Origin of the sequence: Acinetobacter sp. BIGb0102, from assembly GCF_003815055.1 — a bacterium.
In the GTDB taxonomy this organism is placed as follows: domain Bacteria; phylum Pseudomonadota; class Gammaproteobacteria; order Pseudomonadales; family Moraxellaceae; genus Acinetobacter; species Acinetobacter vivianii.
This window is the reverse complement of record NZ_RKQE01000014.1, coordinates 230,686-279,008: the sequence shown is the minus strand read 5'-3', so window position 1 is coordinate 279,008 and position 48,323 is coordinate 230,686. Positions and strand designations below refer to the sequence as shown.

39 protein-coding genes (1 of these 39 running past the window's edge) are annotated in these 48,323 nt (G+C 41.4%); 17 read left to right on the top strand and 22 right to left on the bottom strand.

Translation table 11 applies throughout. The annotated features are described in order from the left end of the window. Positions 1 to 4,187, bottom strand: a 4,187-nt coding sequence (gene ata / locus EC846_RS14555; RefSeq protein ID WP_123775600.1) for a trimeric autotransporter adhesin Ata, incomplete at its 3' end; no start/stop codon positions are given. 480 nt (positions 4,188 to 4,667) lie between these two features. On the opposite strand from ata, the gene EC846_RS14550 reads away from it, so the two are divergent. The 5 genes from EC846_RS14550 to EC846_RS14530 all read left to right on the top strand — a co-directional run bounded on the left by EC846_RS14550 (position 4,668) and on the right by EC846_RS14530 (position 10,802). After that, positions 4,668 to 5,255 (top strand): 5-formyltetrahydrofolate cyclo-ligase, encoded by a 588-nt coding sequence (locus EC846_RS14550; protein WP_123775599.1) that lies wholly within the window; start codon positions 4,668 to 4,670, stop codon positions 5,253 to 5,255. Positions 5,256 to 5,399: 144 nt separating this feature from the next. After that, complete coding sequence (gene lon / locus EC846_RS14545) at positions 5,400 to 7,829, top strand: endopeptidase La (RefSeq protein ID WP_004770206.1); 2,430 nt, start codon at positions 5,400 to 5,402, stop codon at positions 7,827 to 7,829. Positions 7,830 to 8,150: 321 nt separating this feature from the next. Beyond that, positions 8,151 to 8,630: a 23S rRNA (pseudouridine(1915)-N(3))-methyltransferase RlmH gene (gene rlmH, locus EC846_RS14540; protein ID WP_004770208.1), complete on the top strand. Its 480-nt coding sequence runs from the start codon at positions 8,151 to 8,153 to the stop codon at positions 8,628 to 8,630. Positions 8,631 to 8,731: 101 nt separating this feature from the next. Next, a complete protein-coding gene (locus EC846_RS14535; RefSeq protein WP_123775598.1) occupies positions 8,732 to 9,505 on the top strand; it encodes a DODA-type extradiol aromatic ring-opening family dioxygenase in 774 nt (257 codons plus the stop codon). A gap of 190 nt (positions 9,506 to 9,695) precedes the next feature. After that, the gene (locus tag EC846_RS14530) at positions 9,696 to 10,802 is read left to right on the top strand and encodes an META and DUF4377 domain-containing protein (RefSeq protein WP_123775597.1); all 1,107 of its coding nucleotides are present in this window, start codon (positions 9,696 to 9,698) and stop codon (positions 10,800 to 10,802) included. Between the two features lie 80 nt (positions 10,803 to 10,882). Here the strand turns inward: EC846_RS14530 and gdhA are convergent, their stop codons facing one another. Beyond that, positions 10,883 to 12,229: an NADP-specific glutamate dehydrogenase gene (gdhA, locus tag EC846_RS14525; RefSeq protein ID WP_004770212.1), complete on the bottom strand. Its 1,347-nt coding sequence runs from the start codon at positions 12,227 to 12,229 to the stop codon at positions 10,883 to 10,885. Positions 12,230 to 12,614: 385 nt separating this feature from the next. Here gdhA and EC846_RS14520 point away from each other — a divergent pair, with 385 nt between their 5' ends. Then, positions 12,615 to 13,412, top strand: a complete 798-nt coding sequence (locus tag EC846_RS14520) for an RnfABCDGE type electron transport complex subunit B (RefSeq protein ID WP_123775596.1) — start codon at positions 12,615 to 12,617, stop codon at positions 13,410 to 13,412. Beyond that, positions 13,413 to 14,099, top strand: a complete 687-nt coding sequence (gene nth / locus EC846_RS14515; RefSeq protein WP_069577955.1) for an endonuclease III — start codon at positions 13,413 to 13,415, stop codon at positions 14,097 to 14,099. On the opposite strand, the gene EC846_RS14510 is transcribed toward nth, so the two are convergent. From EC846_RS14510 to EC846_RS14495, 4 genes are all read right to left on the bottom strand, one after another. Next, entirely contained in the window at positions 14,096 to 14,281 is a 186-nt protein-coding gene (locus EC846_RS14510) for a hypothetical protein (RefSeq protein ID WP_004770216.1), read from the bottom strand. The two genes, nth and EC846_RS14510, sit on opposite strands and share 4 nt — an antisense overlap. Before the next feature lie 62 nt (positions 14,282 to 14,343). Next, positions 14,344 to 14,997, bottom strand: coding sequence for an adenylate kinase (gene adk / locus EC846_RS14505; protein ID WP_004770217.1), 654 nt, complete (start codon positions 14,995 to 14,997; stop codon positions 14,344 to 14,346). Between the two features lie 83 nt (positions 14,998 to 15,080). Next, positions 15,081 to 16,394 (bottom strand): membrane protein, encoded by a 1,314-nt coding sequence (locus EC846_RS14500; protein WP_004652140.1) that lies wholly within the window; start codon positions 16,392 to 16,394, stop codon positions 15,081 to 15,083. A gap of 62 nt (positions 16,395 to 16,456) precedes the next feature. Continuing rightward, positions 16,457 to 16,975 carry a hypothetical protein gene (locus EC846_RS14495; protein ID WP_123775595.1) on the bottom strand — a complete coding sequence of 173 codons (519 nt, stop codon included), beginning with the start codon at positions 16,973 to 16,975 and terminating at the stop codon, positions 16,457 to 16,459. 239 nt (positions 16,976 to 17,214) lie between these two features. Here EC846_RS14495 and mrdA point away from each other — a divergent pair, with 239 nt between their 5' ends. Both mrdA and rsmD read left to right on the top strand, forming a co-directional pair. Continuing rightward, the gene (gene mrdA, locus EC846_RS14490) at positions 17,215 to 19,239 is read left to right on the top strand and encodes a penicillin-binding protein 2 (protein WP_123775594.1); all 2,025 of its coding nucleotides are present in this window, start codon (positions 17,215 to 17,217) and stop codon (positions 19,237 to 19,239) included. Continuing rightward, on the top strand, positions 19,239 to 19,787 hold the full coding sequence (gene rsmD / locus EC846_RS14485; RefSeq protein WP_123775593.1) for a 16S rRNA (guanine(966)-N(2))-methyltransferase RsmD: 549 nt from the start codon (positions 19,239 to 19,241) through the stop codon (positions 19,785 to 19,787). Before mrdA ends, rsmD begins: the two co-directional genes overlap by 1 nt. On the opposite strand, the gene EC846_RS14480 is transcribed toward rsmD, so the two are convergent. Then, the gene (locus tag EC846_RS14480; protein ID WP_123775609.1) at positions 19,784 to 20,188 is read right to left on the bottom strand and encodes a hypothetical protein; all 405 of its coding nucleotides are present in this window, start codon (positions 20,186 to 20,188) and stop codon (positions 19,784 to 19,786) included. The two genes, rsmD and EC846_RS14480, sit on opposite strands and share 4 nt — an antisense overlap. Positions 20,189 to 20,467: 279 nt before the next feature. On the opposite strand from EC846_RS14480, the gene EC846_RS14475 reads away from it, so the two are divergent. Together EC846_RS14475 and EC846_RS14470 are read left to right on the top strand one after the other, a co-directional pair. Next, positions 20,468 to 20,818 carry a hypothetical protein gene (locus EC846_RS14475; RefSeq protein WP_004770224.1) on the top strand — a complete coding sequence of 117 codons (351 nt, stop codon included), beginning with the start codon at positions 20,468 to 20,470 and terminating at the stop codon, positions 20,816 to 20,818. 38 nt (positions 20,819 to 20,856) lie between these two features. Beyond that, positions 20,857 to 21,495 carry a DUF2238 domain-containing protein gene (locus tag EC846_RS14470; protein WP_123775592.1) on the top strand — a complete coding sequence of 213 codons (639 nt, stop codon included), beginning with the start codon at positions 20,857 to 20,859 and terminating at the stop codon, positions 21,493 to 21,495. A gap of 25 nt (positions 21,496 to 21,520) precedes the next feature. On the opposite strand, the gene blp2 is transcribed toward EC846_RS14470, so the two are convergent. From blp2 to EC846_RS14440, 6 genes are all read right to left on the bottom strand, one after another. Beyond that, complete coding sequence (gene blp2, locus EC846_RS14465) at positions 21,521 to 23,704, bottom strand: Ig-like repeat protein Blp2 (protein WP_123775591.1); 2,184 nt, start codon at positions 23,702 to 23,704, stop codon at positions 21,521 to 21,523. 239 nt (positions 23,705 to 23,943) lie between these two features. After that, a complete protein-coding gene (sohB, locus tag EC846_RS14460; RefSeq protein WP_032810292.1) occupies positions 23,944 to 24,906 on the bottom strand; it encodes a protease SohB in 963 nt (320 codons plus the stop codon). 145 nt (positions 24,907 to 25,051) lie between these two features. Then, on the bottom strand, positions 25,052 to 25,966 hold the full coding sequence (gene pstB / locus EC846_RS14455; RefSeq protein ID WP_004770231.1) for a phosphate ABC transporter ATP-binding protein PstB: 915 nt from the start codon (positions 25,964 to 25,966) through the stop codon (positions 25,052 to 25,054). A 14-nt stretch (positions 25,967 to 25,980) separates the two neighbouring features. Beyond that, the gene (pstA, locus tag EC846_RS14450; RefSeq protein ID WP_123775590.1) at positions 25,981 to 27,369 is read right to left on the bottom strand and encodes a phosphate ABC transporter permease PstA; all 1,389 of its coding nucleotides are present in this window, start codon (positions 27,367 to 27,369) and stop codon (positions 25,981 to 25,983) included. After that, on the bottom strand, positions 27,366 to 28,745 hold the full coding sequence (pstC, locus tag EC846_RS14445) for a phosphate ABC transporter permease subunit PstC (protein WP_123775589.1): 1,380 nt from the start codon (positions 28,743 to 28,745) through the stop codon (positions 27,366 to 27,368). Before pstC ends, pstA begins: the two co-directional genes overlap by 4 nt. 99 nt (positions 28,746 to 28,844) lie before the next feature. Continuing rightward, positions 28,845 to 29,876: a substrate-binding domain-containing protein gene (locus tag EC846_RS14440; protein WP_123775588.1), complete on the bottom strand. Its 1,032-nt coding sequence runs from the start codon at positions 29,874 to 29,876 to the stop codon at positions 28,845 to 28,847. Positions 29,877 to 30,219: 343 nt separating this feature from the next. On the opposite strand from EC846_RS14440, the gene EC846_RS14435 reads away from it, so the two are divergent. After that, on the top strand, positions 30,220 to 30,669 hold the full coding sequence (locus EC846_RS14435) for an SRPBCC domain-containing protein (protein ID WP_123775587.1): 450 nt from the start codon (positions 30,220 to 30,222) through the stop codon (positions 30,667 to 30,669). A gap of 132 nt (positions 30,670 to 30,801) precedes the next feature. Here EC846_RS14435 and EC846_RS14430 read toward each other — a convergent pair whose 3' ends face one another. The 3 genes from EC846_RS14430 to EC846_RS14420 form a co-directional block, all read right to left on the bottom strand. Then, entirely contained in the window at positions 30,802 to 31,863 is a 1,062-nt protein-coding gene (locus EC846_RS14430) for a DUF6670 family protein (protein WP_228200685.1), read from the bottom strand. Between the two features lie 230 nt (positions 31,864 to 32,093). Further along, complete coding sequence (locus tag EC846_RS14425; RefSeq protein WP_123775585.1) at positions 32,094 to 33,476, bottom strand: amino acid permease; 1,383 nt, start codon at positions 33,474 to 33,476, stop codon at positions 32,094 to 32,096. 137 nt (positions 33,477 to 33,613) lie between these two features. Further along, complete coding sequence (locus EC846_RS14420) at positions 33,614 to 35,335, bottom strand: alpha-keto acid decarboxylase family protein (RefSeq protein ID WP_123775584.1); 1,722 nt, start codon at positions 35,333 to 35,335, stop codon at positions 33,614 to 33,616. A 134-nt stretch (positions 35,336 to 35,469) separates the two neighbouring features. Between EC846_RS14420 and EC846_RS14415 the strand changes: the two genes are divergently transcribed. Next, positions 35,470 to 35,955: an Lrp/AsnC family transcriptional regulator gene (locus EC846_RS14415; RefSeq protein WP_004770243.1), complete on the top strand. Its 486-nt coding sequence runs from the start codon at positions 35,470 to 35,472 to the stop codon at positions 35,953 to 35,955. A 70-nt stretch (positions 35,956 to 36,025) separates the two neighbouring features. Here the strand turns inward: EC846_RS14415 and EC846_RS14410 are convergent, their stop codons facing one another. Then, positions 36,026 to 37,456, bottom strand: a complete 1,431-nt coding sequence (locus tag EC846_RS14410) for an aldehyde dehydrogenase family protein (RefSeq protein WP_123775583.1) — start codon at positions 37,454 to 37,456, stop codon at positions 36,026 to 36,028. Positions 37,457 to 37,895: 439 nt separating this feature from the next. On the opposite strand from EC846_RS14410, the gene EC846_RS14405 reads away from it, so the two are divergent. After that, on the top strand, positions 37,896 to 38,951 hold the full coding sequence (locus EC846_RS14405) for a Rieske 2Fe-2S domain-containing protein (protein WP_123775582.1): 1,056 nt from the start codon (positions 37,896 to 37,898) through the stop codon (positions 38,949 to 38,951). Between the two features lie 88 nt (positions 38,952 to 39,039). Here EC846_RS14405 and EC846_RS14400 read toward each other — a convergent pair whose 3' ends face one another. Beyond that, complete coding sequence (locus tag EC846_RS14400) at positions 39,040 to 40,572, bottom strand: pyridoxal phosphate-dependent decarboxylase family protein (protein ID WP_123775581.1); 1,533 nt, start codon at positions 40,570 to 40,572, stop codon at positions 39,040 to 39,042. A 3-nt stretch (positions 40,573 to 40,575) separates the two neighbouring features. Continuing rightward, positions 40,576 to 41,946: a diaminobutyrate--2-oxoglutarate transaminase gene (locus EC846_RS14395; RefSeq protein ID WP_005258952.1), complete on the bottom strand. Its 1,371-nt coding sequence runs from the start codon at positions 41,944 to 41,946 to the stop codon at positions 40,576 to 40,578. Between the two features lie 466 nt (positions 41,947 to 42,412). Here EC846_RS14395 and EC846_RS14390 point away from each other — a divergent pair, with 466 nt between their 5' ends. Continuing rightward, on the top strand, positions 42,413 to 43,117 hold the full coding sequence (locus EC846_RS14390; protein WP_047426854.1) for an SIMPL domain-containing protein: 705 nt from the start codon (positions 42,413 to 42,415) through the stop codon (positions 43,115 to 43,117). Positions 43,118 to 43,301: 184 nt separating this feature from the next. Then, positions 43,302 to 45,512, top strand: coding sequence for a TonB-dependent receptor family protein (locus EC846_RS14385; protein WP_123775580.1), 2,211 nt, complete (start codon positions 43,302 to 43,304; stop codon positions 45,510 to 45,512). Positions 45,513 to 45,594: 82 nt separating this feature from the next. On the opposite strand, the gene EC846_RS14380 is transcribed toward EC846_RS14385, so the two are convergent. Both EC846_RS14380 and EC846_RS14375 read right to left on the bottom strand, forming a co-directional pair. Next, positions 45,595 to 46,056, bottom strand: a complete 462-nt coding sequence (locus tag EC846_RS14380) for a GFA family protein (protein WP_123775579.1) — start codon at positions 46,054 to 46,056, stop codon at positions 45,595 to 45,597. After that, positions 46,056 to 46,715 (bottom strand): TetR/AcrR family transcriptional regulator, encoded by a 660-nt coding sequence (locus tag EC846_RS14375; protein WP_032810296.1) that lies wholly within the window; start codon positions 46,713 to 46,715, stop codon positions 46,056 to 46,058. The genes EC846_RS14380 and EC846_RS14375 overlap by 1 nt, the downstream gene beginning before the upstream one ends. A gap of 110 nt (positions 46,716 to 46,825) precedes the next feature. On the opposite strand from EC846_RS14375, the gene EC846_RS14370 reads away from it, so the two are divergent. Beyond that, complete coding sequence (locus EC846_RS14370) at positions 46,826 to 47,293, top strand: hotdog fold domain-containing protein (RefSeq protein WP_123775578.1); 468 nt, start codon at positions 46,826 to 46,828, stop codon at positions 47,291 to 47,293. 48 nt (positions 47,294 to 47,341) lie between these two features. Here the strand turns inward: EC846_RS14370 and EC846_RS14365 are convergent, their stop codons facing one another. After that, positions 47,342 to 48,323, bottom strand: the 3' portion of a protein-coding gene (locus tag EC846_RS14365; protein ID WP_004770259.1) for a fatty acid desaturase family protein. Its footprint extends 113 nt past the window's final position; only the last 982 of its 1,095 coding nucleotides appear in the window; its start codon lies beyond the right edge, outside the window; it ends in the stop codon at positions 47,342 to 47,344.

Genomic DNA, 48,323 nt, shown 5'->3' with positions numbered 1-48,323 from the left:
TTGGTATCAGTAATCTGATTGGTTAACTGATCTTTAGTATTGGTGATCTGGTTACCCAAGTCTTTCTTCGCATCATCTAACTTGTTGTTGGTATCGGTGATCTTGCCATCTAAACCATCTTTAACATTCGTTAACTGGTCAACATTGACTGCATCTTTACCATTTACGCCATCAGCAACGTTAGTGATGACTTTATTACCTGCATTGATGCCATCTTTAGTGATGCTTGGGCCATCTTTAATGGTTAAACCATTGTTGTTTAATACGCTGTCGCCAGTGGTAATGCTGTCGAACTTCGCATCTTTCAACAATTCAATCTTGATACCATCTTCTGTGGTACGTGTGATCACGTTCTCACCGCTGGTCTTGTCTTCTGCTGTTGCAGCATCAGCTCCACCTACGATGTTTAACTTATCACCTAACTTACGATGAACATCTGCACCTGCATTACCAGCAAAGTTCAAGCCTTTGTTTTCCAACTCGGTCTTGGTGTTATTGATTGTATTGTTTAACTCTGTCTTGGTATTCGTGATCTGATTAGTTAATTGATCTTTAGTATCATTTAACTTGTTGTTAGTATCCGTGATCTGGTTACCCAAATCTTTCTTCGCGTCATCTAACTTGTTGTTGGTATCGGTGATCTTGCCATCTAAACCATCTTTAACATTCGTTAACTGGTCAACATTGACTGCATCTTTACCATTTACGCCATCAGCAACGTTAGTGATGACTTTATTACCTGCATTGATGCCATCTTTAGTGATGCTTGGGCCATCTTTAATGGTTAAACCATTGTTATTTAATACACTGTCACCAGTCGTGATGCTGTCGAACTTCGCATCTTTCAACAATTCAATCTTGATACCATCTTCTGTGGTACGTGTGATCACGTTCTCACCGCTGGTCTTGTCTTCTGCTGTTGCAGCATCAGCTCCACCGATGATGTTTAACTTGTCACCCAACTTACGGTGTACATCTTTACCGGCATTGCCAGCAAAGTTCAAGCCTTTGTTTTCCAACTCGGTCTTGGTATTCGTGATCGTGTTGTTTAACTCAGTCTTGGTATCAGTAATCTGATTAGTTAACTGATCTTTAGTATTGGTGATCTGGTTACCCAAATCTTTCTTCGCATCGTCTAACTTGTTGTTAGTATCAGTAATCTGATTACCTAAGTCTTTCTTCGCGTCGTCTAACTTGTTGTTGGTATCTGTGATCTTGCCATCTAAACCATCTTTAACATTGGTTAACTGGTCAACATTGACTGCATCTTTACCATTTACACCATCAGCAACATTGGTAATCGTTTTATTACCTGCATTGATGCCATCTTTAGTGATGCTTGGGCCATCTTTAATGGTTAAACCATTGTTGTTTAATACGCTGTCGCCAGTCGTAATGCTGTCGAACTTCGCATCTTTCAACAATTCAATCTTGATACCATCTTCTGTGGTACGTGTGATCACGTTCTCACCGCTGGTCTTGTCTTCTGCTGTTGCAGCATCCGCTCCACCTACGATGTTTAACTTATCACCTAACTTACGATGTACGTCTGCACCTGTATTACCAGCAAAGTTCAAGCCTTTGTTTTCCAACTCTGTCTTGGTGTTCGTGATCGTGTTGTTTAACTCAGTCTTGGTATCAGTAATCTGATTGGTTAACTGATCTTTAGTATTGGTGATCTGGTTACCCAAATCTTTCTTCGCATCGTCTAACTTGTTGTTAGTATCCGTGATCTGGTTGCCCAAATCTTTCTTCGCGTCGTCTAACTTGTTGTTGGTATCAGTAATCTGATTACCTAAATCAGTTTTGGTGTTATCAATTTTCTGGTCTAAATTGGTAATGTTTTGAGTATTCTCATTTACACGAGAATCAACATTTTTAAGCTGACGTACAGTCACTGCATCAGAGTCAGCAGAACCATCTTCAACATTGGTAATACGACGCTCTTTACCAGCAGAACCAACCGAGATTACACCATTTGACATTGATGCATCACGATTTGTCAGGAATGAGCTTCCTGTCGTTTCTGTCGCAACGGCATCTTGGCCTAATGCAACACTATTTTCTGCCTCAACTCGGCTGCGTGCACCTAATGCAACACCACCAACAACCATAGACTGGGCACCTTGACCAACAGCAACGGCATTTTCTTGATCGGCAATCGCACCACCACCAATCGCAGCAGAGTTTTTACCTGTTGCTTTAGCACCACCACCAACGGCAGCAGCATTTTCATTGCTTGCTTCAGCACCTTTACCAATTGCAGCAGCACTATCACCTGTTGCCTGTGCACCGCTACCAATTGCAGCAGCACCATTACCTGTTGCTGTAGCACCTTCGCCTGGTTTATTACCAGAACCAATTGCCGTCGAATTTGTACCTGATGCAAGTGAGTTAATACCCATCGCCGATGCACCATCACCTGTAGCTTGAGCAACTGCACCAAATGCTGATGCACCTTTGCCCGCAGCATTCGACATTACACCAAATGCAGATGAAGCATCACCTGTTGCTTTAGATGTCATACCAAAAGCTGACGCAAAAGCACCTGTACCGACAGCCTGAACACCGACAGCTGTTGAACCATGTCCAGTTTCTGTGGTTGGATATTTACCAGCCTGTAATTTACCACCTGTAATTTCAGTGTATTTTTGGCTTAATTCAACATCACGAGCAATTTTGTCAACATCATCACCACCAATCGCTACAGATGAGTTACCACGTGCAATCACATCCGCACCAATCGCGATTGACTGGTCACCAATTGCTTTCGTCTGGTCACCAATTGCAATTGACTGATTGCTATATCCAGGTGCTGTACCAGCCGCGCCTTTAGTTGAAGAGTTACGACCAATCGCAACATCACCACTACCTACTGTCTCGCTTGCATTACCGACAGAAATTGCCCCAACACCAGCGCCTTTTGCATGCGAACCGACAACAACAGCATCATAACCAGTTGCAACCGCTTCTACCCCTACAGCGATTGAGTTACGAGCTTTTGCACCATCATTTTCGTAGTTACCACTTTGTACGCCATTATCATTTACGCTGACATAATGGGTACGTGCTGCTTTTAACTGCCCCACAGTCGCTGCGTCAGAATCTACCGCACCATCTGCTACATTTTGAATACGGCGCTCTGCACCCACATCACCAACAGACAAAACTCCTGTTGGCACAGCTTGTTTTGTCAAGAAACCTTTTTCTGTTACTTGAGTCGCTTTTGAATCTTTACCTAAAGCAATACTGTTCTCAGCTTCTGAACGTGCACCTTTACCAATGGCAACACCACCATCAAAAGCAGCTTCCGCTTGGTCACCAATTACAACAGCTTCATCTTTATTCGCTTTTGCGCCAGTACCAATCGCAACTGATTTTTTACCAGTAGATGCTGAGAATGCACCAATTGCCAAAGAGTTTTCTTGTGTTGCAACCGCACCACCACCAAATGCAATTGAGTCTTTACCGGTTGCCTTTGTCGCCATATTTTTTTGGTATTCTGCGCCTGCTTGACCAGCAACTGAACCTGCATTTTCAATATCTGGTGAACCAATTGCGATAGAACGATAGCCTTCTGCTGTTGCAGAGTGACCAATTGCAAGAGAGCCTTTTCCAGTCGCGGCAGCAACGTTACCAAGTGCTTGTGCATAATCACCTGTTGCTGCTGATTGGCGACCAATTGCTAAAGAGGTATTACCCGTTGAAAGCGCAGCTGTACCAATTGCAACTGCTGCAATTCCTTTCGTAGTTGCATATGAACCAATTGCAGTTCCAAAGTTTTCCTCAGTGGCTGCACCAGTCCCGAGACTGATCGCGCCGCCCTGTTTCATTGCACCAGCAAATGCGCCAGTTGAATTATTGTAAGGATTTTGACGATTTGCGATATTAGAAACGCCTGTACCTTGCGTTTTTGCACCACAACCAATTGCGATATCGCGGTTACCAGAAGTGTTTGCTGCCCCCTCTGAACATCTAGCTCCAGAAATAGAAGTTCCAGAACCGTCCCCTCCCTCAATATTCTTTGCCGCAAACGCAGCAGGAGAAAAACTAATTGCCCCGACCAAAACAGCGGCGGTTAAATTTGAAATTTTAGATTTAGTCTTGGTTTTACTTTTTGCTAGTTCAGAGGTTGCAACCCATGCTCCAATAGATGCATTCCAAACCACTTTATATACTTTGTTCATAAAAATTCTCAGACGTTTACTACAGTTATTGATGGTCTAAAAATGCAAATGAGCATTTTTAGTGTCAGCGCTAAAAAAGAGCCGCGGATGCTAATAAAACCGAGCAAATTGGTAAAGATCTAATGAACACTTTTTTATCAAATATGAGACTTAATTCTCACATTCACAAAAAATCATATGAAATAAATCCATGATTTAAATTAAAAAATAATTTTATGTTTGTTTTTGTTTTTATTTTGTTTATTTTTAAAAATAAAGTGAAAAGTAGAGCAAAAACTCCATAAAACAATAAGAATTAATATTCAATACCTAAAATTGTCATTAATTATTGGAATAAGTAATCAAAAAAACACTTATTAGCTGGAATAAAAATAACCACACCACTATAAATTTTTACTTATCAATCACAAAACCTTGGGTTTTAGATATTGTTTGCTAAATCGAGTATGATTCTTTTATCAAAAACATTTCTCCAACCTTATGGGCCAAGATTTAAAATTATTAAGAAAACAGCTACGCTTTAAAAGAAGACAACTCTCGTCTTATGAACAAAAGCAAGCTGAACAACAAGTTTTGATCCAGCTCAGAACATCCGTTCCCTTTAAAACTTCAAGAAAAATTGGGCTGTATTTACATGCCTTTGGCGAAATTCATACACGAAAAATTCTAAGACTCTGTTTTCAACAAGGAAAACAGGTTTACTTACCCATGATCTGTAATATGAATCAGCGACTGGTGTGGGTAAGAGTTGATTCCAAACAGTATTTTAATCAACGTTTTTCACACCACCCTTTAGGTATGAAAGAACCCATGGCAAACCGCGGTCAACATGTTTCACATCTCGATCTGTTGATTATGCCGTTGCTGGCATGTGATTCCTCAGGCACACGTATTGGCATGGGAGGCGGTTTCTATGACCGGACATTGGCAAGCGCTCAACAGCGTCCCTACCGTCTCGGCCTGGCTCATAACTTTCAATATGTAGAACAACCTTTATTAAGACAAAAATGGGATCAGCCGCTCGATGGATTGCTCACGCCTAAAAAATTCTATTATTTCAAACGCTAGCTTGCTCTTTTTGTTATCACAGCCTTAAATCTTGAGTAATTTAGTCTTTTTTTTATATTTTCTAAGTAAAAACCCTTGTAATTTTTAAAATGCACATCACTATAAAAAACATGGCAACACCGTTGTCACTCATTAGGAGTGCCCATGTCTGAATATATTTTAAATAATGAAACAAGCTTAGAGCCACAGGTTCCAAGTGTATTACCACTATTAGCGTTACGTGATGTTGTGGTGTATCCACACATGCAAATTGCGCTATTTGTGGGTCGTGAAAAATCGATCAATGCAGTGGATGTGGCTCGTAACAGTGACAATTTAGTATTTGTAGTTGCGCAAAAAGATTCGCTTACAGAAGAAATTGATCACGACAATCTCTATCAATATGGAACCGTGGCTAAAATCGTACAAGTCGTTAATCATGAGAATGATGAAAACTGCATTAAAGTACTGATTGAAGGTCTACATCGTTCTAAGCTAGAACGCATTATTGACGGAGAGGAATACTTAACAGCTGAACATCATTTAAGCCCAATGACATTGTCTTTGGATGAAGAGACCCAAGAAACTCGCTTAAATGAATTACGTACCCTGTTTGCTCAATATGCAGAAGCAAAATTACGTAATGCGCGTGAACTCGTCGCAGCAGCAAATAAAATTGAAGACTTATTGCAATTAATGTTCTTCGTTGCAACTCGTGTGCCTTTAAATATTGAAGTAAAGCAAAAATTTTTAGAGCACGATGAATTTGAAGCTCATTTGCAAGAGTTGATGAATTATTTGATGAATCAATCTGCTGAACAGCAAATTGAACAAACGCTGCACGACAGTGTAAAACGTCAGATGGAAAAGAACCAACGTGAATACTTTCTAAATGAAAAAATGAAAGTGATTCAACGTGAACTTTCCGATATGAATGGCGGTGCTGAAGATGACGTTGCAGAAATTGAAAAACGTCTAGCTGAAGCAGATTTACCTGAACACGTACGCAAGAAAGCTGAAGCTGAGTTTCGTAAACTCAAGGCAATGCAACCTGCTTCAAGTGAAGCCGCTGTTGTTCGCAACTATCTGGAAGTGATTTTAGATACGCCATGGAACAAAGCCAGCAAAGTTAGCATTAACTTGAATAAAGCTCAGGAAATTCTCGATACAGATCACTACGGCCTAGATGACGTTAAAGATCGTATTGTGGAATATCTGGCAGTTCAGTCTCGCGTGAAAAAACTCAAAGGCCCGATCTTATGTTTGGTTGGTCCTCCAGGTGTAGGTAAAACATCGCTTGGTGAATCTGTAGCAAAAGCAACAGGTCGCGAGTTTGTCCGTATGGCACTGGGTGGTGTACGTGATGAAGCTGAAATTCGTGGTCACCGTCGTACCTATATCGGTGCGATGCCAGGTAAGATCGTGCAATCGTTGACAAAAGTTGGTGTGAAGAACCCATTGTTCTTACTCGATGAAATTGACAAGATGGCACAAGATTATCGTGGTGATCCTGCATCAGCATTGCTTGAAGTATTAGATCCATCACAAAACAGTAAGTTCAACGACCATTATTTAGATCTTGATCTTGACCTTTCTGAAGTGATGTTCATCTGTACTGCAAACAGCATGAATATTCCTGAGGCCCTACTGGACCGTATGGAAGTGATTCGTCTACCGGGTTATACCGAAGATGAAAAAGTCAATATTGCTGAACGTTACCTTGTTCCGAAAGCAATCAAGAACAATGGATTACGTACCAAAGAATTGACTGTTCATGAAGAAGCAATTCGTGACATCGTTCAACGTTATACACGTGAAGCGGGTGTTCGTAGTTTAGAGCGTGAAGTTTCTAAAATTGCCCGTAAAGTGGTGAAAGAAGCGGTAAGCAAAAAGTCGAAAAACTTACAGATCGACGTGACTTCAGCAAATCTTCCTGAATACTTAGGTCCACATAAGTTTGACTTTGGTATCGCAGAAGATGAAGCACAAGTCGGACGTGTAAATGGTTTGGCTTGGACGTCTGTCGGTGGCGAATTGCTGACAATCGAAGTTGCGGCTGTTAAAGGTAAAGGTAAATTCATTACGACCGGTTCGCTCGGTGATGTTATGAAAGAGTCGATTACCGCAGCAATGACAGTTGTACGTACCCGCGCTGATGAATTGGGAATTGAATCATCTCGTTTCGAAGAAACCGATGTTCACGTTCACTTACCTGAAGGCGCAACGCCAAAAGATGGTCCATCTGCTGGTTTAGCCCTTACGACTGCCCTTGTATCGGCATTCACAGGTATTCCGATTCGTCCAGATATCGCTATGACAGGTGAAACCAGTCTTGGTGGTCGTGCAATGCGTATTGGTGGTCTGAAAGAAAAACTTCTTGCAGCACACCGTGGTGGAATCAAACTGGTCTTCATTCCACAAGATAACGTTCGCGACTTGGCTGAGATTCCAGACAACGTGAAAGAAGGTTTAGAAATCAAAGCTGTGAAAAGCATTGATGAAATCTTACCTTTAGCGTTAACGGATACACCAAAGCCTTTACCAAAAACACCGATTGTGAAACCGGTGGAAGATGCAAAGGCAGCGCGTCACTAAACTGTGAGTTGCAATAAAAAAGAGAGCTTCGGCTCTCTTTTTTTGTTACACATTATGGTTGAAAAATAACCAATATCTTGCATAATAAAATAGAGTCGATAAAACAAAGATCAAATTTGGCTCAATGAACTCATTTTAGTGCCATCTGAACTCCAGACGGATGGCTCTTTGATCGCAGCTCATACTCATTTTGAGCTGCGTTTTTTATGGGTGATCTAAAATAAGCTTTTGTATTTTTTATGACAAGATAAATCCCATGTTTTGCCCTATGCAGGTCGGCAGCCTTTATAATGTGTAGAATTTGCCAAATAAGCCTTAGTTATGAAAATTCGCATTCTTACCATTGGTCAAAAAATGCCAGCATGGGTACTCACTGGATTTGAAGACTATTTCAAACGCATTCAGCCTTTTGTACAAACGCAGGTCATTGAACTTCCGATGGCAAAGCGTGGCAAAAATGATTCTGAAGCTGATATTTTGAAATATTGCCAAATCGAAGGTGAAAGTATTCTAAATGCGCTCAAGCCAAATGAAACCTTGATTGCTTTAGAGGTCGGTGGACGCGAACTCAGTACTGAAAAACTGGCAGATACCATGAAGCAATGGATGCTTGAAGGCAACGATATTGCGCTTGCCATTGGTGGACCAGATGGACATTCAGAGGCGGTTCGTAAAGCAGCAGCGTGGCATTGGTCACTGTCTAAATTGACGATGCCCCACCCGATGGTTCGTATCTTACTCATTGAACAGTTATATCGTGCCATGAGTATTAACCATAATCACCCTTATCATCGGGCTTAAATACTGTTCTGATTTTAGAACAATATGTTGAAGTTTAATGGCTGTCACTGTCATCACTTTTTTGTCACGATAACCATGTCATTTTCACTAGGTGCACACACATGAACGCTCAGACCTTACCCGGACTATTTATCTCTCATGGTTCACCTATGCTTGCACTTGACCCAGAACAGGTTGGCCCAGCACTGCATCGTTTGGGTAGCAATCTGCCTAAACCAGAAGCCATTATTGTCATGTCTGCACATTGGGAAAGTCAGGCGCTGGAAGTCAGCACATCGACTCGACCAGAAACCTGGCATGACTTCCGTGGTTTTCCACCAGCACTTTATGAGATTCGCTACCCTGCTGCAGGCGCACCTCAGTTGGCCGAAGAAATACTGAAACGATTTGCTGAGGCTGGTTTAGCTGCACATGCCAATAGTACACGTCCGCGTGATCACGGAGTCTGGATGCCGTTATTACATATGTATCCAGACGCAGATATTCCTGTGATCGAAATCTCGTTACCCATACATCTCAATGCCGATGATATTTATAAAATCGGACAAGTACTTTCACCTTTACGCGAACAACAGATTTTGCTGATCGGTTCAGGCAGTATTACCCATAACCTTGCCGAGCTTTCGTGGCAAGCTGATGCCGATGTACCCGTTTGGGCAAGTACTTTCCGTAATTCGGTTGTTAACAAACTCACACATCAGGATTATGATGCTGTGCTCGACTGGCCATCCCTCCCTTATGTTCAAAGAAACCACCCTTCTCTTGAGCATTTTGCGCCACTTTTCTTTGCCATGGGTACAGGTAATCGCTTCAACGTTGTCCATAGCAGCTTTTCAATGGGATCATTGGGAATGGATATTTATCGATTCGATTAAATATCAAACTACATCACATAAAAAACAAAATAGGCTTGCATATAATATTAGCAAGCCTATAAATCCATTATATTTTTTAAAATTTACAAATAGAAACATTTAACGAACTTAATGCCTAAACGGATCACATGCTCTTTTTTTAAGAATACTTTAAGCTTATTGCTGTTATTTATTTCCCGTTGTTTTGAATATGAAAATTAAATATTTAGTTCTTGCATTACTTCCACTTTCTTTAATGGCGTGTCAAACAGTACAAAACGTGACTGACAACGTAATCTCACAAATTAATACAACTGCTGCAAAAAATTTGGCTGAATACAACTGGACTTACCAAGGTTCAAAAGCATCTAAACCTTTAGTTTTAGCATTTAGTGCAGACCAGAAGCTTTCAATCCAAACGGGTTGTAACAACCAAGGCGGTACTTGGAAAGTTGAAGGCAATACCATTGTAACTTCTCCACTTGTATCAACCATGATGGCTTGTGCAGATGATTTAATGCAACAAGAACGTTTATCTTCTGATATTTTCAGCGAGAAAAAAGTACCATTTGAGATCAGCACTGTAAATGGTCAGGCAATCTTGACTGTTACTGATGGCAAAGGTCAAAAACACGTATTCACAGGTGCTAAAGTGACAAATAACAATGTGTTGACCAACTATACATGGTCATATCAACCTGCTGACACAAAACGTCCAATCGTATTAAGTTTCTTGGCAAATGACCGTTTATCTGTAGATACGGGCTGTAACCGTCAAAATACTTCTTGGAAAATTGAAAACAGTGCGATCGTTACAGGTGACTTGGCTTCAACATTGATGGCTTGTGAACCTGCATTGATGAAACAAGAGCAGTTTGCGGGTGATCTTTTACAAAAACGTAAAATCGCTTTTGAAGTAAATGCAACCAATCCAGAGCAACCGACTTTGGTTATCGCTGATGCAAAAGGCCAAAAATATACATTTGTTGGTAAAATGACGCCTGAAGCAAAATACCAGTCTGAAGGTAAAACTGTTTTCTTGGAAATTTCGCCAGAAACTAAATCTTGCACAGGCGTTGCTCCACAAACTTGTATGCAAGTTCGTGAAGTAAAATATGATGACAAAGGTTTAAAAACTTACGCTGACAAAAACTGGTCGCTTTACTACGGTCAAATCGAAGGTTTTGAGCACAATCCACAACAACGCGTAATTGTACGTGTGAAGCGTTTTGACGTTCAAAACCCAGCTGCTGATCAATCAAGCATTGCAGACGTATTAGATATGGTTGTTGAACAAGAGATTGTTAAAAAACCATAATTTATACCTGTAAATAAAAAAATCCGATGTCTTAACATCGGATTTTTTATGGGAAGTCCCTTTTGATTTAAGGGAGGTTTTTAATAAATACCCTGCGCTAAAATTGCATCAGCAACTTTTACAAAACCAGCAATATTGGCACCATCAACATAGTTAATTGAACCATCTTCCTGCGTACCGTATTTAACACAGTTACGGTGAATCTCTTTCATGATTGCATGTAAACGCTCGTCCACCTGTTCAAAAGACCAGCCTAGACGATTTGCATTTTGAGACATTTCTAAACCTGATGTTGCAACGCCACCTGCATTTGAGGCTTTACCTGGTGCATATAAAATCTTCGCTTCCACAAACTTTTCAACAGCCTCAAGTGTTGATGGCATGTTGGCCCCTTCCGCCACGCAAATCACGCCATTTGCCAGCAAAGTTGCCGCATCGTCCGCTTTTAACTCATTTTGTGTTGCACACGGCAAAGCAATATCCGCAGGAATATGCCAAGGTGTTTGACCTTCAAAATATTCAAAACCATGTTTTGAAGCAAATTCGGAAATACGACCACGTTTTTCGTTTTTCAGTTCCATCACTTCATCAAGTAATGCTTTGCTGAAACCATTTTTCAAATAGACTGTTCCGTTTGAATCCGACAAGGTCACAACTTTTGCGCCCAAGAACATGGCTTTTTCTGCTGCATATTGAGCAACATTACCCGAACCTGAGATCGAAACCGTTTTACCTGCAAAGCTTTGACCACGAGTTTTCAGCATTTCTTCTGCAAAATAAACCGTTCCATAACCGGTTGCTTCTGGACGAGCCAATGAACCACCAAAAGAAATTCCTTTACCGGTAAAAACACAAGAAGTGTCATTGCTGAGCTTCTTCATCATGCCAGTCATATAGCCAACTTCGCGACCACCAACCCCAATATCCCCCGCTGGAATATCCGTATTCGAACCAAGATGACGATAGAGCTCCAGCATCAATGCTTGGCAAAAACGCATAATTTCTGCATCTGATTTACCTTTCGGATCGAAATCAGAACCACCTTTACCACCGCCCATGGGTAACGTCGTTAAGGCATTTTTAAAGGTTTGTTCAAAGCCTAAAAACTTTAAAATCGATAGATTCACTGAAGGGTGAAAACGCATTCCCCCTTTATAAGGTCCAATCGCTGAGTTGTATTGCACACGGAAGGCACGATTCACATGAGTTTGGCCTTGATCATCCATCCATGAAACACGGAACTGGATCGCACGCTCAGGTTCAACCAGTCGTTCCAAAAGACCGTATTGAGCATACTTAGGATTTTTCTCAATGAACGGCCACAAACTTGTCATGACTTCTTCGACAGCTTGTAAAAATTCAGGTTGATTAGGATCTCTAGCTTTAACGTAATCGAGAAAGTCATTTAAGCTATTGTATTTCAACATTCACCCCCAAGTCAGTGATTTATCTTGGTGCGGAAAATGCACCAAAATAGAATATCGCATATATTTAATACAGATTACTATTCCATCACACTATTATTTTTTAGGCCAATTTATATATAATTAAAAATCAAAAACTTAATTAAATAAATGTTCATTATTTTTATAATAAATATTGCCAGTATTGTCTAAAAATTGATGCCATATTCTGCTCATTTTCCTATTCGACCAAAGCCAAGCACCAGCAAATCGCACTAAAAAACACCAGTATTCGCACTATTTTTAAGCAAAATCCAAAACACTATCTGTATAATTTTCCAACCTTGCTACGCCGTCATAAGTCATTATTTGCTATACTAAGCTCCCTGTTTTTTGCTTCATCCTCCCCATGTCACCATCTGCACAACATTCTCTTATTGTCCAAATAGATCAGCTATTACCGCAAACACAATGTGGTTTATGCGGTCATCGTGATGGATGTTTACCTTATGCAAAATCGATTGCAGAAGGTGAAGAGGCAAATAAATGTGTGCCGGGTGGTCAACCCGTTGCTGATGCATTGGCAGCGCTGTTACAACGCCCGTCTCTCCCTGCCGAGCCAAGTATCTGGGAAATTCAAGAGGATGGTCGCCCACAGCGCATGAAAGCGATTATTCGGGAAGATGAGTGTATTGGATGTACCAAGTGTATTAGTGCCTGCCCAGTAGATGCGATCATCGGCAGTGGTAAGCTGATGCATAGTATTTTGACCGATCTATGTACAGGCTGTGAATTATGTATTCCACCTTGTCCAGTCGATTGCATCGATCTGGTGGCAGATACCAAACCCTTGCCAACCGCAGAGCTACGCCGTGTTGAACAAGATGATTTAAGACATCGCTACTACGCACATATTCAACGTGAAGAGAAACGTCGTTTAAGTCGTAAAGGACCCATTGTCCGTGCAGAAATTGATGTGGAATTCTTTGCCCAGTTTTCTCAGGCACTCAACAATGTTCCTGTGATTACGCTCGTGGATAAACCCAAAGAAACACCAACACTGGATGCGAAAACCACGATTGAACTTGCCAAACTACGCACACAAATCAAGAAACTGGAAAAACAGTTAAGTGTACGTGCAGATGAGCAAAAACATGCACAGTTACTGGTTTTACAACAACGTTTAAATGAATTGCAGGACATCTAAATGCCCGTTAAAAATATGACCAAAAAGCAGATTCAGACTTTTTTCGAACGTTTACGTGAGCAGCGGCCTCATCCACAAACTGAGCTGAACTATTCTTCGCCTTTTGAATTGCTTATTGCCGTTCTGCTTTCGGCTCAGGCAACCGATGTCAGCGTGAATAAAGCCACGGATAAACTCTATCCTGTTGCCAATACCGCTCAGGCTATTTTAAATCTTGGGGTGGATGGCTTAAAAGAATATATCAAGACTATTGGCCTATATAACTCTAAAGCCGAGAATGTGATTAAAACCTGCCGTATTCTTGTGGAGCAGTATCAAGGCAATATTCCAGAAACACGTAAAGAACTGGAAGCTTTACCTGGTGTAGGCCGTAAAACAGCGAATGTGGTACTGAATACGGCATTTGGTCAGCCGACCATGGCGGTCGATACCCATATTTTCCGTGTGGGTAATCGTACGGGGCTGGCGGTGGGTAAAAATGTACTCGAGGTTGAAGACCGCTTGGTTAAAGTGATTCCGAAAGAGTTTATTATTGATGCGCACCACTGGCTGATCTTGCACGGTCGTTATTGTTGTATTGCACGTAAACCGAAGTGTGGCGAGTGTGTGGTTGCTGATGTCTGTAACTGGCCAGACCGTTTTGAATTTGGCGCGAATAAAGCCATTGCAATAAAAAACCTCAGTTAATCCTGAGGTTTTTTATGCTGCTGTAGTTTTGGATGTAGCTGACGTGTCTTACCGTTCAGTTTATTTTCCAAAGCCTGCTGTTTTTGCACATGACGTAACATTTTTTGGCTTTGATACGCTAAAAACAACAGCAAAACCAAGCTGAAAATCACAACTAAAATCAGAACAACTTTTAGTAGCATAGCCCTTCTCCAAAATAAAAAGAGCCCTATATTCAGAGCTCTTTTATCATCTGCAATTCAGATTATTTGTCTAAAATTGCAAATAAATCGGCTTGAACGTTTTCGATCGGACGTAAACCATTCAGCTTATCGTAAGTCGGTGCATTTTCACCAGAAGCGGCACGACCTTGATAGAAACCAACCAATTGCTCAGTTTCGCTGTGGTAAGAACCAAGACGCTTACGAATCGTTTCTTCTTGGTCATCTGGACGTTGTACAAGGTCTTCGCCTGTTTCGTCATCTTTACCTTCCACTTTTGGTGGATTGTAAACCGTGTGATAAACACGGCCAGATGCTGGATGCTGACGACGACCAGAAAGACGTTGAACAATCTCTTCATCTGGTACATCAATTTCGATCACATGATCAATACTGATGCCAGCTGATTCTAATGCTTCAGCTTGTGGGATTGTGCGTGGGAAACCGTCAAAGATACAACCATTTTCACAATCAGGCTGAGCAATACGTTCTTTCACCAAACCAATGATCAGTTCATCAGAAACTAAACCGCCTGATTCCATGACACTTTTTGCTTTTAAGCCAAGTTCAGTACCTTCACGAATTGCAGCACGGAGCATATCACCGGTTGAAATTTGTGGGATATTGTAGCGCTTACAGATCAACTGAGCTTGAGTACCTTTGCCTGCCCCAGGTGGTCCGAGTAAAATAATGCGCATAAAAGAACATCCTCATTTAAAAACAATAAATCTTAAATTGAGCAATATCATACAGAGTTATCGCTCAACCAACATCAAATTAATTATAAGAAAGCAACAAATAAGTGAATTAAACCAGCAAAGAAACCAGTCACTCCACCTAGTACAATTAAAATCCACTCATCTTCCTGAAAAGCAGGACGCAATAAATTCTGGAACTCTTTCGGTGTTAGTTCACGGATGCGGTCTCTAAACATTTGAAAGATCTTCTGCGCACGACTTGCATTCAGAGCTGGGTCACATACTGGTCCCATGGTAATTTCAATTGAGCGATCAATCAAGTCAGTCTTGAGTCTAGCATACTCTCTTGGACCTAATGAAAGCTGCAATGACGTTCTGACTAATGGAGTTTCCATGATTTCATTGATATGGCGCTTGACAATACGACGTGTTTTGTCTTTTTTGCTGCCATACATCATTTCAGTCATGATCGATTTTAAAGTAATTAAATCTTCCGTAACCACACTGGCAAATACATCCGAAACCTCTTCCTGACGCTTCATAAATGCCCCTTGGACATTGTAGGTACCAATCTTTAAGACAGGTACAATCCACGGGAATTTACGGTCTTTGGTCAAACGGAAGATCTGTGGATAGCGGATATAGTGCGGTTCAATCGGATTGAAGACCATCCAGATCGCAATCCAGTTGGTCAAAAAGCCCCAGATTGCCGCCCAGAACGGAACGGTCCAGTGCCACGGCACCACAAACCAGACGATCATCTGGAAAATACCAAAGAACATACCAATTAACGCACTGATATGCCAAATAAAGTTGATCTCTTTCTGCCCTACTTTCAGGAACATGCGCACCATTAAACGGCGATCACCTTCCATCTGGCTCACCACCATTTCACGCATATCGACCAGTGACTCCACGTTCATGGTCAGCTCAGTCACAAGTTCCCTTAAGGTATTGGGTAATTGTTTATGCGCTTGTGCATAGATACGGCGTTTAATTGAATAAGGCAGGTTTTCCCAAAGCACAGCATTTCGGTCGATCATGACTTCATCAATCAGGTGCTCAAGCTCAAAACCAACCTGTTCACCAATAATCATGGCCATATCTTCAGGATCCATTGCTTCCAGAAACTCTCGCAATGATCCCAATTTAGATAAAGTATTATCGGTAATGATGCCTGAAATACGTCCAGCTTTGCGCGGCACGATCCCTTGCCAACCAACAGGTAATGGGCCTAAATGGAATCCCCAGAAATTAATTGGGTAAAATACCATTTTCAGTGCCATCCACACGTGCGCCCAAGTTACAAAGGCGGTCACTGGAATGATACTTAAGACTGCCAGATGGTCAGGTCGATTTAAGAAAATCTGCCACAATTCATTGACGTAATCAAACATGCATGACTCTCAGAATTATTGATACATGATGGCTTATAAAAGAATAAATCTGCATTTCCCTCTTATAAACCAAAACTTAAGGTGTAAGAAAACTGGAGCACAGGTTGTGCTTTTTTCACAGTGTTGCCATCCCCATCTTCTAATTTTTCACGCACTCCGGCGCCAACACTGAATGTACTAATTCGTTCATTGTTCAGCCAGACATATGCAAGATCCGCACCGACGCCTAAATTGGCTTTTTGTTTACCACCATAATTTTTACTGTCTAAATGGCCCGCATAGACCCCAACATAATAACCATTTTTATCTGTGCCCGTTAAATAGTACGGATAGCGAAAGCCGACCTGTCCACCAATTTCATTGTCGTCATTTAAAAATGCACCCGCTTTCGCATAGGCAATTCCATAAGGATTTACCCATTCTAAATTGCCATGTAATAATTTTTTAGTAAAACCCGCCCCGACATTCCATGTTGACACGTTTGCATCTTTCAATTTTGGTTCAGGCATAAATGGATTATCATCCGCATGTACTAAGCCTGTAAGTGTTAAAACCGATAATAAAAGGCAAATTTTTCTCATTATTTTCTCCATTTTCCCTATGTCTGTATTGGAAAATCCTATTTCGAATAGTTTGTGACTTTAACAGAATTATTTTGCTTCTAATATACAAGACCCTATAATTTTAATGTCTACAAAGTCAAAAGCTGTCGCATGAACAATTGCATGAATTGTTGAAAATTCTACAGTATGTTCATGCAACTTACGTTAAAATATTCCGTCTTTGTATTCTCTCACCCCTGCAATTAAGTCGGCACCCTATGAAACAGCACTTTCCTTTAAAAAACATGCAACAAGAAAAGCGCATTTATAAGGGTCGAATCTTCTTTGCTATCTTTCTGGTGGCCTTTTTTCTACTGTTATTGATTTGTCGTTATGCATATTTACAGATTGTTCATTACGATGATTTTACAACGGCCTCAGATAAGAACCGAATTCGCTTACAACCGCTCGCGCCTGCCCGTGGTTACATTTATGACCGTAATGGGGTTTTGCTCGCGGATAACTATCCTGTTTTTACGGCAACCCTAAGTCGTGCCGATGTCAGCGATATTGATGATACGCTTACTCGTTTGATCCCAATTTTAAATCTCAGTCAGGAAGACGTTGACCGCTTTAAAAGTCGCGTAAAAACAGCACGAAAAACTGAGCGTCTGGCAATCAAATTAAACCTGACGGAAGCAGATATCGCGAAATTTAGCGAAGTGAAATATGCTTTTCCTGGGGTGAAAATTGAAACGCAGATGACCCGCTACTATCCGCATGGCGAACTTTTTGCCCATGTCATTGGATATGTGGGACGTATTAACGATAAAGAACTCAAATCGATTGATAAGGACTTATACGCGGGCACCAACCTGATTGGTAAAATCGGGGTCGAAAAAAGCTATGAAGACTTATTACACGGCACACCGGGTTATGAATCTGTCGAAGCAGATGCCCATGGTAATGTGTTACGTAATTTAGGACGCCAAAACCCTGCACGCGGTAATGATCTGTACTTATCAATTGACTATGGTCTACAAACGATTGCTGCACAGCAATTAAAAGATCGCCGTGGTGCAATTGTGGCCATGGATCCGCGCACAGGTGAAATTCTGGCATTGGTCTCTAGCCCAAGTTTCAATCCAAACTTATTTGTCACTGGGATTAGTACAAAAGACTATAGCGGTCTGCGTGACAACCTCGACCAGCCACTCTACAACCGTGCAGTTCAAGGGGCTTACCCGCCCGGCTCAACCATTAAGCCAATGTTTGGTTTAGGTGGCATTCACTATGGTCTGGTGGATTGGAATACAGCCATTTCAGATCCAGGTTACTTCTCTCTGCCTGGCGACAGCCATCGCTTCCGTGACCACAAGAAAAGCGGACATGGTTCAGTTAATATGCACAAGGCACAAATCGTTTCCTGTGATACCTATTTCTATGTTCTGTCCTACCGGATGGGCATTGAAAAAATGAATGACTGGATGCGTCAGTTTGGCTTTGGTGAAAAAACCGGTGTCGATTTACCAAGTGAAAGCTCTGGTCTCTATCCAAGCCCTGAATGGAAAATGCGTACCCGTAAGTCAAAATGGCTCAAAGGTGAAACCATTTCGGTTAGTATCGGACAAGGTGCATTTACCTCAACACCATTACAACTTGCCATGGCAACTGCAATTACTGCCAATAAGGGTTCACATGTTACGCCGCATGTATTAAGAGAAACCAAAGGCGCCAAAAAGTTTGCTGTGCACAATGCGCCTGATGGCAAAATCCAGTTTAACGGCACAGACCAAGACTGGACCAATATGCATGATGCAATGGTTGACGTGATCCAGTCAGGTACAGGTCGCGGCATCAAAGGCGGTTTGCAATATTCGATTGCGGGTAAAACGGGTACGGCACAGGTGAAGAGTATTGCACAAGGTAAACGTTATAACGAAGCGGCCCTTTCATCTCGCCAATGGGACCATGGTCTGTTTGTTGGCTTTGCACCTGCGGATAATCCAGAAATTGCGATTGCCGTCGTTTGGGAAAATGGTCGACACGGTGGTTCAGCCGCACAGATTGCCCGTCCAATCTTCGATTACTGGCTTGTAACGCGCAAAAAGAATCCACTTCGCCCAGCCAATCATCAGGTGAGTGGTGGCTTAATGACCGCAGGAATCAAGCCAGGTGAGTTATCGATGGCAAACGCGGCAGCAGCACAAAATGCAGCGCCAGCTTCAAGCCCGGTAGCCACCCCACCTGCTGCGACACCTCCAGCAGCAACTCAATCCGCAGATGATGGAGTAACTGAATAATGAAAAATCAATTACGAATTATTGGCGGTGAATGGAAACGACGCACGCTACCATTTGCAAGTATTGAAGGCTTACGACCGACACCTGACCGTGTCCGTGAAACCTTATTTAACTGGTTAATGTGGGATATTCAAAATGCACAGGTTCTAGACTTGTGCAGCGGTTCTGGTGCCTTGGGCTTTGAAGCCCTTTCACGTGGTGCTGCCAAAGTCACCATGATTGAACCGAATCCAACGCAAGCACGTTTTTTAAAAGATAATATTCAACTGTTAAAAGCTGAAAATTGTCAGTTATTGGTCACAACGGCCCAGCAAGCTTTAAGCAAATTAAAAAACAGCTTTGATGTGGTCTTTCTTGATCCACCTTATAGCCTTGATTTATGGCAAGAACTGGCTGAACTGGCTGATCCAATGATTAATCCGAATGCCTATATCTATGTCGAGGCAGATCGTGACTTAGCTCAACTGAAACTTCCTGACAGTTGGCAAAAAATCAAAGAAACCAAAGCGGGTATGGTTAGAGCAGGCTTATATCAAAAAGTGGTTTAGAAAATACTCAGCCAGAAAAATCGTATCATTTGTCCACGATCAAAGGGGAAACTGGACAAATATTCATAACCAATTCGATTACGAAAATTGAGCTGATAAGCGATGCCATACCCCACAGAAATCGAGAAATCGTCTAATGACAGGCTGGTGGTATCGCCCGTTAGCATTTTATGGTTAAACTGATTGGTCTGGTAAGCGGTGTGGTTATAGACACGCCAACGTTCGTTCTGAAAAAATAGATTATGCAAAACTGAATAATCTGTTTTCATTTGCGGATAGGCGGCGTCAAACATTTCCTCGCGATCATCATGGATCGGCTCAAAAAAATCATAATCTTCTGCATTCGACCAGCCAGATAGACAGGCCAGCAGACAGAATAAAAAAATATGCTTAACGCGCATCATCACTTGTATTACTGACAACCCCTCTTTAGGATACCTCTAAAAGTTATTTTTTATCAAGCAATTAAAACTTGCTCTACATTTAAACTGTTCAACTTTATCTCACCTTCAATCATTACGCCTCCCTCTACCTTAACGCGACCGTTTTTTGCTATAGCGAAATCATGCAAAAGATGTATAAAATTTTTTAATTTTTATTCTGTTAGACATAAATATTTAATTTATAAAACTAAACTTCTATACAATAATAGCCGTCTTTAAAATCTCACTTTATCTATCATGAAACTTTTGTACGTATTCCTCGCCACCTTAAGCTTAACCGGTTGTATCTTTGGAAAATCAAGCGAGGTAAAACGTGCTGAGAAAGTCTTACAAAATTTTGAATGTAATAATATTGAATCTAGCGAGTTAGCGACTTCTTCTATTTCAACTTTTTATCAACAATCTTTGGCTGCCAATAAAGAAAAGGCTGCCTCTTATATTGAACAATATAAAAATGGTGAAGATCTCTTTGACATTCCCCTCGATGAAGTTGTACAACAAAAATATCAATTATATATACAAGCGTGTCAGGCACTTGGCGGGATATCTACAACAAAAGAGCCTATTGCTGTAGCTTCTACAGAGTAAGGGAAATACGCTTTGCCTGATCGCGTTTAGGACGTGACATGATAGAAAAACAACTGACATTAAAACATTATCTTGCGCTTGCGCTCATCGTACTTGTGGTTGCTATTGCAAGTATTCATCCACTTGAGTTTGAGTCGTACCTGTTACATCAGGCAGGTACGGTTTTTATGTTGATTGCCTTGCTGATTGCATTCAAGAAAATCGGCCTGAATTATTTGAGTTTCTGCTTATATTTAGCGTTTCTGTTTATCCATATTATTGGCGCTCACTACCTCTATTCCTATGTACCCTATAATCAATGGATCCTCTATTTTTTCAACTTTGACTTAAATCAAAGCATGGGCTGGTCACGGAATATGTATGATCGGCTGGTTCATTTTGCTTATGGACTGCTGCTCTATCCTTTTGTCTATCGTTGCTTTCAAGTCTGGCTACCCAACACCAAACCGTTCTCCCTCTTCCTGCTTGTCATCCAGTTTGTCATGGCGTCCAGCGTATTTTATGAGCTCCTTGAATGGGGTCTTTCTATCGGTTTATCGCCTGAAGATGCAGAAAACTACAATGGTCAGCAAGGTGATATGTGGGATGCGCATAAAGATATGTTTCTAGCAACAATTGGCGCGATCCTGACGGGAATTATTCAACTGGTAAAACAAAAGACGCTTATTGAAAAATAAGCGTCTTATTTCATCTGTACATTGATTAGATAATTGAATGCTGTAATACATCCATCTGGTCTAAAGGATCTGTCCTGACGGTTTGGGCAAAATCAAAACTTTCGACATTATGACTGCTTGAGCCTGTTGCAGTGGTCGATGGTGTTTGAGTTGAAATAATTTGATTTAAGACATCGTCCACCTGACTGCTTGATTGCTCAGGAACAGATAACAATTCATTTAGGTTTAACTTTTCTGCGGAAGATGAAGGAGATGCAGCCACCTGTTTGGCTTGAAAAGCATCCAGATTGATGGAGTCAACCAATGAAGCTTGTGCCACAGCAGATTCTGGAGCTTCGCTTTGTAGTGATGCTGTCGTGGTTGGTGCAACAACATTAAAGCTGAATCCATCACTCATTTCACTGATATTACCCGCAGCATCAGTCTGGGTTAATGTGATCTTATGTGCACCTAATCCCAGCTCTTGGGTAAAGTTAAAACTCCATTTCCCATTGTCCCCGACTGTTACAGTACCCACGGGTTGACCATTATCGTAAATCGTCAGCACCGCTTTTGCTTCACCAATGCCTGCTAGCGTCGGCTTGGTATCATCGGTATTTGCACCCGCAGCAACTGCGCCTTTTACAGGCCCCACATCATCAGTGACGGTTTGCAAGACAGGCTTATTGGGTGCAATGGTATCTTTGGCTCCCAGTACATCGGTGGCATCTGAACGATTACCTGCCGCATCAATGATGTACACTTTACCTATATTTTTATCAGTTAAAGCTGGAGATATGGTGATGGTAAATTTCCCATCGGCTCCAACCGTACCTGTCCCAATCGTTTTGCCATCTGGGCCCTTGATTTCAACTTTACTATTTGCCTCAGCGATACCTGTAACGGTATCACCCGCTGCGTTAATCTGGGCTGCGGCTTTATCTGGCGCTATGGTGTCTTTACCTGCGGTGATTTCAAGAGGTTTTGAGACGTTGCCAGCTGCATCTTCCAGTACGACAGAACCCTTTTTATCGGCAGCTAAAGCAGGTGACAGGCTAATCTCAAACTTGCCTTGTGCATCTGTAGTACCACTCCCAATCACCTTACCATCAGCATCTTTGATCACAACTTTGCTATTGGCTTCTGCCCGACCTACGATTGAAGTCCCTTCTTTATTCACTTCAACTGTCGGTTGATCAGGTGCAACAGTATCCTTGCCCGCAAAAACTTTTGAAGGTGTCGATTTGTTTTCTGCCGCATCTTCTGCAACAACAGTTCCGCCCTTCTCACTGGTCAATGGAGGCGAAACCTTAATCGAATATAAACCCTGTTTATTTGCGGTGACGGTACCAAGCAACTTGCCATCTGCATCATAAATAGAGACTTTGGCATTGGCCTCTGTCTTACCTGTTACGATAGTTCCATCCGCATTGAGCTGGGCGGTAGGCGCATCTGGTGCAATGGTATCCTTATTTCCCGTTACTACAGCCATCTTTGAAGCATTTCCAGCGCTATCAATCGCGGTTACTCCAACCCTGCCGCCATTAACTAAAGGCTGATCCAGCTTGATCGAATAATTGCCTTCTGCATCAGCTTGTCCAGTTGCAATCACCTTACCAGTAACATCTTTAACTTCAATTCTGGCGTTTGCTTCAGCTTTTCCTGTGATGGTCTGTGTATCAGCGCCTAAAGTTGCCGTAGGTGTGTCTGGCGGTGTTAAATCAATCGGTTTGTTATTGTTGTTACTGTCTTTTTTATCGTCATCATCATCTTTGACAGCCAGCAAATATAACCCTTCTGCTGCTAAAGCGACCAATCCAGCTTTGAGCAATTGCGATTTGGTAATGCCCAAGTCTTCTGCACCATCTGACGTTGCTATCGCCTGTGAAGGTGGCTGTGTATAAGCAAATTGAGTCAGTTGTGTTGTCGGCACATAACGGACAAACTGGCCCGAATCATCAAATTGAGCAATGCTATAGCTTCCGTCTTTTTCTGGAAAAGCCAAAGTATGTTCAGTGACATTTGCATCAGTATAAAAATCACTAATAATGATTTTTTCACCGTTTTTTAGTGTAATGACAAGATCATTACCTTGTTTCATAATAGATTTGATATCGTCCTGATTTACACCAATCTGGACAATCGAAGGCTGATCTAGAATGACCGCTTTTATCTGTCCATCTTGTAAAATATTCGAATTTTTCTTCGAAGAAACGACAACTCTTGTCATTTTTATGCTCACTTATCAATTATATTTTTATCTATTTGTCGATTAATGAATAGTTAAGTAATTCATCTGCATTTAAAATATCAAAACATTCTTTGAACAACAATCTATTCAATCGCTTTTGTTCTTTTTAATTTAAATTGACCATACGTTCAAAAAACAGACTGTAAAAAATAACCTATATTTTTAATTCATATAAAAAAACCAGCCTCATCAGACTGGTTTTCTTTAAAACGCTTCAATTAGAATTTTGGATCACGCATTTGGACAAGCGTGCTGTTTGCTTTCGCAAGACTATCTGTAATTTTACTCATCACAGCTGGAACCAAACTCTCAGCCATTTGCGCAGCTTGTAAACCAAGCTTTTCGCCAAAGGTTGGGCGTTTACGCGTATTAATCACATAGATATCATGTTTTGGCAGTAGGCTCAGCAAGTATTCGTCTGAAGTCTGTAAGGTATCAACCAAATTCAACTCGCGCGCATCCTCACCATACCAGTGCTCACCTGTTGCGACTTTTGCAACATCCAGTTGTGGGCGATATTTCTCTACAAAGTGCTTAAATAAAGCATGTGTTTGCTGTAACTCTTCTTCGAACTTCGCCTTACCTTCTGGCGTGTTTTCACCAAACATGGTAACAGTACGTTTGTATTCGCCTGCGGTGTACAGTTCAAAATCAACATTGTGTTGTTTTAACAAACGATTAAAGTTAGGAACTTGAGCAACCACGCCGATTGAACCCACCACAGCGAATGGTGCTGAAATGATTTCATTAGCAATACACGCCATCATATAGCCGCCACTCGCTGCAACTTTATCTACGCAGATCGTGACATGAAAACCCGCATCGCGTAAACGCACCAGTTGGGCTGCTGCCAGACCATACCCATGTACCATACCGCCTGGACTTTCCAGACGAACAACAACGCGGTCATGTCCAGCTTTTGCAGTTGCCAAGATCAAGGTGATTTCTTCACGAATCGTATCAACGGCAGAGGCTTGTACGTCTCCTTTAAAATCGAGTACGTAAATTTTTTGATCATTCTTACGACGAACTTTTGCTTCTTTGGCAAGTTGTTGCACCAGTTGCAGTAATTCCAAACGAGAAGCTGTTGTTTGCGCAATTTTTTTTCTTTGTTCATTCACACGCGCATTTAAATGACTAATACGAATTTCAGCGGGAAATTTAGGTAAATGGAATAACATACAGTAATGCTCTATAAATTCGGCTTTATTCATCTAAGATGTGGCCTGCTGAATAAAAATTCAATAGTGAATTTGAAAAATAGATTTATTTTCATTTATATAATAAAAAAAGAGCCCGTAGGCTCTTTGATTGATCTGGGTTTTATTAACCAAAACGACCTGTAATATACGCTTCAGTCAATTGATGGTCAGGTTGAGTAAAGACTTTCTCAGTCGAGTTTACTTCAATCAGATCACCCAAATGGAAGTAAGCGGTACGGTCAGAAACACGTGCCGCCTGTTGCATCGAGTGAGTCACGATTGCAATGGTATATTGCTCTGAAAGTTCTGAAATCAGTTCTTCAATCTTTGCTGTCGCAATTGGATCAAGTGCTGAACATGGTTCATCCATCAGGATCACTTCTGGGCTTACTGCAATAGTACGGGCAATACATAGACGTTGCTGTTGACCACCCGACAAACCAGTACCCGGCTGACTTAAACGATCTTTGACTTCTTCCCATAAGCCCGCTTTACGCAAGCTGTTTTCTACAATTTCTTCCAAGTCATATTTGTCACGTGCCAAACCATGCAATTTAGGGCCATACGCAACGTTATCAAAAATGGATTTCGGGAATGGGTTTGGCTTCTGGAATACCATACCCACTTGTGCACGAAGTAAAACGACATCAAGATTTGGATCATAGATATCTTGATTATCGAGTGTCACCTTACCCGTTACACGACAGCTATCAATCGTGTCATTCATACGGTTTAGGGTACGTAAGAAAGTCGATTTACCACAACCTGATGGCCCAATGAATGCAATCACTTCATTTTGGTATACATCCAGATCAATCCCTTTAATTGCCTCAGTTTCACCATAGTAGACATGAACATCTTTGGTACTGATTTTCACTTCACTTGTCTGAGGTTTCTTAGTTGAAGCCGCCGTTTCGAACTGAGAGACAAATGCAGTATTTGATTGCTTAACTTGCGCTTCAGATGACGTAAATTCTGTTTGCTGTGGATTCACTGATTTATCCTTTTCTACGGCGTTCATAATATCAATCGTATTCATTGTACTCTCCTCAATTACCAACGCACTTCAAATTTCTTACGGAGCCAGATAGCAAGGCCATTTAAACTGATCATGAGTGCAAGTAACACAATAATCGCTGCTGCTGTACGCCCTTCAAAGAAGTTACGCAATTCATTACCTTGCCATAAATAAATTTGTACAGGTAATGCAGTCGCCTGATCTAATGGCGTTGTAGGGACACTTGCAACAAAGGCACTCATACCAATTAATAATAATGGAGCCGTTTCACCCAATGCTTGCGCTACCCCAATAATTGCACCAGTCAGAATCCCTGGTAAAGCTAAAGGCAGAACATGATGGAAAATAGTTTGAACCTTTGAAGCCCCGAGACCCAAAGCGGCCTGACGAATCGAAGGAGGTACTGCTTTTAACGATGCACGCGTGGTAATGATCACAGTTGGCAGAGTCATTAAGCTCAGTACCAGCCCCCCCACTAGCGGTGCAGATAATGGTAAATGCATCCAGCTAATAAAGATCGCTGCACCCAACAAACCAAACACGATTGAAGGAACAGCAGCCAAGTTGTTAATGTTAACTTCAATAATATCGGTCATCATGTTCTTTGGCGCAAACTCTTCAAGGTAGATTGCACTTGCAACACCAATTGGAATAGAGATCACAATCACGATCAGCATCATGAACAGTGAGCCCATGAATGCACCCGCTAAACCACTGGTTGCAGGAGAACTACGAGAGTCTGGGCTAAAGAATAAATTGGTATTAAAGCTATTTGTTATAACGCCTTGTGCTTTCAATTTATCTGCCAGCTGACGAACCTCTGGGCTTAACTGTTGTTGATCATCAGGTAAAGAGCGATCAATATTTCCTGCTAACCAGACGTCAACATTCGCATCTGCCAAAAATTTAATTTCTTTTTTGGTGCCAATTAAAGATGGATCTTTAAGCACCATATCACGAAGACGATAGGTTTCAGAGCTGGTATACAAACTACTTAACTCGTCACGTTGAGATTCTAAAGCCTTATCTTTAGCAACAACGCCATTCACGATCAAGGCATCCCAATCCACCATGCCCATCTCTGTTTGCCAAGCCACCATACGCTCTTCAAAATGCGCGGGTGTTTCACCTGCTGTTATTTTTGGTTTTGCGCCCGCATTGATAATTGCGGGATCGAAATATACAGGTACAGTTAGGCTATTTTGCCAAAATGCTGGTAAGCCCTTACTTAAAATACTACCGAAAAGTAAAGCGACAAAAGCAAGACCAATCACAACCGCAGAGAAACCAGCAAAACGGAATGCCTTTTCTTGACGATGACGCTTAGCCAAAGAACTCTGGATTTTTCTTTTGCGCTGTTCACGTTGTTCAGCAGCTACTTTTGGATCTAACACATCCATAGAACTTGTATTTGATGAACTCATTCGTATTGCTCACGATATTTACGCACGATATACAGTGCAATAATGTTTAGACCCAAAGTAATGACAAACAACGTTAAACCTAAGGCAAATGCCACTAGAGCTTGCGGGCTGGCAAAGTCAGTATCGCCAGTTAATTGGTTAACAATCGTTACGGTAACTGTCGAAACGGCTTCTAATGGATTCACATGCAGTAATGGACTATTCCCTGCTGCTAATACCACAATCATGGTCTCACCAATCGCACGAGAAGCGGCCAACAGGAATGCCCCAACAATTCCGGGTAAAGCCGCAGGTAAAACCACTTGGCGAATAGTTTCAGACTTGGTTGCCCCTAAGCCTAAAGAACCATCACGTAATGCACGTGGAACCTGTGTAATGATGTCATCTGAAAGTGAAGAAACGAATGGAATAATCATGATTCCCATTACAAAGCCTGCGGTCAGTGCACTGGTCGCATTGATATGTAAGCCGACTTGTTCACCTAACATTTTGAAGAATGGGCCAATGATCATTAAGGCAAACACACCGTACACAATCGTTGGGATACCCGCTAATACTTCAATCGCTGGTTTTGCCCAAGCACGTAAACTAGGAGACGCATACTCTGCCAAATAGATCGCGATCATCAACCCGACTGGTACAGCAACGAGTAGTGCGATACCACTCACCATTAAGGTACCCCAGATTAAGGGCAAAATGCCGTAGCTTCCTTCTGCGTTACCAGATGTACTAAAGCCCGGGCTCCATTCGGTACCAAAGAAGAAATCAAAAGGACTGACGAAACGGAAAAAGTGCAATGCTTCATTCAGCATAGACAGCACGATACCAATTGTGGTCAGGATCGCGACGCCAGAACACAGAATCAAACCGACATTAACAGCCTTTTCAACTTGGTTACGTGCGCGGAATTGTTGACTAACATGACGTTTTGCCCAAACCAGACCCGCCAATCCAGCACTAATCACAACGGCCAATTTGGCAAAAGAACCAATGGTCTGGAATTTTGAAAGCTCTTGTGCTGCTGCTAACTCATAAGCTGCTGGCTGATCTGTTACCCCGAAACCAGAAGCCAATGCTTGTACACGACTGGTTAATACATCACGTCCCGCCCCATCTAAAGTTGAACTTACAGAAGCCGGGATATTATTAAAAATAATATGTTGTAAAACACTTGGTTCAACCAAGTTCCAAATAATCAAAATTAAAAAAGCAGGAACACCACACCACAGCGCAACCAATGCCCCATAATACCCTGGGCGAGAATGTAGTGCTGCTGAGTTATTTCCCTTACCTGCTAGGTTACGGCTTTTGCTCAGCCCGATTTGATATGCAATTGCCACAAGGGCTAATAACACACCGATAAGTAGCAGATTCATGTAATCTCCACTGTTTTCCCAATTTTCATGATTTGAAAAAACTTAGCTAGACAAAAAGGCTGATGAACCTAAGTCTCACCAGCCTCCCTTTTAACAATATTATTTAACTGATTTACCCGCTTTGAAATCAGCTAGGATTTTTGCACGCTCTTTATCGCTTAAAGGAATCAAACCAGCTTTTTCTAATTTAGAACCTTTACCAGAAATTTTCTTGTTCAAGAAGAATTCTGCAAATTGTGGCAAGCCTTTGATTGATTTCAAGTGTTCGCCTTTCACGTAGAAGAATAATGGACGAGAAACAAGGTAGCTACCATCCAATACTGTTTTTTCTGAAGGTGTTACACCATTTACAGTTGCTACGCGTAATTTATCGCGGTTTGAGTCATAGAAACCTAAACCAAATACACCCACAGCATTTGGAGAAGTTTTTAAGCGAGCCAATGTTTCAGTATAGTCACCTGCAATTTCGATTACACGGCCATCTTTACGGAAAGTTGAACATGCTTTCTTCTGGTCATCTTTACTTAAGTTTTTGTAGTAATCAAATGCTTCACAGCCCAAATCAACCATTTTCTCTTGGAAAACTTCGCGTGTACCGTGGTTAGAAGCTGGGATCACTAAAGTGATTGCTTCATTTGGCAATGATTTATCAATTTGATTCCAGTTTGTATAAGGGTTTGCAACCAATTTACCGTTTGAAGGTAATTGTGCAGATAATGCCATGAAGACATGAACTGGTTTTAATTTATACGCTGCTTTTTTAACATTTGAAGCGAATACAATACCGTCGTAACCCACTTTGATTTCTTGTACTTGGTTTACGCCAGATTTTTTACATGTATCCAATTCTGAATCTTTAATTTGACGTGAAGCATTTGCGATATCAATCGTGTTATCGCCAACACCTTGACAGAATTGTTTCAAACCACCACCAGTACCGCCTGAACCGACAACTGGTGCTTTAAATTGAGGGAAAGTGTTGCCAAACTCTTCAGCAACAATACTTGCAAATGGTAATACAGTAGATGAACCAGCAATTTGAATCGTATCACGAGCTGCATTTGCAGTCGTTGCTACAGTTGCCCCAGATACAGCTAATGCAATTGCGATGTGACGTGGATTTAAGCGCATTCTGTTTTCTCTCATTAATGCAATTTGATTTACAACTCTTTTCAAGTTAAGTGTTGTACTTTGGTTAACTGCATTTTGAGCAGATAATATGACAATTAAGTGACAACTTTATGACGCTTTTGTGATGGTCATTTTCCACCATCTATTTTTAGCATGTGATCCGTCATAAAATCGTATTCCAGCTTTCACACTTGTCATAAACAATGAGAAATAAAAACACAACCCATTAATTTAATTAAAATTTTAAAGAATCAAAAAATCTCAATTAACAAAAACTATCTTGGGTTAAAAGGTTAGTTTATATATGTTTTATGACAATTCTCTATAAAAAAGGACAGATACAATGCCAAATTCTGTCACAATTGAAACACAAATGATGATTCGCAAATCTGTTTCTAAGGTATTCGAAGCATTCATTGATCCTGAAATTACCTCAAAATTCTGGTTCAGCTCATCCACAGGCAAACTCGAACAAGGTCATACAGTGACTTGGACATGGGAGAAATACCAAGTTTCTACAAAAGTCATGGTGACAAAAATCATTGAAAATGAATTGATCCAGATCCAATGGGGGGAACCCAGCAGTACCGTGGACTTTAGATTTGAAAAAATAAATGAAACGCAAACCTATCTCAGAATCCAGAACTACAATATTGCCTTACAGGGCGATGAACTCATTGCTTTTATTATTGATAGTACTGGCGGTTTTACAACAGTACTGGATAGTTTAAAAGCTTATCTGGAACATGATCTTCAACTTAACCTTGTGCATGATAAGTTTCCACCTTTCTGATGCTCTCTCATTATTGCTGGAAATAGGTCATGCATTGGCATGCACTATTTTCATAATGCAAGGCTTAAACATATTGATTGATCAGACCAAGAAAGATTGTGTAGGTACGATTCGCTTTTTATCCACTAGTGATTAAGCCTGCTTTTCGATTCGACGATCCACATATTCCATATAACCACGCCCTTCAATCACGCGTTCTTTATAGACGCCTTCATAAAAATATCCACCCACATAACCATCGCCAATCCCATAAAGCATAGGGGTATCGACTTCACCTTTTAAACGAATCTCAATCTGCCCTTCCATATTTTTTACAATCCATTGAAACTGATAAGGCAATTTGATGATACGTCCATCTTCAGCCACAGCTAAACGGGACTGATAACTCAATACTTCAAATTCGGCTGTTAGTCTTAAATGGTCGCTCTCAAGATTTCTGAGAAAAGCCTTATTCACCACTTTTTGTCCATTAAAATGGGTTTCATTGAGTAAAAGCTGCGTGTGTTTATCTAAAGAAATAATATGGTAGGTACTAAAATCCAGTGGAATCTTTTGATTTGAAAGATGAGAGGAAGAATTGAATGCCGTACAAAAGGAATATTCAAACGCGCATAAGCCTGAAATTTTTTGCATGTCACCTTGATAATGACAATAGCCTTCATAATGAGACAATAAACTAAAGTGATCAAACATCGGGGTTTGAACAAACCATGAAACTTGATCTGCATTCTTTAACCGAATATCAAGCTTAAACTCAGACTGCCGTACCACGACATGATAATCTGGATACGCTCCTTCTATCGTGATGTCTTTGCCCACTTTAAAGAATGGATTACTAGCAAATGACTGACTATTTTGTGGAGTCGAATAACTTTGGAAATGTCGGGCCATTTTTGCAGCCGTGCCAGCCACGATCATGGCATTGTCACCCAAATCGGTTTTTAAAAACGGATCAGACTCAACTGCGTCATTCCCCAATGAACTTATAATCGAAAGAAAAGTGAAAAAATGATGCGGTGCGGGTAAATCTGGGATAATAATTCCGTAACGACTCCAGCCGCGCTGTTGAGCCCGATGTTTAGAGTCCAAAGCATATTCTTGAAATAAAGACTGTTTAGATGAGATAGCAGGTGTGTCCAGCACTTTATGTAAAGGCTTTATAAAACTCATTAATGCAGGCCATTGATTAAACATCTTATTGTTCTCTTTTTTAAGGTGATTTCCAATACGCTTGAAATCATCTTTATTCATTTTTTATACCTACCTATAAGATACCTAGATTTGTTGGCAAACTTTTATTGGGAAAAATCTAATTTTTAGACAAAACATGACATTTTAAATGGCGCTCTCACAGCCTGTTCCACTACGAATAAAAAAGGAGCTCAAATTTGAACTCCTTTTTCAACTGTCAGACCAGTTCAGATTCAAACATTCGGCTGAGCTTCTGTCGACATTACTTCTTTTTTCTTATATTTAAACACATACACCACCGCCAAAATAGCAAGCCAGATTGGAACAAGCACTACTGCTGGTCGCATATCAGGGGTTAAGCTCATAATCAGTAAAATACCGAAGATAAAACCGATAGTGAGATAATTACTCCAAGGGCTTAAAATGCTTTTAAACTTGGTCATATGTTGCTGCTGTTGCATAGCTTTTCTAAATTTAAGATGTGTCCATGAAATCATTAACCAGTTCACCACCAAAGCTGCCACTACCAGCATCATTAAAAACTGGAATGCTTTGCCCGGCATCAAGTAATTCACCACCACACAAAGTGCTGTCACGGAAGCAGAAACAATAGCTGCTGCCATTGGAATCCCACGACGATTAACCTTTTGCAGGATTTTAGGTGCATTCCCCTGCATTGCCAGACCATGTAACATACGGCTATTACAATAAATACAGCTGTTATAAACTGAAATTGCCGCAATCAGCACCACAAAGTTCAAAACATTTGCAACACCATGGCTATCTAAGGACTGGAAAATAAGCACAAAAGGACTACCACCTTCCGCCAACTGATTCCACGGAAATAAACACAGCAATACGCCAATCGCACCGATATAGAAAATCAGGATACGATAAACAATCTGGTTCACTGCTTTAGGAATGGTTTTATCTGGATTTTTGGTCTCAGCCGCAGTAATACCAATCAACTCAAGACCACCAAAAGCAAACATGATCACCGCCATCGACATGATGAAACCATGCATTCCGTTTGGAAAAAATCCACCGAATTGCCATAAGTTTGCAACACTCGCTTGCGGGCCTGCACCGCCAGAGATCAATAAATAAAGTCCAAAACCAATCATGCTCAGGATGGCAATAATCTTGATACAGGAGAATAAGAACTCAGATTCTCCAAAGAAGCGGACATTGACCAGATTGATCCCATTAATCAAGAGAAAAAAGAATAAAGCCGTGATCCATGTGGGTAGCTCAGGCCACCAAAACTGCACAAAGGTACCAATCGCACTCAATTCTGCCATACTGACCAGCACATAAAGCACCCAATAATTCCAGCCAGACATAAAGCCAGCCATTGGGCCCCAGTATTTATTGGCAAAATAACTAAAGGAACCGCTCACGGGTTCCTCGACTACCATTTCACCTAAATGGCGCATAATTAAAAAAGCAATGACACCTGCCAATGCATATCCAAGTAGAACCGACGGCCCCGCCAATTTAATGGTTTGCGAGATGCCTAAAAACAATCCTGTGCCTACCGCACCACCTAACGCAATCAGCTGAATATGCCGATTGGATAGACCTTGTTTTAACTCATGTTTATTGTCTACATCCATCACTTATCTCCAATGTGTGTGTCACATCCTGTACACCTTTATGCAGCGTTAGATCCGAAGCCAATTACTCGGCTTCGAATCTCATTCGCTTTCTTATCAATTTATAAATTTGAAGACTTTCCTGTCTTCTCAATAAACTAGAATGAAATCACTTTTTGATAGGGTATTGATTGAGAACGCTGCTTGAGAATTTCATAGCCACGATCCCCATAGTCAAAGCGTGCAATCACCGAAGCAAACTTTTTCAGGCTCAATGGCGCATCCATTGCGGGAAGCTTTAATTCGATAAAAGTCAGACCATCAAACTGATGCATCGTGTCCAAGGTCTGCTTAAGTTGGCCGGCTGTTTCAACTACACAGCTCTTATATTGATGTTTGCCATTAAAGACACCAGGAATTTCGGTATAGTGCCAGTTTTGAATATCGTTATAGGCTGCATTTTCCCCCATGATCAAACGTTCGATGGTATAACCGCCATTATTCAATAAGAAGATAATGGGTTTAAGCCCATGACGGATAATGGTGGAAAGCTCCTGTACGGTTAACTGGAACGAACCATCACCAATAAACAGAATCTGACGACGTTCTGGTGCAGCCAATAAACTGCCGAGTAAAGCTGGTAAGGTATAACCGATCGAACCCCAAAGTGGTTGGGCAATATATTTAGCTGTTGCAGGTAGCTTTAAGCCTGCCAAAGCTGAGTTCGAAGTACCGACCTCTCCGATAATGACATCATCTTCTTTAAGAAAATCAGCGACCGCACTCCAGAGAATGTCTTGACTGAGCTTTTGCTGCTCTGGAACATCGATGACTTGGGGTTGTTGTTTTTCTAGAATGGGTTTGATGAGTTTACGTGGCGCAACTTTCTTGTTGAGTTCAACCAATAGTTGTCCAATCTCAATACCCGGATAATCCTGACCGAAAATCGTCAAGGCATAGGGTTTAATTTCAATATAATTCTCAGTGGCGATCTGATGGGTAAATACACCCGTGCCCACATCAGAAAAACGTACTCCAACCCCAATCAGGCAGTCGGATTGCTCAATGGTACTACGAACATTCGGCTGGCTCGCGCCGCCAACATACGTCCCCACATAACGTGGTGAACCTTCGTCCATAATATTTTTCGCGGTGAGCATGCTGGCAAAAGGAATCGAACATTTCTGCGATAAATCATTCAGCAATGAGGTCACCCCAAATACTGACGCTTCATTATCAATTAACAATGCTGGATTTTTAGCCGAACCAATCACTTCACATAGCTTCGCCACAGCACTTTGGAGCAGCTCAGGCTCGACCGCAGGATAAGACAAATCCAACGGGCGATCTGTCACTTCAATTTTGACGTGGGTAATATCTGAAGGCAGCTGGATATGAACTGGGCGACGATCAAGAAAACACTGACGTAACACACGATCAATTTCAAATGCAGCATTGGCAGGCGTTAAACGCGTCTGTGCCACAGTGAACTCTTTCATACAGTTCATGATATTGTCGTAATTACCATCCACCAGTGTGTGATGCACCAAAGTGCCCTTCTGAACCACATGCAATGGTGGAATACCCGAGATATGCACCACAGGTACATTTTCGGCATAAGCCCCTGCAATACCATTAATCGCACTTAAATCACCCACACCATAGGTAGTGGTCAAGGCTGCAAAACCGTTGATCCGTGCATAACCGTCTGCTGCATAGGCAGCGTTTAATTCATTACAATTACCAATAAATTCGAGTTGTGAATCCGCTTCAACTTGTTCGAGATAGGAAAGGTTAAAATCACCAGGTACGCCAAAGAGGTGCAGGATACCCATTTGCTTAAGACGAAGATTTAAAAAGTCACCAATTTCTATGAACATCACTCTATATCCTTTGAGGCCATTTTTTATTCCATAGAAAAATAATATTTCATCTACCTTTTAGATTTCGTGCATAATGAAAACGCATTTTAATAAAAATACAATATTTGTGTATCATAAAAGGATTTTATGCAATGGATAAGTTCGACTGGCAAATCATTCAGGCATTACAAAAGAATGGACGGCTCACCAATCAGGAAGTGGGAGATTTAATCGGTTTATCTGCTTCCCAGTGTTCAAGACGGCGGCAGCTACTGGAACAAAAAGGCGTGATTCTAGGTTATGCTGCGCGCATTCACCAACAAGCTTTAGGTTTGGAGGTGACAGCGATGATCCATATTAATTTGCGCATCCATGAAGCCAAGTCACAGCAAGCATTTCAGGATTTGATTGAGGCAGAAGACAATATACAGGATGCCTTTTCAATTAGTGGCGATGCCGATTTTATTTTAAAAGTGGTAGCGGAAAATCTGGAACAGCTTTCCCAGTTTGTCACAGAGCGGCTGCTGTCTTATGGTTTTATTGGACATATCAAATCTTACATTGTGTTAAAAAAAATCAAGGAACAGAATCATTTTATGAGTAAAGCCAAAAGCCATAGCTATCACCCTGCGACTTAGGTCGAGCGATAGCCAGCATCAATAAAAACAAAAAGGCGGATATAGAATCCGCCTTAAAATTATAAAAAACTTAAACTTTATTGATATGCAGCGTTTGCCCAATGGTATTTTCCATTAATCCTTCCATACCAAATTCTGCACCGACACCAGACATTTTCCAACCACCAAAAGGTGCATGCGGTACAATTTCAGCATGGGTATTGATCCAGACGGTGCCGCATTCAAGCTGCGCTGCATAGAATTGGGCTGCTTTCAGATCACTTGACCAAATGGATCCACCCAATCCAAATTCACTCGCATTGGCGCGCGCGATCGCATCATCAATGCTGGTATATTTTAGAATCGGCAACACTGGGCCAAACTGCTCTTCTTGCACGACGCGGCATGTTTCATCCAGTCCTGTGAGAATGGTCGGTGCAATAAAATAGCCCTGTTCAGGTAATGCTTGATCACCCGATAAAGCATTCGCTCCCTGTGCAATTGCATCAGCGATCAAAGCTTTAACTTTCTGATATTGCATCTGGTTTTGTACTGGCCCAAAGGTCGTTTCAGATGCCATGCCATCACCCACGATCTGCGCATTGGCAATATCAGCAAGTTTCTGTGCTAAAGCATCATATTGGCTTTCATGTACATATAGACGTTTTAAGGCAGCACAGGTTTGCCCTGCATTTAAAAATGCGACGTTAAAAATACGTTGGGCAATCTGGTCGAGATCTGAATCTGGTAATACGATACCCGCATCATTACCGCCAAGCTCTAGCGTTAAATGTTTTAAGGTTTTTACTGCACCAGACATAATATGTTGGCCAGTTTTGGTTGAGCCAGTAAAAACAACCTTTTGTACATCTGGATGGGTTGATAGTGCTTCACCAATTTCGCCATCACCAACCACAATCGAAATAACACCTGCTGGTACTTCTTGCTGAATGATTTCACACAGCTTTAAAGTGGCTAAAGGTGTAAATTCAGATGGTTTATTGATGACCACATTACCTGCACGTAAAGCAGGCATGATATGCCAGACGGCAATCATCAGCGGCCAGTTCCACGGCGTGATTGAAGCAACCACACCTAAAGGTTGATAGTGACGCTCAATACGTTTCTGCTCGCTATCTTCCAAGACATCCACGGGTAAGTCCAGACTTGCGGTATAACGTGTCCAGCCAATCGCACCCTGCACTTCCATTTGTGCCAATGCCAATGGCTTACCTTGTTCCAATACCACCAATTCAGCCAAAGTTTCAGCGTGCTTTTCTATACCATCGGCAATTTTGTTGAGTATATTTTTACGTTCTTCATGCGGACAACGCTGCCAGCTTTTAAATGCTTGCTTTGCCGCAGCGATCGCTTGATTCACCTGAGCAACAGAAGCTTTAGCACAACTTGCTGCAACAGTACCTGTTGCAGGATTAATAATATCAAGTTCACCTTGTTCACCTAAACAAGATTGACCGTTAATAATAAGTTTAAATTCATTTTGCATATTCAATTGTTGCATGCCTTGTTCCTTCTGTTCATTGTAATCATGATTTTTGCCTTATCGAACCTATGCTATAGGCCGTAAGTACAAAATGGATGACATCTATCCATCAAAATATTGAGCATCTATCACTACAATATGGAATTTGTGCACCACAGTTTATGCATAATTATTTCTGATTCAGATTTAAAATGCACAGTTTGTGCATAACAGCTACATTTCTCTACTGAGTTATCATAAAAAACTATCGTATCGGCTGTAGACATGATTCATATGAAAACGAGGTTCAATGAATATTCATGTGTCATATCAATAGCAGCCTATCTCCAACCCTAACTGCATAATTTAGGTTCAGATCCAGTGTTCTAAAAGTAGCAACACTTCATTCAATTAATTGAAATTTCTTAGAACGGCTGGCTTAGTTATATTCACTACAAATGAGCCAGAAGATAAGAAGATGAACAGCAAAGTGATCGCAAGCTTTAATCCTATAGATTTACCCGTGCATATGACTTTTTCAGAGCATGATTGGCAATTGCTTGCTCAGCACTGGTATCCGATTGCACTCGCCCGTGATATTTCGGAACAACCAACGGCAGCCATGTTGCTCGATATGCCATTGGTCATCTACAAAATGGGAGATGAACTTATTGTTGCAAAAGATGTTTGCCCACATCGTGGGGTTCCGCTGAGCCTTGGACATCATGACGGTCAAGGCATCGTCTGTCGCTATCACGGATTACGCTTTGGGCATGAAGGTAAATGCAACCGTATTCCAGCGCATCCCCAGCATAAAATCTCTGATCGTTTCCATTTAAAAACATATGCTGCCACTGAAAAATATGGACTGATCTGGTGCTGCTTAGCAGCTGGTTCTGATGATAAACCTGTTATTCCTGACATGCCGTACTGGGATAATTCAGACTATCAGCAACTGGTATGTCCGTTTGTAGATCTGAATTGTTTCGCTGGTCGTCAGCTAGAAGGATTTATTGATGTCGCTCATTTTGCTTGGGTCCATCCTGATACTTTTGGTGACCCTGACGATGTTGAAGTGCCAGACTATAGCACCACAGAAACCAGTTATGGATTCAGTGCGGATTATATCAGCAGTGTCGGTCGCTATCCGATCGGAACAGAGCAACGTGGGCAAGACAATTTTAACTGGCTCCGACATTTTGAAATCAGCCTGCCTTTTACTGCAACGCTCACCATCCATTTCCCAAATCAAAGCAAACAAGTGATCATGAATGCTGCGTCTCCCGTAAGCGCCAGACAAACTCGGCTATTTGCACCAATCTGCCGTAATTATGACAAAGACTTACCTGTTGAGGATGCCTATACCTTTAATTTGCAAATTTTTGAAGAAGATCGACTCATTGTCGAAACACAGAAACCTGAATATCTACCACTGGATTTATCGATGGAAGCTCACTTTCCCGCAGATCGTAGCTCAAGCATGTATCGCCGACTTCTAAGGAAAATGGGATTCAATCCAATGTTTGCGGCCTAATCTATGCTTAAATTTAATTTTAATACGAAATAAAAAAGAGGCCCTGAATGGACCTCTTTTTTATTTCGATGTATCTGCCAGACTGAAATTAATCAATCGCTGGAACATAAGTTCCCGCAGCAATTGCATCTTTAATACGATCAGCTTCTGCAAGCACAAGTGCCAACAAGTTCTGAACGTTTTCAAGCGTTGCAACTGGACTTAAAGTGGTCATTTTCAATGATTGAACATTACCAACTTTAGTCACACCAATATTCGCTTCACCACGTGCAAACAATTCATCTGCAACGTTCTGGTTCAAGCTATCGATGAATTCAGCAGGATAACCTTCTGGTACGACACGGAACAGAACTGAAGCGAATTGTGGTTCAACCAGCAATTCCAGACCTGCTGTTGCTTTAATATAATCAGCAACTTCACGTGTTAATTTCACACCATGATCGATCATTGAACCATAAAGCTCTTCGCCTAATGCTTCAACTGTCATCCATAATTTCAATGCATCAAAACGACGAGTCGTTTGCAATGATTTAGAGACAAGGTTAGGTACACCGTGTTCTTCATCATAAGCAGAGTTAAGATATTCTGCTTCATAATGCATAAAGCGATAGTTTGCTTCGTCTTTCAATAAGAAAGCGCCACAGCTAATGCTTTGGAAATAATGCTTATGGAAATCAAGCGTGATTGAGTCTGATAATTCAATACCATCTAGCATTGCACGATGGTCATTTGAAAGAATCAGTGCACCACCCCAAGCTGCATCAATGTGCATCCATGAACCATATTTCGTGGTAATTTCACGGATTTTCTTGAGTGGATCAATCGCACCAGCATCTGTCGTACCCGCAGTTGCAACAACACACGCGACGATTTTGCCTTCAGCTTGAAGATGCGCCATGGTTTTTTCTAGTGCATCGACATCCATTTGTGCATTTTCATTCACAGGCACAGTCACAACAGACTGGAAGCCCATGCCCATCATCGCCATGTTCTTTTGCACAGAGAAGTGTGCATTTTCAGAACAGATGACTTTGACGTTTTTCATTGCATCTGCCGGGATCCCATCACGCTGAACAGACCATGGCTTGCCATTTTCGTCTTTCCAGTTTTTCGAGATGCACCAGTCACGTGCCAGTAATACGCCCATCAGGTTTGATTGCGTACCACCAGAAGTGAACACACCCGCCTGACCTGCACCATAACCCACTTTTTGACGAAGCCAGTCAATCAACTGTACTTCCATCAAAGAACCCGCTGGGCTTTGATCCCATGAGTCCATTGATTGGTTGGTTGCATTGATCAACACTTCCGCAATCTGGCTCATCACCATGGTTGGGCAGTGTAAATGTGCAAGTGAATGTGGGTGATGTACTTTCAAGCTTTTGTTGAGGAAAAGCTCAACCATACGTTGTAATGACTGCTGTACACCCAAGCCTTCTTTTGAAGGAGCAAAAGAGATTGCTTCGCGCAAATCCTTGATGCTGCCGCCCGTGTACATTTTGTCATTTTGCAACCATGCTGAAACGGCATTTACCGCCTCGCCCATTGCTGACTGATAGTCAGCAATAGATTGAGCATCATTGCAGAGTAACGCTTTACGATGTTCTGCAAAATCAACCATGAATTAGCCTCGTACTGCTTTTAATGCTTCAGCAATCGCTTTCTTGAAGCGAGCGATCACTTCAACACATTCGTCTTGGTTGATGATTAACGGGCAAAGTAAACGAATAACTGTACCGTTACGACCACCTTTCTCAAGCAATAATTTATTGTTGAAACATGCGGCTTGAATCGCTGCTGCCAACTGAGCATCTGCAGGATGAGAACCCATATGATCAGCAGGTTTACGCTCATCAATGATCTCGATACCAATCATCAAGCCACGACCGCGCACATTACCAATACATGGGAATTCTTGCACAAGTTTTTTCAACTCAGCTTGTAAGAAATCACCACGCTCTTGCGCATTCTGAGCAAGGTTTTGTTCTTTGATCACTTGAAGTGATGCCAAACCAGTACCCATTGCAAGTTGGTTACCGCGGAATGTACCTGAGTGTGTACCTGGCTGCCATGCATCAAACTTACGTTTAATACCTAATACTGCAAGTGGTAAGCTACCACCAACCGCTTTAGACATCACCACAACATCAGGCTCGATTCCTGCATGTTCAAAAGCAAACATTTTGCCTGAACGTGCGAAACCAGCTTGAACTTCGTCCAAAATTAAAACGATGTTGTGCTTTTCAGTCACTTCACGGATTTTTTTCAACCATTTAACAGGTGCAGTCACAACACCGCCTTCACCCTGAATCGCTTCAAGAATGACAGCAGCAGGCTTGGTTACACCGCTTTCAACATCTTCAATGAAGTTTTCAAAGTAGTATGTCAAAGCATCAACACCCGCTTCACCACCTAAACCAAGTGGGCAACGATATTCATGTGGGTATGGCATAAACTGAACACCTGGCATTAAGCCATTCACAGCATTCTTCGCAGACAGGTTACCTGTCATTGCAAGCGCGCCGTGCGTCATACCATGGTAGCCGCCAGAGAAACTAATCACTGAGCTACGACCCGTATAGGTTTTTGCTAATTTAATTGCTGCTTCTGTACCATCTGCACCTGTTGGGCCACAGAATTGTAAGCAATACTCTTCTTTACCGCCTGGCAAATAAGCCAGCAACGCTTCAGTAAACGCATCTTTTAAAGGAGTCGTTAAGTCTAAAGTATGCAATGGCAAACCACTTGCCAATGTGTCTTGAATACTTTGAATCACCGCAGGATGATTATGGCCTAAAGCCAATGTTCCTGCCCCAGCTAAACAATCAAGGTACTCTGTACCTTCAACATCAGTAACCCAGCAGCCTTGTGCTTTCGCTATCGCTAACGGTAATTTACGTGGATAACTACGAACATTTGATTCCATCTGACTTTGGCGAGTCAGATAATATTCGTTGGTTGCATTAGCGGCAGGATTTACGGAAGTAACGCTCATATCGAATTACCATCTCTGATATGGGTGAAAGAAATAAGTCTGGTGACTTGCGGTCGTTTGACTCGGTGCTTTTTAGAATCTAGTGTAGACACTTGTTTATATCTTTCAACTAGGAGCGAGATGATACCTAATTTTGCAAGAAAATAAACACTTTTTATGCCTGACATTCATCTAATCTTATTGAAAAAATGTATCATTCCAATAACTATGATGAATTATGATCATACTATGTGACAAGCGGAAGAAAGTAAGCTTTTTTAAATCCCCCTTCCATTTTTAGATAAATGGTCAAATCAATCGATCTAATTATTTAATTTTTAAAGTTTTTCATTTTATTTTCCTGTTGCAAAACACTGCTAATCCCTTACAAAGTCACCACAAAATATGCAGAAGTTCACCATCAGTTCTTTTTAATATCAAATCTGTAAAAAATAAATTTTCAACATCAAATTCTAAGGAAAATTTTATGCGTACTTTAGCACTTGCTACATTGATGATCGGAGCTGCACTCAGCCCAACTCTTTTTGCTCATGAGACAGAGAATTTGAACTATAACATTGTAAATATTCAGGCAGATGCCTCACGTCAGGTCGCAAATGATGAAATGCGTGCCGTACTCTTTATTGAAAAAAGCAACAAACAACCTGCTGAACTATCAAACCAGATCAATCAATTGATGAATCAGGCGCAAGCAATTGCACGTAAATATAATCAGGTCAAGGTCGAAACAGGTACACAAAGCACCTACCCTGTTTATGACAATGACAGCAATAAACTGAAAGAATGGCGTGCCCGTGCCGAGATCCAACTTGAAAGTAAAGACTTCAAGGCAGCAAGTCAGCTGATCAGTGAGTTACAGCAAAGCTTCCAGACTCAGTCGATCAACTTTACCGTGTCGGACGAACAACGTAAAAAAGTTGAAAATGAGCTGATGATTGAAGCATCGAAAAACTTCCAGCAACGTGCTCAAGCTATTACCCAAGCATGGAATAAAGGTCAATATAATCTGGTGAGCTTGAATCTCAATACCAGTAATTATTTCCCGCAACCGATGATGCGTGGCGGTGGTATGGCTAAGTTTGCAATGGCTGAAGCTGCACCTGCACAGGATATGGCTGCTGGTGAATCAAAAATTACCGTCAGCGCCAACGGTTCGATCCAGTTTAAATAATCTGTCTTTTCAGTAAAAACCGTGCTCAAGCACGGTTTTTTGTTGTTTGAAATAGCCAAAAATACCTTTAGCAAAAAAACAATAAACTTAACTCATCTCATAGTTATAAGTGATAATCGTTCTTATTTTATTTCTTTAAATAAGCGATTAAGATTCGGGGAAATTTACAGCATTTGCTCATCTTATGAAACCTGTCACCGATTCTGCTGCATCTAAGAAATTTCAGCCCTCAACCCTGAGCCTCGCCATTGCAATTCTATGTAGTGGAATTTCTCATACAACATTTGCCAATGAAGAATCCCCTGTTGAAACTCAAACACTTGCAACGATTTCTGTTAAAGCTCAAGGCAACTGGCTGGAAAATGCCAATGCAGAAAAGGTACAGCAACATGCAGGCGCACGTAGCATTATTGATCGTAAACGCTTGGATGAAATCGCAACCACTTCGATTCGTGATGCATTAAAACAAATTCCAGGAGTTCAAGTTCAGGACAGCAATGGTACAGGCGGCAGTGATGTTTCTTTAAATATTGGTGTGCGCGGCCTCACCTCTCGTTTATCGCCTCGCTCTACTGTGCTTATGGATAGTGTCCCGCTTTCTTTTGCACCTTATGGTCAACCACAATTATCTTTAGCCCCTGTGTCGATGGGCAATATTGAATCTGTAGATGTAGTTCGCGGCGCAGGTTCTGTCCGTTTTGGGCCACAAAACGTGGGTGGAATCATTAACTTCACAACACGTGCCATTCCACAAGAGTTTTCGGGCTCAGTTGGCTTAACCACAGAGTTTGCAACAGGAACAGATCAACTCAAATATACGCCTAATTTATTTATTGGTGGTACTTTAGATAATGGCTTAGGTTTGGCCTTACTCTATTCGGGTACCAAAGGTGATGGCTATCGTGAAGCCAATAATAAAATTGATATCGATGATGTCATGTTAAAAACTGCCTACCAATGGACCGATCAGGATGCAATTGCTGTCAATCTTCATCATTATGAAGGCCGTGGCGAAATGCCAGAAGGTTTAACTACAGCACAATTTACCGACAATCCTTATCAATCAAATCAAAACCGTAATTATTTCGCGGGCCGCCGTTCAGATATTTCTGTCAAATATAGCCATAAAGATGAACTCAATAACTTTGAAGTCTTGGGCTATTACGTCGACTCTTTCCGTACTAGCGATTTAGAATCTATTTCAGATAATGGCACAAGTCGTATTAGCAACTCCCCTCGTGACTATAAATATTTTGGGATTGAGCCCCGCTATTCACGTGCCTATAGCTGGGGCAGCATGGATAACGAAGTCACTGTTGGCTATCGTTATTTACAAGAAGAAAGCTCTGAGTTTTCAGGACGTACAGATTCATACAATACCATTACAGGTACTCCAGGCGAACGTATTGCTAATACCACCAGTGAAGGTGGCACCAAAGCACATGCAGTATATATTGACAACCGTTTTGGTATGGGCAATTGGATCGTTACTCCAGGTGTTCGTTTCGAGTCAATTGATACGCATAATGATTTCACTGCCTATCAAAAAGGCGTTGCAATCAATACTGTTCATCCAAAAATCAGATCAGATGAGTTTTTACCAAGTTTATCGGTACTTTATAAAGCCAACGAAAACTGGAATATCTTTGCCAATGCAGGCGTTTCATTTGGTCCGCAACAATATAACCAGTTGGTCACCACCAGAACAATTGATGGTAACAATACTGCGGTTACGACATTGGATGGCTTACATCCAGAAAAATCCAAAAACTATGAAATCGGCACCAAGTACCTAGGCAATGGACTGAGTGCTGAATTGACTGTCTTCTATTTAGATTTCGATAAAGAATTGATGTTAGAGCGACCTGATAATATCGGGACAGGCATCTGGACAGATTTGGGTGCAACCAGTCATAAAGGCGTTGAGACTGGAATCAGCTATGATTTCGGACAGCTTGCAGATGTACTGGAAGGTTTCAAAGTCTATGGTAACTATACCTTTACCAAAGCAACCTCCGAAGCAGGAAAATTTGAAGGTAAAGATCTTCCCTATTACTCACGCCATGTAGGCAATTTAGGTATGGCTTATCAAATAGATAACTGGTCGGTCAATGCCGATATGTTTGCCCAATCGAAACAACATGCCCCAGGTTCAGGTGATATTTATCAAATTGAAGAAACAGCGGATGGTCGTACAGGTGATATCCCAGGTTATTCAACCTTTGCGGTACGCGCAGGCTATGATTTTAGTAATCAGCTTAAAGGCTTAAAAGTTGCAGGCGGTATAAAGAACGTGTTTGATAAGCAATATTATACCCGTTCATCAGATTCAACGGGCGGTAAATATGTAGGTCAACCACGAACCATTTTCTTGCAAACCTCTTATGATTTCTAAATAAAAGAAAGCCGAACTTTTGAGTTCGGCTTTTTATTTGCACATGTCATCGCAAAGTTTTTTAATTACAGCAACGTAACTATTATTTATTCATTGCAAGATAATTTTCCAGTTCAACCCAATCGGGTAGCTCATCAAATGCCACTCGCATTTCAGATGCTTTTGCCCAACTGACTGCCGAATTCGTACAAAAATTTAACTCAAGTTCAGGTGTAAATTCTTCGAGAATGAGCCCCAAAGGAATCCACATAATCTTTGGATTGATAACCAGTGCATTCGGAACAGGTGAACCACACTGTTTGCAAAAACAACTGGTAAATCCAGTATCCTTGATATAGGTTTGAATGAATGGTTCGCCTTGCAGCCATTGAAAAGATTGCGCTTGGACAAAAGTGGATGCATTCGATGCAGCCCCACTCTGCTTACGACAAAGACTGCAATAACAACGATACATCATTTTGATGCTTGCTAGAAGAAACTGAAAGCTGATCGCACCACACAGACAAGCCCCTGTAAATTGTATCTTCTGATGGTTTGCTCTCATCAATGATAATCCTGATTGTTGTTATCTGATTGAGCTTGGCTCAAATGTTGTAATGAATCCCAAGCTGCTTGAGCCAAAGTCTCACGATACACTTTGGGATTAGTTACGACTTTTCCAGAGAGCCAAGCGCGGCAATAACTTTCAGTTGCACCAATCACCAAAGACATCATTAGCTCTGTTGGCACTGATTTTAATAAACTGGCATCAGCATAGTTAGAAATATAGCCAATGATGTTTTGATTTCTGAGTTTATTTTTGTCATTTAAGACTTGTCGATATTCACCCTGCCGTACACTCAGATGGGCGAACAAAAGAAATTGCGCAAACTTGGGCTGATCAGAGACCCAGTCGGTATAACTATAAATCAGCGCATAGAGTAGTCCTTTGAGTGATTTTGCTTCTTTTAAGTATTGGTCACGCAATAGTGCTTGATCATCCAACGCAGCAAACACCAGTGCTGCAATCACCCCTTCTTTATTCTTAAAATGATGATAAATCGCCCCCACGCTACTGTCAGATTTGTCACGAATCATTTCAATACTGGTGCTGTCCAAACCATATTCAAGAAAGCACGACAAAGCATCCTGCAAAATCTGTCGTTTTAATAAAGACCTGCGTTGTGGATATAAACGTTCTAATAACTGCTGAGCTGCCTGCATGCTTTCATCAAAATAACCAATAATCGGAACTATTGTGTATGACTTGACCACAGCTTGTAAACAGAATTATATTCTTTTTAAGAATTTAATTCTGTATCAGGACATTTAAAATGGCAAGCACCTTAGATTTATGGAATAAAGTATCGGCCTTACCTGCAGGTAAATGGACATTCACCCGAATGTTATGCCTTAAAGCACCGTATTTCAGCAGTATCTCTCCCTTATTTGAGGAGCTAAAACCCAATTCCTGCAAAATTAGTATCAAGAAAAAACGGAACGTGTTGAATCATATTGGTACGGTACATGCGATCGCGATGTGTAATATGGCAGAACTTGCGGGTGGGACCATGACTGAAGTGACGGTACCCACAACCCATCGCTGGATTCCCAAAGGCATGACGGTTGAATATTTAAAGAAGGCTGAAACCGATCTGATTGCGATTGCTAGCCCTGTTGATGAGCATTACGATTGGGACAAAGCTGGTGAATACTTGGTCAATGTTGATATCGTGGATCAGCAGGATGAAAAAGTTTTCCATGCCACTATCACCATGTGGATTTCAAAAAAGAAGAAATAAAATAACAAAGCCCTGACATTAATCAGGGCTTTGTTTTAACTGAACAGTTTACTTTTTAAATGGCAGTGCATATTTAAAAATACGTCCGACCACTTCACCAAACTGTTTCACAAAGCTGGCATTGTTATAATTCAAACCATACTTTTCACAGACTGCCTGTACTTTAGGTGCAACCTGACGGTAGCGGCGTGCAGGAATATCTGGGAATAAATGATGCTCAATCTGATGGCTCAAATGTCCCGTTAAAATATGAAAGGCTTCTGAACCCGTCAGGTTTGATGAACCGCGAATCTGACGCATATACCAGTGTCCACGACTTTCATCCTGCAACACAGCTTTAGGGAACACCTCGACATCTTTGGTAAAATGTCCACAGAAAATAATACTGAAGGTCCAGACATTACGAATTCCGTTTGCCACCAGATTGCCCGTAAATACAGGAATTGCAGAAGGCCCAGCAATCAAAGGAAAGAACACATAGTCCTTAAACATTTGCTTGAGGATTTTCTTCTGTGCAGGCTGCCATTCACGTTTAAATTGCGCGATGGTTTTACGCTTATACAATACCTTGCCCAACTCCAGATTCTGGATCGCTACGCCCCACTGGAACAATAAGCTAAATGGCACGATATACATCGGTTGAATCAAGGTGAATTTAGACCAGCGTTGTTCTGGAAATAAACGGAATACCCCGTAGCCCACATCATCATCCATACCTTTAATATTGGTATAAGTATGGTGTTTGTAGTTATGGGTTTGGCGCCAGTTATCAGAAGTACCAACGGTATCCCACTCATAAGTTTGACCATTGAATTTTGGATCATTCATCCAGTCATATTGTCCATGCATGACATTATGACCCAGCTCCATATTTTCCATGATCTTGGCAAAGCCGAGTAAGCCTGTGCCCACTAACCATGCTGGCGGAAACCAACCCAGAAATAAGCAGGCACGACCTAGCATGCTGCTATAACGAATCGTGGAATAGACACGGCGAATGTATTTCGCATCTTTCTCGCCAATATCGTCC

Coding starts and splice junctions, on each gene's coding strand:
- EC846_RS14370 (WP_123775578.1), top strand. CDS start 46,826: ATGGCAAGCACCTTAGATTTATGGAATAAAGTATCGGCCTTACCTGCA.
- EC846_RS14380 (WP_123775579.1), bottom strand. CDS start 46,056: ATGAGAGCAAACCATCAGAAGATACAATTTACAGGGGCTTGTCTGTGT.
- EC846_RS14530 (WP_123775597.1), top strand. CDS start 9,696: ATGAAAATTAAATATTTAGTTCTTGCATTACTTCCACTTTCTTTAATG.
- EC846_RS14415 (WP_004770243.1), top strand. CDS start 35,470: ATGGATAAGTTCGACTGGCAAATCATTCAGGCATTACAAAAGAATGGA.
- EC846_RS14410 (WP_123775583.1), bottom strand. CDS start 37,456: ATGCAACAATTGAATATGCAAAATGAATTTAAACTTATTATTAACGGT.
- lon (WP_004770206.1), top strand. CDS start 5,400: ATGTCTGAATATATTTTAAATAATGAAACAAGCTTAGAGCCACAGGTT.
- EC846_RS14520 (WP_123775596.1), top strand. CDS start 12,615: ATGTCACCATCTGCACAACATTCTCTTATTGTCCAAATAGATCAGCTA.
- EC846_RS14390 (WP_047426854.1), top strand. CDS start 42,413: ATGCGTACTTTAGCACTTGCTACATTGATGATCGGAGCTGCACTCAGC.
- pstC (WP_123775589.1), bottom strand. CDS start 28,745: ATGAATCTGCTACTTATCGGTGTGTTATTAGCCCTTGTGGCAATTGCA.
- EC846_RS14375 (WP_032810296.1), bottom strand. CDS start 46,715: ATGCAGGCAGCTCAGCAGTTATTAGAACGTTTATATCCACAACGCAGG.
- EC846_RS14400 (WP_123775581.1), bottom strand. CDS start 40,572: ATGGTTGATTTTGCAGAACATCGTAAAGCGTTACTCTGCAATGATGCT.
- adk (WP_004770217.1), bottom strand. CDS start 14,997: ATGCGCATTATTTTACTCGGACCACCTGGGGCAGGCAAAGGTACTCAA.
- EC846_RS14440 (WP_123775588.1), bottom strand. CDS start 29,876: ATGCGCTTAAATCCACGTCACATCGCAATTGCATTAGCTGTATCTGGG.
- EC846_RS14480 (WP_123775609.1), bottom strand. CDS start 20,188: ATGCGCGTTAAGCATATTTTTTTATTCTGTCTGCTGGCCTGTCTATCT.
- EC846_RS14550 (WP_123775599.1), top strand. CDS start 4,668: ATGGGCCAAGATTTAAAATTATTAAGAAAACAGCTACGCTTTAAAAGA.
- rlmH (WP_004770208.1), top strand. CDS start 8,151: ATGAAAATTCGCATTCTTACCATTGGTCAAAAAATGCCAGCATGGGTA.
- EC846_RS14495 (WP_123775595.1), bottom strand. CDS start 16,975: ATGAGAAAAATTTGCCTTTTATTATCGGTTTTAACACTTACAGGCTTA.
- EC846_RS14420 (WP_123775584.1), bottom strand. CDS start 35,335: ATGTTCATAGAAATTGGTGACTTTTTAAATCTTCGTCTTAAGCAAATG.
- pstA (WP_123775590.1), bottom strand. CDS start 27,369: ATGAGTTCATCAAATACAAGTTCTATGGATGTGTTAGATCCAAAAGTA.
- EC846_RS14535 (WP_123775598.1), top strand. CDS start 8,732: ATGAACGCTCAGACCTTACCCGGACTATTTATCTCTCATGGTTCACCT.
- pstB (WP_004770231.1), bottom strand. CDS start 25,966: ATGAATACGATTGATATTATGAACGCCGTAGAAAAGGATAAATCAGTG.
- rsmD (WP_123775593.1), top strand. CDS start 19,239: ATGAAAAATCAATTACGAATTATTGGCGGTGAATGGAAACGACGCACG.
- EC846_RS14475 (WP_004770224.1), top strand. CDS start 20,468: ATGAAACTTTTGTACGTATTCCTCGCCACCTTAAGCTTAACCGGTTGT.
- EC846_RS14510 (WP_004770216.1), bottom strand. CDS start 14,281: ATGCTACTAAAAGTTGTTCTGATTTTAGTTGTGATTTTCAGCTTGGTT.
- mrdA (WP_123775594.1), top strand. CDS start 17,215: ATGAAACAGCACTTTCCTTTAAAAAACATGCAACAAGAAAAGCGCATT.
- blp2 (WP_123775591.1), bottom strand. CDS start 23,704: ATGACAAGAGTTGTCGTTTCTTCGAAGAAAAATTCGAATATTTTACAA.
- EC846_RS14425 (WP_123775585.1), bottom strand. CDS start 33,476: ATGGATGTAGACAATAAACATGAGTTAAAACAAGGTCTATCCAATCGG.
- EC846_RS14500 (WP_004652140.1), bottom strand. CDS start 16,394: ATGTTTGATTACGTCAATGAATTGTGGCAGATTTTCTTAAATCGACCT.
- EC846_RS14430 (WP_228200685.1), bottom strand. CDS start 31,863: ATGTTTAATCAATGGCCTGCATTAATGAGTTTTATAAAGCCTTTACAT.
- gdhA (WP_004770212.1), bottom strand. CDS start 12,229: ATGTTGAAATACAATAGCTTAAATGACTTTCTCGATTACGTTAAAGCT.
- EC846_RS14435 (WP_123775587.1), top strand. CDS start 30,220: ATGCCAAATTCTGTCACAATTGAAACACAAATGATGATTCGCAAATCT.
- sohB (WP_032810292.1), bottom strand. CDS start 24,906: ATGTTATTCCATTTACCTAAATTTCCCGCTGAAATTCGTATTAGTCAT.
- EC846_RS14395 (WP_005258952.1), bottom strand. CDS start 41,946: ATGAGCGTTACTTCCGTAAATCCTGCCGCTAATGCAACCAACGAATAT.
- nth (WP_069577955.1), top strand. CDS start 13,413: ATGCCCGTTAAAAATATGACCAAAAAGCAGATTCAGACTTTTTTCGAA.
- EC846_RS14405 (WP_123775582.1), top strand. CDS start 37,896: ATGAACAGCAAAGTGATCGCAAGCTTTAATCCTATAGATTTACCCGTG.
- EC846_RS14385 (WP_123775580.1), top strand. CDS start 43,302: ATGAAACCTGTCACCGATTCTGCTGCATCTAAGAAATTTCAGCCCTCA.
- EC846_RS14470 (WP_123775592.1), top strand. CDS start 20,857: ATGATAGAAAAACAACTGACATTAAAACATTATCTTGCGCTTGCGCTC.